This window comes from Sphingobacteriales bacterium, from assembly GCA_016699615.1.
GTDB lineage: Bacteria > Bacteroidota > Bacteroidia > Chitinophagales > JADIYW01 > JADJSS01.
In genome coordinates, this window is sequence record CP064984.1 from 634,384 (window position 1) to 692,054 (window position 57,671).

The window sequence follows — 57,671 nt, forward strand, 5'->3', positions numbered from 1 at the left end:
ATCCACCAAACGAAGTTTGTGATATCCCATGCCCAACCTACTGTTTTATTTGCACCCCAAGAACCTATACCAAAAACTACTTCCCATGCAATACAAAATATGCCGAATGTAGCGACGATTGCAGAAACTGTAGTCCAAAATATCCATCTTGGTTGCAATTGACCTGTTGTTGAACGAACTATATCTGTGGTAATATCTTTATAAGTCTTATTACCTGTAATTAATGGTTCTCTAAGTGGTGATTCAAAATGACTTGCCATATTAGCTTTCTTATATAATTTTTATAAATATTATCCTTCTTGTTCTATAAATCCTCTTTGAGGAGCTTCGTCTTTATTTCTAATTTTTGTTTGATATCCAACGTGTGCTAAGAAATGTTGTTCTTCAAATAAGAAATAATTTCTACCTGAATCAAATATCTTAGATACTTGGCTATCATTATCATTCATATCTCCAAAAACAATAGCATTTGTAGAACAAGCTGTTTGACATGCTGTTTTTATCTCTCCATCTGCTAATTTTCTGTTCTCTTTTTTAGCATTTAATTTTCCTTCTTGTATTCTTTGAGTACAGAAGCTACATTTTTCAATTACACCTCTTGTTCTTGCTACTACATCTGGATTAAGTATCATTCTTGTTAAAGAATCAAACATATAACCTTTAGTTTCAGCACCACCCCAACCTGGTGTACCATCATTAAACTCACCAAACATATCATTACCTTGATAGTCTAACCAGTTAAATCTTCTTACTTTGAATGGGCAGTTATTTGCACAATACCTTGTACCAATACATCTATTGTATGCCATTTGGTTAACACCTTCTGTACTGTGGTTTGTTGCATTTACTGGACAAACATTTTCACATGGTGCATTATCGCAATGTTGACACATCATTGGTTGGAAAGAAACATCTGGATTGTCTGGATTCCCATTATAGTATCTATCAATTCTTAACCAATGCATTTCTTGACTACGGAATACTTGTCTTCTACCTACAACTGGTACGTTATTTTCAATATTACATGCAACAACACAAGCTCCACATCCAGTACATGCATTCATATCTACTGACATTCCCCAGTGATGTCCTGGGAATTTAGGTGTAGGATACATAGTAACCATATGTTTTAATATGTCTGCTCTATCCTCATTACCTGCATGATCATCTTTAATATAAGAACTTAAGTTAGTTTCTTTCACTACCATCCCACGATATTTTAGTGGTTTGCCTGGTAATGAAACATCTTCCATTAATGAATGGTATGTTTGATTTAAACCTAGATTATATGTTTTTCCTGTTAATTCAAAAGTTGCGTTATCTAATGAATATTTGTTGTCTTTTAATACTCCATAAACATTTGCACCAACTCCTGAACCTACATTTCCTGCTTTCTCTCTTCCATATCCTAGTGCTATTGCAAGTGTATTTTGTGCTTGACCAAATTGAACAACCACAGGTAATTCAAATGATTTTCCGCTTACAGTAACTTTTGCTACAGGAACCTTTTTGTCTGAAGGCATTGCATCAATACCTTTTTCTTTTGCAAAAGTATAAGGTACTAAAATATAATTATCCCAAGTTGCTTTAGAAATTGGGTCTGGCATTTCTTGTAAGAATGGATTGTTTGCTAATTTTCCATCTCCAATTCCCACTTTCTCATAGAAAATAACTTCTAATCCTTTTGATGATTGTGGTGCAGTTATTGAAATAGTAGATGATAATGATGAACCACCAACACCTGTTGTTTTATCTACAAAACCTTTTTGTAATGCTGATGCATAATCTGTACCTGCTATACTTGCTATTTCGCTTTGTACTAATGTGTCTATTGTTGAGTTATCACCCGACCAAGTTAATAAAGAAGCTGCTTCTTGTCTTGTATCAAATAATGTTGTAATAGTTGGTTGTACAAAACCAAATTGACCATTTTTAGGCTCAACAACATCCCAAGACTCAAGAATATGTGAGTTTGGTGCTATATATGTACAATATTGTGCAGATTCATCAGCTCTATCTGCTGTTGAAACAGAAAGTGTTGCTTTTTGTAATGCATTTTTAAATACATCACCACTTGCAGTATCGTAAACTGGATTTGCTCCAAGAAGTATAATTCCTGAGTAAGCACCTGCTTTTAAATCAGCAACTAATGTTTTTAATTCTTCGTCATTACCTTGTTTGTAATTTAAGGTATTATTTGTGTCTATTGTAGTTCCAAAATTAGTTAAAGAAGCATTAATTCCATTAATTAATGATTGGATTTCTGCATCATTAGTTCCAGAAACAACAATACTTTTTCCTTTATTTGCTAATAATTCTTTGGCAACTTTATCAACTCCTGCATCAACCTCTTTGTTAATACTTTTTGCAGCTGCAACGCTTCCGCCAATTTTGTTATATAGATTAATTAATGCTTGTTTTTCTTCAGAAGGTTTAATTGGGTATTTGTAGTCTGCACTTGCTCCAGTAATTGTCATTGTTGATTGGAACTGGAAATGTTTAGACATTTTAGGATTACTTTTTGAAGGAACTCTATTAACTACATATTTTGATGAGTTTTCAACTGGGTTCATCCAAGTACCTAAGAAATCACAATTAAAACCTACAATTACATCTGCTTTATCAAATTGATATGTTGGAATAATTCCACCAGATGCTTTTCTAATTGCATATTGAGATATTGCGTCGTAAGCAACTACAGTAGTATTAGGATATGTAGTTTTAAATTTTTCAATAGCTTTTTTAGTAATTGTAGATAATACTGTATTGGTAACTATAACTACTTTTTCATTACTATTTTTAATTTTATCTAATTTCTCAACAATTTCTGCATCAAATTCTTTCCACCCAGCTTTCTCATTTTTTCTTAATGGATTGTGTAATCTAGTTACATCATACAATCCAAGTAACATTGCTTGAGCTCTTGCATTTGTACCACCATTTGCTGTTGAGCTAGGATTACCTTCTACTTTAATAGGTCTTCCTTCTCTATTTTTAACCAAAACACTGCAAAATTCACCTGAATCGAAATATGATGTAGCAAAATACTCTGCAACACCTGGAACTATTTCAGGCATTTGATTTCTTAAATCAAATGTATATGGAATTGCATGTTTTACTGGAATTTGACATGCTGATGCAACAGCAGCTATAGAAACACTAAAGCCCATTGCTTTAAGAAAATCTCTCCTACTGTGTTCATTTCCTGTTTCTTCCACATTGTCTTCAACATTATTGAACTCATTGGTCACTTTTTCTATATAAGCTGGAGTATTGTTTAATTCCTCTAAGCTAGTCCAATATTTTTTATTACTCATTTATATTGATATTAATAGCGTTCTAAAATAATTAATAATGACATTTTTGGCATTCAGTTCCACCTATATCTTCTACAGTTACATCTGCACGTTTGCCTTTTTTAATCTCATCGTGATATTTTTCAAATACTGAATAATAGTTATTATCAGCGAATTGTACTTTTGTTTCTCTGTGGCAATTGATACACCATCCCATTGATAATGGCGCAAATTGTTCTACAACTTCCATTTCTTCAATCTTTCCATGGCAAGTTTGACATTCAATTTTACCTACTTTCACGTGTTGAGAATGGTTAAAATATACGTGGTCAGGTAGGTTGTGAATTTTTACCCATTCTATATTTTTAGGTGCTCTCACAAATTTACCTTCATCTGGATCCCAACCTGAATATGCATATATTTTCTTAATTTCATCTTTTCCGTATTTTGGTCCTTCTTGAACATATTTATGACAGTTCATACATATTTGTGTTCCTGGAATACTTGCATGTTTACTTTTTTCAACTCCTGTGTGGCAATATTGACATTCAATTTTATTTTGGCCAACGTGAAGTGCATGTGAGAACCTAATTGGTTGTTCTGGTGCGTATCCTTGAGAACGACCTAAATCAATAGCACCTTTTGCAATATTAAAAATCAATAAGATTACTACTATTATGATAGCAATTGAAGTTAATTTTTTGATTGCTGGTTTGAAAGAAGTTTCTGATACTGTTTCACCTTTTGATTCACTTACAACTCTATTAAGTTTATTTGTTATATTGAACAATACAACTGCTAATACTAGTAGTAATACAAATAATCCTATTAATATTACATTTGAGTTTGATTTTGTTTCTGTTGTTCCTGCAGTATCGCCTGTTGCTGTAGTTGCTGCTCCGCCAGCTGGTGCGCCTGGATCTATACCTGCTTGTTTTCCTTTAACATAAATAAATATATTTTTTATCTGGTCATCAGATAAAGTTGGGAAAGCTTGCATTACGCTCTTAGCATTGTCATTAAATATCTTATTTGCATAAGGATGTCCAGATTTGATTAATGATTGTGAGTTTTTTACCCAAGCAATTAAGTTTTCTTCGGTATCCCATCTGCTCCAAACATCAGCTAATGCTGGACCAATCACTTTTCTATCTACTGCGTGGCAAGCTGTACAGTTAGCTTTAAATACATCCATTCCTTCCTTTGCTTTCTCCATCATAGCTGCATCATCAGCTTTAAGGTCTGGCACTGTTACAGCAGCTTTTAAGCTAATATTTACAGAAAAGAATAATGCAATTAATACTACAAAGCTGTAAATTTTTTGAATATTATTTTTAAGCATCACAAAAAGGCGTTTAATTTTATTGTGGGCAAATATAATATCTGTTAGTTAAAATATGTAATTTTTTGTGAATTTTATTTTATTTAGAATAGATACAAATAGTAATAAGTTATTGAAGTATAATCGTTTAGAAGTATAGCTAAATTTAGTTTTGAAAGAATTTAATAAATGCTTAACAAGTGTTTAAAAAATATTGAATGCTAATAGATAATTAGTTGAATAAAGATTAATTTCTAATTATATTCTATAATTTTGTCAAAAATTTTATTTTGGACATTATCCATAAATATTTCCCACAATTAACGAAACAACAATTTGAACATTTTGTTCAATTAAAAGAATTATATTTTGACTGGAATCAGAAAATAAATGTGATATCTAGGAAAGATATGGACAATTTCTACGAAAGGCATGTGCTACACAGTTTGAGTATTGCAAATATCTTCAGTTTTTCTGCATCAGATATAATTTTAGATATTGGAACTGGTGGTGGATTTCCTGGAATACCATTGGCAATACTTTTTTCTGATACTGAATTTCATTTAATTGACTCTATTGGGAAAAAAATTACTGTAGTTGATGCTGTTGCAAAATCTTTGAAGTTGGGAAATATAATTACACAATGTGCTAGAGCCGAAAATTATAAATTAGACTACACATACATTGTAACTCGTGCAGTTGCTCCTTCTGAAAAATTAATTGATTGGGCAGGAAGAAGATTAAAAAACAGCAATGGAATTATTGCATTAAAAGGTGGAGATTTGAAAGATGAATTAGATGCAATTGATATAAACTATAAAACTTATGACTTAAGTTCCTATTTTGAAGAATCATTTTTTGATACAAAAAAGATAGTGCATCTATACTACTAAAAATATAATTTACAGAAAATGGATTCAGTTACACAGTTTATTCTAGGTGCAAGTGTTGGAGAAGTATGTCTTGGTAAAAAACTTGGCAACAAAGCACTTTTAATTGGTGGCATTGCAGGCACAATTCCAGATTTAGATGTATTTACACAATGGTTTGTACAATCGCCAGATATATTATTAAGAGTGCATAGAAGTTATAGCCATGCAGCATTTATACAATTGTTTATGGCTATTCCATTTGTATTTTTATCCTATAAAATCTTTAAAAAAGAAATTAGTGTACTTAGGCTTTATGTATTTTGGTATCTAGCATTTTTAACACACACACTGTTAGACTGTTGCACAACATATGGTACACAGTTACTCTTGCCTTTTTCGAATAAATTAGTTGCATTCAATAATGTTGCTGTTGTTGATATATTTTACACATTAATATTTTTAGTTTTATTATTAATATGTTTATTCTTCAAAAGAGATGATAAAAGAAGAATACGATTTGCTTATGCTTCAATTATAATTAGTAGCATCTATTTATTAATGACATTCTACAACAAGCATAAAGCATTTACATTTTTTGAGCAGCAACTAAAAACTAGAAATATTAACTATACTAACTTAAGCGTTTCTCCTACTCTATTTAGTAATTTTTTATGGAACATGATAGCCTATGATGATACTACAATGTATTTGGCAGAATATTCATTACTACAAAAAAATGATAGCATAGATATTATTTCTTACAAAAGGAATACTAATTTATTGGCTAACATAAAAAATACTGAATGTGTGAAAACATTATTGTGGTTTAGTGATGGTAAATATATTGTAGAAGCAAAAGAAAATGACACACTGCAATTTTATGTTACAAAATGGGGACGAACAGATATCACAAAAACAAGCACACAAGGTGCATTGCCATTTTACTATAAATTATATACAGAAAATGGTGCCATTACTTTTAAGCACATCAAGCCAGACAGCAAAGATATTGATAGAAAAAAGATGTTCAATATGTTTGTTGATAGAATTTTACAATAACAATTTTATTGTTTTACTTTTTTAGCTTCATCAAGCATATATTGTTTTGCCATATTAATGTCTTTCAACACAGCAAAACTTCCTTTGCCTTCCTTTGCTAAATTTTCTTGATTTTTTATAACATAAGGAGTTGGATTGCCTAACAAGAATATCGATGTTTTTATATTTTTATTTGAATAAGATGCAATCGTTTTAGAAATTTTTCCATACTCACTTTTGCCTGATGTGAACATTCCATCAGTAAAAATTAGGATTCTATTATTTCCATTTTCAATATAATTTTTTGATGCTGATGTAAAAGCATGTTCTACTGCCAAAGCACCTTGTGTAGTTCCACCAAATTTTATTTTGTCAAATGCTAGAATTATTTTTTGTTTTTCTGAGCCAGAAGTTGCTGGAAGAATTTCTATAATTTTTGTAGAAAATAAAAGTATTGTTATTACATCTTCAGTTCTAAATAATTCGACAATATCTTTAAATCCAGATTTTAAGACATCCATTTTTTCTGATTCATTCATAGATGATGAAATATCAATTAATATTGTCCAATTGTTGCTTGCAAAACCATTTAGTGTAACTGCTGGGTCTTTAATTGTATCAGTAATAATAGTATTAGGTATTTGTACTATTCGTTCTTTTAGACCAAAATTTCTAAGCGCATATTCTTTTACAAAAACGACACCATTTAAGTCATAGTAATCTTTATGTGTAACTTTAATGTAATATTCTTTATCAACATATCGTACTGTTGTTTTAATATTATACTTTCCATTAGCATCAGTTACAGCAGTATATTTATCCATACCAAATTCTATCACTATAGTTGCATTAGCAATTGGAAGATTTGTTTGCAAATCATAAATTTTACCTTCCACATGATTGTTTGGAATAATCTTTTCTTGAGCCAACAAACCTTGACTCATTATCAATAATAATACAAAAGCAGTGTATAATTTTTTCATACGCAAGAAAAGTTAATTACATCAAATGTATGAAAATAGTACAAATATTGTGCTATTTTTGAAACATGGTACGTTCTATTTTATTTAGTATTTGCTTTTTAATGCTGATTTCTGGCTTTGCACAACAAAGCGCACCAGAAACTCAAATGTATAAATATAAATTAGGTGTAGATATTCCAATTCTAAGTATTGGCATTGGAAGTGGTATTGCATCATATATATTATACAAAAAGAAAACACCTATTAGTCTTGAAGAAATCAATGCTTTGAAACCAGAACAAGTCAATAAATTTGATAGAAGTGCTATTTATAGAAACTCAAATGGAGCAAAAATTGCATCTGATGTATTTTACTATAGTGCAAGTTTAGCACCAGCATTATTATTTATTGATAAAAATGTAAGAAAAGATTGGAAATATGTATTGCCAATGTGGGCAGAAGTGTATGGTCTTACTTCTGCATTAACATTATTAACAAAAGAATTAGCGGATAGGAAAAGACCATATGTCTACAATCAAAACATATCTGCAGAAAGCAAGATAAGTAAAAGTTCAACAGCATCATTCTTTTCAGGACATACAAGTGTAGTTGCTGCCAACACATTTTTTATTGCTAAGGTATATTCTGATTATCATCCAGATTCAAAATTTAAACCATTGATGTGGACTGGAGCTGCATTAGTGCCAGCCATCACTGGATTGTGTAGATATGGTGCCGGAAAACATTTTTTTACTGATATCTTAGTTGGATATGCAGTTGGAGCAGCCATTGGTGTTTTAGTACCACACTTACATAAAGTAAGAAAATAAAACATTTTAGTTTAAAACTTGGTACGATTTATGTAATGTAATAGGTAACCAAACTTATTAAACAAATGAAAATTTTTAAAGACATTACGGTAATTGGAGCTGCTATTTTAGCTATCATTTACATTATTAATCCTACAGCAGGCTTTGTAGAATTTATTCCTGATAATTTTCCGATTATAGGAAATCTAGATGAAGCTGGCGCAGTGCTTATCATTGTATCTGCATTCAGGTACTTTGGTGTAGAACTAGCAGATTTATTTAATTCTAAGGAAAAAGTAAAGAAAGAAGATAGAAATGTTATCAAAATAGAAAAAGTAAAGTAATACAGCTGTATGTATTGTAAAACCTCTGATCAATTTCAGAGGTTTTTTTATAAAATTTATTAACTTTAAGAAAAAAGCATGAAAAAGAATATCCTAATCTTGATGTTGCTATTGAGTACAATAACATTTGTACAAGCACAAAAAAATGACAATAAGAAATCTAAAGATATTGATGAATTATTTGAAAACTTTGACAATGAACTATTGGGTAAAAATATGAGTTCTATGTTGCAACAAATCCAAGAAAGTCAGAATAATGTGAAATATGATAAAAGCTATACTTTCAACTTACATTCAAAAGTTAAAAGTGATATTACATCTAACGGAAAAACGGAATCTAATATTATAGGATTTTATTCATCAGATCAGGCAAGTATGATGAAACCAGAAAGTTCTAATACTAAACATAGTGAAGATATCAGTATCATTTTTGATAATAAAAATAAAACTATCATCACGATTGATGAGCAAGAAAAGAGTGGAATGGCTATGAGTCTTGATGGAATTGGAAATATTATGAAACAATTTGGGTCGATGTACCAGAAAGAAGATGCGGAGCAAGAAAAACCAAATTATTCGATAACTAAAACTGGAAAAACGAAAACGATATTAGGTTATAGTTGTTCTGAATATTTAATCATTAGTAATGATAAAGATGAAAATACAGAAAGTAGCGTTTGGGTATCAAAAGATACAAAGATCATTCATTATAATATTATGAATGCATTAGGAAAAGATATGATAGAAAAGAGCAACACCTATAAAAATCAACTCAATGGTGCTGTATTGGAAATGCATTCTAAAAATTTAAAAACAGGCAATACTTATGATATGACTGTAATTGAACTCAATCAGAAAAGTATAAGCAAAGATTTATCTAACTATAAAATTACAAGTGGGTTTGATTTTAATGCAGAAGATTGATATAACCTAAGATAGAATTGATATAAAACAGAAACGCCTCAAACAATGTTTGAGGCGTTCTTATTCTGAAAGCAGAATAAATTAGTGAGCTTGTACTGTAGAGTCGATAACAGCAACGTTAGAGTCAACTGTTTCAACAACTTCATCTGCAACTTCTTCTGTTGTTTCTACTACTTCGTCAGTAGCTTCTTCTGCTTGTTTGCACGCTTGTACTCCTACAAATAATGTAGCAGCAGCAAATAATACGAATAATTTTTTCATTTTTAAAAATTGATTTGGTTGATGCAAATATAGTGTGTAAAATGATATATGCTGTAGAAAAGTTGTTAAAAAATGTAAAAAAAAAACCTCAAACATAATGTTTGAGGTTTTATCTTTAGTTGCAAACTAATATTAGTGAGCAGATACTGTTGAATCAACAGCTTGAACTGTAGAATCTACAGTTGCTACTGGCTCTTCAATAACTTCTTCAGTTGTTTCTTCTACTACTTCTTCAGTTGGCTCTTCAGCTGGTTTGCACGCTTGTACTCCTACAAATAATGTAGCAGCAGCAAATAATACGAATAATTTTTTCATTTCTTAATTTTTTAATTTAGTTTAAAATTCAATGCAAATATAAATAAGTGTATTTTATTTTTGGTAAACTCATTTATTAAATAATCATTAGATTTATTTTACTTTAATCCAAATCCCAATCTTTGGTTCTTTCAACTGCTTTTTTCCAACCTTTAATTAGTTTTAGTCTTCTTTCGTTATTCATTTTAGGTTTAAAACATGTATCTATTTTTTTGGTAGATTTTATTTTATCAATTGTAAAAAATCCAGTGTATAAGCCTGCAAAAAATGCTGCGCCAAGTGCAGTAGATTCAATAATTACTGGTCGCTCTACATCTTCTTCTATAATATCTGCTTGAAATTGCATTAAAAGATTATTGGCACATGCACCACCATCTACTCTTAATGTTTTTAACTCAAGTGTGGCATCTTTCTGCATGGCTTCAAGTATATCATTTGTTTGATAGGCTAATGACTCTAAAGTTGCTCTGATAAAATGTGTTTTTTCTGTTCCTCTTGTCAAACCAAAAACTGCACCTTTGGCGTACATATTCCAATATGGTGCACCCAAACCAACAAATGCTGGCACTACATAAACGCCACCTGTGTCATCTACTTTTAGTGCGTATTGTTCTGAGTCTGGTGCTGATTCTATAATTTTTAATCCATCACGTAGCCATTGTATTGCTGCGCCTGCAATAAATACACTACCTTCGAGTGCATATGTAATGGTATTATCAATTCCCCAAGCTATTGTTGTAATTAATCCAAATTGAGATTGTACCATTTTATTTCCTGTATTCATCAACATAAAACATCCAGTGCCATAGGTATTTTTTGCTGTGCCTTCTTCAAAACATGCTTGGCCAAATAGTGCGCTTTGTTGATCGCCTGCAACGCCTGTAATTGGAATTTCTTCATTGAAGAAAACATCTGGATCTGTGGTACCATAATTGTCTGATGAATTGAGTACTTTAGGTAAAATAGACATTGGCACATCTATTTCCATACAAAGGTTTTCATCCCATTTTAGTTCTTTAATATTATATATTAATGTTCTTGATGCATTTGTAAAATCTGTTGCATGTGTTTTGCCTTTAGTCAAATTCCAAATTAGCCAAGTATCTACAGTACAAAAAAGTAGTTTGCCAAGATGTGCTTTTTCTCTTGCATTTTCTACATTGTCTAATATCCAATTTATTTTTGTTCCTGAAAAATATGCGTCAATTACTAATCCTGTATTTTCTCTTACATATTCTTCTAGATTCCTTGCTTTTAGCTCATCGCAAAAACCGGCTGTTCTTCTGTCTTGCCAAACAATTGCATTATAAATTGGTTTTCCTGTTTCCTTGTCCCAAACAATTGTTGTTTCTCTTTGGTTGGTGATGCCTATTGCTTCAATCTCTGATGGTTTTATATTTGCCTTTGCAACTACTTCCTTTGCTGTATCTAGTTGTGTTTGCCAAATTTCTTCTGGGTTGTGTTCTACCCAACCTGGTTTTGGATAAATTTGTGTAAATTCTTTCTGTGCTACTGCAACTATTTTTGCATCTGCATCAAAGAGTATTGCTCTTGAGCTTGTTGTACCTTGGTCTAATGCTAAAATGTATTTCTTCATATAATCATTATTTTATTATGATTGGATCACCTAAAAAATGTGCTTCTGTATTTAAAATATATAAGTCTAAAAATAATTTTACTCTTGCCAATTTTTCTCTGAAGAAATTATAAATTCCTCTATTTGGATCAACATCGTGTGCATTGAATGCAATAGCATCTAAATTAAATTTATTGGCAATAACTAATGCTCGTTTGTTGTGAAATTCTTGAGATATGATGGTTACTTTATTTTGTTTAAACACTTTTTTGCAACGTATTACTGAGTCGTGTGTTCTAAATCCTGCAAAATCTAAATATAATACAGAATCTGGTACGCCTAATGCTAAAAATGCTTGTCTAAAATCTTCTGGTTCGTTGTATCCATGCCAGCCATTATCTCCACTAATTAATATTCTATCTATTTTTTTATTTTTCCAAAGTAAGTATGCTGCATCTAATCTGTGTTGCCAAAATGGATTGATGGTTACTTTATCTTTTAGTGTTTTGCACGTACCCAGTAGTAATCCAACTCTATTGTATGGTATTGAATCTACATTACTATATAATTTGTGGTTAGAAAATTGTTCAACTTTGTTATTACAAAAAATTATTATAGCAATAAGTAGTAAAAAAGATGGAATGTATAAATAGATAAATAGTTTTTTGCTAAAAATTTTCTTCATTATTTTATTTTATAGAAATATTTTAATTGTGTTGATAATGGCATTGATGCATATTTGAAGAAATTAGATTTATAATCTACATTATTTTTTTCTAGCAAACGAACTAAGTTGACACCTGTTGCACCAAAATAATGTTTTGCATCTGTTATTGATGTATAGTCTTTGGCAGTATTAATACTATAGCCATCATATATATTTTCTTTTTTATAATATTTATCGTTGGTTAATAGATATTCATTAACTGGAATTTTAGCAAAATTTTCTTTTAAGATGGCATCAATATATAGTGCTGTGCCTTCTAGTTTTTCCCATATTTCTTCTATTGGTCCTATTGTAATTTTCTTTTGCTTATAGAATTCAGATCTTCTTTTGGTTCTTGTTTTAAGAAATTCTGTAAAGTATTTTTTTTCTTCTTCTATTGATTTTGCATTTATCGCTTTTAATAACAAATCATTTTCTTTAATCAATGAATCTTTAAAGCTCCAATTGTTTTCATAGATGCTTTGCATACTATCTTTAGTAAGCATTCTATTTTGTTTGATGAAAGAATTTAGGTAATTGTAGATGGCAGTTTCTTTGAACTGATATTGATGGTATAACTCATGAAATACGCTTGTAGCCCAATCTTGTGTATGTACTAATTCTGGTTGTAATTCTGCTGATATTTCTGGTGAGCTACAAAATAAAATAGGCAACATATAGTTGATATTTTTCTTATTTCCATCTTCTGTTTCAAAGACTGTTTCTATGATATATGTTGGCACATCGTATGGTGTTGCCAATTTTAAAACATTATAATCATATTTATTATTTATTATTTTATACTTAGATACTTTATCTCAAACACTTGGTTCTGGATTGATGAAATAAGCATTGGAATCTGAAAAATAAACCGTGGTACCTACAAACTCATTTGCTGCAAAATCTTTCCAAAATAGATTACCTGCAAATCTTCTAAGGTCATTTAAGTATTTAATTCTTTCTATGATTAAAACTTCCTTTTCTGTTGGTTCTATTAAATCATCAATAGAAATGTTGTTATTTTGCGCAAAGCTCATTGAACAAAATATGGACAAAAGCATTGTACAAAATGTATTTGTTATTTTAGAATAGATATGCATTTTCAATTTCATTTTCAATAAATTTTACAATTATATGTTCGTTGAATGTTGTTGCCATTTGTAAGCCAACAATATCTGATTGAATTGGAAATTTTTTGTGCGTTCTATCTATCAACACACAAGTAATAATTTGTTTGATATTGAAATTTACCAACTTTTTAAAAGCATAGAACATTGTCTTTCCTGTATTTGCTACATCATCAACTACAACGATAACTTTATCTTGTAGATTTTCTACCATCGATAATTGTATTTCTTCAGAAAGTGGATTTTGTTTGTTGATGTACAATGATGCTAATTCTATTTTCTTATTGGTATCATATTTATGAATAATGCTTTTAAGTTTTTCTGCCAAAATAAATCCACCATCTGCAATACCTAATAGGACAACTTCATTGGTATGAAATGTTTTTTCTAGAATTTGAAATGCAATTCTATCTAGTTTTAACAACGCAACTTTCTTGTCTAAAATAATCTGAGCGTTTTTAGGAATAATCATCATTCAAATATATCTAAAGTTTTAGGATAATTCAATAAGAATTGGCGAATATCTTAGTATTTTTGTGTTATAAATTGCAAAAATGACTGTAGAAGAAAGAATACAACTATCAGAAACACATATTTTTAAAGCTGTATTTCCAAATACAACTAATCATTATGACACCTTATTTGGTGGAACGGCTATGCAACTCATGGACGAAGTGGCTTTTATAACTGCAACTCGATTTGCAAGAATGAAAATGGTTACGGTTTCATCTGATAGGATAGATTTTAAAAAACCGATTCCAAGTGGAACAATTATTGAATTGATAGGAAAAGTGACAAAAGTTGGCAATACAAGTGTGCATATTTTGGTTGAAATATTTATCGAAGAGATGAATTCTTACAAAAGAGAAAAAGCAATAAGTGGTGAGTTTGTTTTTGTGGCAGTTGATGAAAACAAACAACCTACAAAAATTAAATTCATAGATTAGTCATTCACTTTATAATTATTTAAGTATTGAAATGTGAGAAAATCTTTAGGCGTGATTTTGAAATTATCGTGATGAATTTTTGCTTTATCTAGTGCTTCAATAATTTCTATTTTATATTTTGAATTATTTTTTACATAAAAAAACATTGCATATTTATTATTTTGAGCAGTAGTAAATTTATACAAATATGTATAATTAGAATTTGGTTCTGAAATATATTGATATATCTTACCTACGTTTGTAATGTCTTTATGAATAGTTTCTTCGTTGAAAAAGCCAGACAAAATTAATAAGTCTGCATCCATTTTATCAAAATATGCTCTATCAATATGTTTGGTAGACAGATACACATCTGCTAAACCGTAAGGATCATAACATTTTGTGTTTGCCAAATATGGTAAAACACCAGCATCGCCCATCAATACTTTTATTTTATTATTTTTTAGTGCCGCAATCTGATTTCCTGTATTAAAATGTGTTTTGTGCATGTATGCTGTAAAAAGCATATTTTCTTTTATGGTTCCAAATTGCAATGGTGTTTTGTCTGTAAATCCTTTGTAGACAATTAATGCTATAAAAACTAACATTACAATATGGACTTTTTTATTGATTTTTTCAGATGCTTTTTGCGCTAACATAATTAATGCAAAAATTATTGCTGGATAAAATAATTGAAATGCAAAACGATTGGCATAATTCATCAATAAAGCTGATGTGCCATAAAATGCATAGTACACAAACAAGACTGTGAGTATAAAATAGAATGCTAGTTTATTTTGTTTCTTTACTTGAAATAACAGAAATATTAGTAAAAACAAATATTGCCAAGCTGTGTATGTGTTAAACAATATTCCTAAAAAACCCATGTTGTTTCCAATAGATTTGTGATAGAAAGACAATGGCAATAAAAGTCCAAAATATTTGTATCTCAGAATAAAATATATTCCACCAATTAATGCAAAAAGTATCAAGGTTGGAAAGTATATTTTTCTGTTGTTTTTAAAAAAAACATAAACAAATATAAACATCGAAAAAACTGCGCCTTCTGGTCTTGTAAGTGGAAATAGCAATGCCAATAACCAAAGTTTTGATTGTTGTTTGTTAGAGAAATCTTCTTTGTATAAAATTGAGAATGTTTCAATTAATAAATAGAACCAAAATATAGTTTCTAAGCCTGCGTAAATGTGTACGTGTGTGTGCCAATTGGCAACTACAAAGAAAATAATAAACCAAGCATATTTTTTATTATCAACTAAAGCATAAATTCTTCTTAGAATCAGCAGAAAAAAAATAAAGGTGAAAATTTTGAAAAATATTTGTGGTTGTATATTTAATAATGGTGGAAACACAGATAGAATCATATATGTAAAACTGGTATATGCTTCTATTCTTTCATTGTCAGCATTCCAGTTCCAAATACCATGATGAATAAGATTATAACCATAACGAAAACATATATATGAATCATCTACAGTAGTTTGGAAGAACAAAACTATACCTACTAGAATTGCAAGTACAACAAAAAATTTAGTTGATTTTATTAATATATTATTTTGAGTCATGAGTTAGTAATTCGTTTTTAAGTATAAGATAGCCATTTTTGTCTTTTAATTGTATTTTTTGCCAACCTAAATTTTGGTAGTTATTCATGAAAAAATGAAACTGCGAATCTGTTTGGTGCTGTTTGGCATCTATGATTGCATCAGAGACATACAACATATCAATATTTTGTTGTACGATAATTGAATCGTAAAATGGTTTTTTCATAAAATATGGATATCCTTTAAAATTTTTCCCTAAGTAGACTGGAAGAATTTCAAAAGAAAGAAAATTAGTTATGCTATCAATTTTTAGATTTCTAATTGTTTGAATGTAAGGTAAATAATTTGGTTTAGTGTATGTATAAAAATTATTGTATCTCTTGTATTTTGAAACATGTGGTGTGCACGCAAATACAATGACGATAGCTATTATAGCATAAATTAAATTTATATTTTTTTGTGTTTGAAATAAATCTTTAAATGGTGAAAGCAGTATGTAAATTAGATAGATAATAAATACAACTTGCATAATATAATAATGCTCACGTGGATAGATAACAAACGATGCCAACAATGATGGTAATGCAAAAACTGCTGCGAAATACAAAAACAAGTATTCATCAATTATCTTTTGTTTTAATGCTTGAATATATTTTTTCGTTCCAAGTTTTATTACCAATAAAACAAATACAACAACAAATAACACATATTTGAATATAAAATTAAATTTGAATATTGATTTTGGCAAAAATAATTCTGTCGTAAAATCTAAAGTTTGTTGTAAATAATGTTTTACATTATATAACACATGTTTTGTTGTTTCTTTTGGATTGGCTTTGTACATGTCTTGCAAATTCTTGCTTTCTCCAAATTGCTTTTTAAATGTTTCTTCCCAATTTATAAATTCTTTTCGTTCTTCGTTATTCCATCTTATAGTATTGAATTTGTAATGCTGTCCAAGAGCAAAATATAGTCGTCCTGTATTTTGTGTTGGCGATTTCCAAATTAAAAACATACCTAGAAAAACGAGCGCAAATATTCCTAAAATAGATTTTTCGAGGAAAGAGATATTGATATGTAGTTCTTGTTTTTTTACTTTTTTATAAATAACAAGCACAAGCAACAACAATAAAATTAGATAACTTGCTACATTTAATTCTGGTCGCACATAGCTCAATATTTTTAGAAAGAAAAAAGCAAATGCTAAAAAAACAATTGGCTTCTGTTTGTATCTGTATGTAAATATTAGAAATACAAAACAGGCAAAAATACTATAATGTGCAGTACGTGCCCACCAATCGAATGCAGCAATATAGGTAGATATAAATAGTAACCAACTAGATAATAGTGCAACAACAAACGATACTTTTCTGCTTCTTAGAAAATAAAAAATAGCAACTGCTGGCAACCATGTTAGTGTGATTATAAAAAAATAATGTAGCTGAATAAAATCTGGAACAATCTGAAATACTATTTTATAACTTAATATGTATAATGGTCCATATCCACCTGGATATATTAATGGATTAAAGTTTAGCAATTCCATGTATCCAGTTTCATCTACCATAGAAATATCTAGAAACTGAGTGTACTTTCTAAACATTAAATAAAGAAATACTAAAGATATTGGAAAGTATAGCAGGTTTTTTACTTTTGAATTCAACTTCATTTATCAAAATTACAAAGAGCAGTAAAGATATGTAAAATCTATCTATTTCTGCAAGATAATCTTTCTTGTATGTATCGTGTTATTATATTTCATTTTTATAAAATATATTCCATTGTCAAAATTATTTATAAATATGCAATATTTATATTGGTCTATTTTATTTATTTTTATTTCAATATTTCTACCATCTAAAGTATACATTTCTATATCTTTTATATTTATTAATTCTTTCGATTCTAAAAATAAATTATCCTTAGTTGGATTTGGATACACAACAATATCTAAATAAAAATGATTGTCTATTATACTTGTGATAGTAGTGTCAGTTATTGTTGTATCATTAATTGTTGTATCATTTACAGTAGTATCAATTGGAAAAACAATAATACTATCTATATTTTGTGGTGTACATGTGATATTTGAATTACAATTCTTTAGAATCTGAGGAAAAAAATCATTGCAAGATGCTGGTATAATATCATTCCAAGGTTTTGTATTTAGACTTAAAACTGGTATTTCGGAACATAATTTATTGTTAGAACTTGATATATCATCAAATAAAGCTCCATCGTTTATGTATCTATTAAAATAATTTGAGTTGCAGTAACTTAAGCATCCATTGTGTGGTGTGATAATTTTATGTACTTTATTTTTATATGTATTATAAATTGAGTTATAAATAAATCTCATCAAATCTGGAATGTGCAATGGTAGAATACCAGAATTAATATTTAGGTTAGCTAAATCATTTGTTAGTAGCACGCTATGACCAACACCTCTTGCTTCAATAAAATAATAGCTATTTGGTTTATATAAACCAATACTGTCTAATCTTTCTACAATGGCAGCACTTCCAAATGATTTTGTTTGATAAGGTTCGCACAAAAGTGGTGCGTTATAGTATGGTACTAAATAATCATGTGTACCATGATATAAAAACAATGGTTTATTTTCGTCACAATTAATAAAATTCAAGTCAGTAATTCCGCCCATATATGCAAAAGCACTTTTTATGTTTGAGTTATATTTAGATATATCAATATAGTTTGTATCTGTCAAAAAAATGGTTGAGAAGTATGGCATATAATCATGCTTTGATGCATATATTTTAGATAATGTGGTGCCTCCACCTAAACTCAATCCACCTAAAATAATTTTGGAAGTATCTATTTTAAATCTTGTGCTATTATTTATTAAAAACTTTAATGCCAATGTAACATCCATTGTATTAGAAAATAATTCTCTATTACTATATCTTGAGTTATACAAAGGTCCATTTACACTATCCGCAGTTTTTGATATATCTAAATTTGTAAAAACATTTACCCAACTACTTTTATATCTTGCATCAAATCTATAATCGATATTTGCAACTACAAATCCTTTTTTTACAAATTCATCCGCAAGGTATTTATATATTGGTGCAGACTTAGAAGATTTTGCACCATGTGCAATAATAATTAAAGGAAATGTTTTATTTGTTACATCATTTTCTATGCTGTCTGGAATATATATATCCATTCTTGGAGATACATTTGTATGAGTATATGGCATTAAGATATTTGGTATTAAAAACATTCCATCATTAGGATTTAGAATGGGTACATGCTGAGCATAAATGGTATCTAATATTTTCTTGTAGGTTCTAAAAGTACACAACTGTTGAGCATCTATTGTATTTATCATTATTGTAAATAACAACACAATAGCAATTTTATATTTCATTCTTAAAAATTTATAATTTTATAATATCTATTGAGTACAATATTATAATCAAATAAATTAAAAATGAATTATAAATAATTCTATTTGTCAATAAAAAAAGTCATAAAAATGTTTAAATATTAAGAACATACTTAAAATAATTAATTGATATTATCAATAAAATATGGAAATTATTAAATTATTTCAAGAATAAAAAAAGGCGTTTGTCAATAAAATATAGAAATATCAAGGTAGAAAATAAATAAAACAATTGATAATAAATAGAAAAATAGTCTATTTATCACGCTTTGCTTTAAGCATCAAAAAGTACATTTCAAATTTATAGAAACTCAATTTTGAAAAATAATAAGTAAGTGAGTAGCATATTGCAATAGCTAAGATTTCTGAGAAGAAAATTGGAATATATTTAATTAAAACAAGTTCGTATATAATATATGCTATTGTAACGAATACCATGTGATATACATAAATTCCATACACAATTTTTCCCCAACTCATAAACATTTTAAATTTCAATATCTTATTTAAAGATGAATCAGGATACTTTAATAGATAATATACTAATGACACTGCCAAAATATTGTATAGTGTATTTACATAAGCAAACATACCATTTTTCATTACCACAAAATGTTCGCCCACTACAGACCAAACTGGCACATGCATTTCATTAGAATAGTCTATCATATTGTATATTTGCCCTGCGAATATCAATGCAGTAGTAATAATGATAGTCCATTTAATTACTTTTCTATTATTGTAGTTTGTTAATGGTATCATTAATCCATACATAAATGCATCTAATTGGAAAATACTTGAACGATAGAAGAAATTATACATAATTTCGTACTCATGTTTCCCAAAAGTTGATTTCATTTGGACGACATCTCTCAAAAATAAAAAACCACCGAATCTAAAGAATGGATAAACTATAATAAAAGCAATTGCCATTTTTCGGATTTGTTCTTTGCTTAAAAAAAATAACAATGCTGGAATAAATAAATAAAATTGTTCTTCAATAGAAATTGACCATAAATGTGGAAATAAATTAGATGCGTGGTGATTTAATCCTTTTAGGAAAGCAAATAAATCTTTAAAATTATATGTAAATGTAATTAAGTTGATACCAAAATGCTTTAGTTCATATATAATGCAAAATGGATCACCATGTACTGTCTTCTTTATAATAAAACCGATAACAGCCATGCCTAATAAGTATGCGAAATATAGTGGCAATATTCTTAGAAATCTTTTAATATAGAAGTTTTTAGCATATGGTTTAAACTCTCCAAACTTTACTTTCTCTTTGTAAAGTATTGTACTAATTAAAAATGCAGAAAGCACATAAAACCCATGCAAACCAAAGTGTGCAATAAATGCTGGAATTTTAATATAAGTTAAATTCATGTGTATCAACACAGTGAACATCATAGAAGCACCACGCAAACCATCTACTGCTGCGTAATAATCTTTAGGTTTAGGTAGTGTGGCTTTTATTTCGTTTTCGCTAGACATATATACTTAATCTAAAGTAGAGAATATTTTATATTTTTTTCTGTTCAGAGCGTTTAGCTTTCATCATCAAAAATGGCATTTCAAATTTATAAAAACTTAATTTTGCTGCATAATAGGTAAGCGTAAAACAAAATGCTATTGCTGCTACATCTGCAAAGAATAGTGGTAAATATTTTTTAAATATAAATAAATAGAAAAACCATGTAACTACTATAAATAATGGGTGATAAACATAAATACCATATACTATTCTACCACAATTTTTGAAAAATGAAAAACGCAATGGCTTATTGACAAAAGAATCTGGGTATTTTAAAAGATAATAAAACAAAGTTGCACCAAGAATATTATACAAAGTATTGATGTATGCATATTGTCCATTTCGCATAATAACATGTTCACTGTTCATCACTTTTATGATAGACTCATGGCTTTCTCTTGCTAAGTCTATAATATTATAAACTTGACTAGCTGCCAACACAAAGAAACTTACGATGACTATCCACCTCAATACTTTTCTATTGTCGTAACTGATGAGTGGAATTAGAATACCATACATAAATGCATCGAACTGAAATAATGATGAACGATAGAAAAAATTATACAAAGCACTCAATGGTTCAGTTCCAAATGGTGTAAGCATTTCTACTTTGTATCTCAGAAAAATATATCCAAAAAATCTCACTAGTGGATAGACAACAATTGAAATAATTGCTATCTTTTTAATCGTTTCTTTTTTGCAAAAGAAAATTAATGTTGGAATAATTAAATAAAATTGTTCTTCTAATGACAATGACCAAAGATGTGGCAAATACAAACATCTTAAATGATCTTCATGTATTAACCATGAATAGAGTTCTCTATAATTGAACGTAAATGTAACCAACATCCAACCATAATATTTAAAATCGTGTATTATACCTAAAGTGTATTGCTCTGGCGTACCCATTGTTGCCAAACCAATCATTAGGATAATGCCTAAGTATAAAAAATATACTGGCAAAATACGCAAGGCTCTTTTGATATAGAAATTTTTAGCATATGGTTTAAATTCTCCAAACTTCTCTTTTTCTTTATATAAGATAGAACTTATTAAAAATGCTGATAAGATAAAAAATCCATGAAGCCCAAAATGTGCAAATACAACTGGAATCTTAATCATTAATAAAAATGGCATATGATTAATAATAGTTGTAAGCATAGACGCACCACGCAGACCGTCAATCGCCTCAAAATATTCTATTGATGGTTTTTTTATTTGAATGTCATTTTGCTGATCCATAATAATTTATTGCTCTAATATAATTAATAAGATAATAGAAATCTAAATTTTAGGTTTTAATTTTAGGAAGCGCATCTCAAACTTATAATAACTAAATTTGGCAAAATAGTAAGTTGTTGTAATACAAAATATTATTGCAATAAAATCTGCCAAGATATTTGGAATCCACTTTATCAAAAATCCATAATATAATGCTAATGTAAGCAAGGCAAAAACAGCATGATATACATAGAACCCATAAACTATCTTGCCTATTTTTTTCAAAAAATCTACACCATATAATTTATTAAAAAATGAGTTTGGGAAATATACTGCAATATATACTAAGCAAAAGCTGACTAAATTATATAAGGTATTGACTACTGTGTATTGTCCGTTTTTGTATAGCACCATAGTATTTGCAATTGAATCTAAAAAACTCAACTTATTCTGTATTGAAAAGATGTAGGAACTATATATTTGGTTGCCTAATAAAAGTGCAATAAAGAAAACATAGAGTGCGTAGAGTATTTTTTTATTGTTGATATTAACTAATGGAATGAGTAAGCCATAAAAAAATGCATCGAACTGAAATAGTGATGAACGATAAAAGAAATTGAATAGTACATTACTTTCTTCACCAAAGGTTGCTTTCATTTGCACCACATCGCGTAGATATTGAAAACCAAAAATTCTAATAAATGGATAAATAAGTATAACGATGATTGATATATTTCTAATTGATTTTTTACTTAAGAAATAAATCACAGTAGGTATTATCAAATAAAATTGTTCTTCGATAGATATAGACCATAAATGTGGAAACACATGGCAACGTAAATGACTTAAGTCTTGCGACCAAGCATATACTTCTCTGTAGTTGAAGGTAAATGTAAGCAACATCCAACCAAAATGTTTGATGTCATATACTACACCTAAGAAAGTATTTTCTATTGTTGGTGCCACTAATCTTAAAATGATTGCAAATCCTATAAAAAATAAAATATATGCCCAATATAATGGCAAAATTCGTAATGCTCTTTTGATATAAAAATCTTTAGCAAAAGCTTTAAAAGAAGTTGCTCTTTCTTTTTGTTTGTATAAAATACTACTAATCAAAAATGCTGAAAGTACAAAGAATAGATGTAAACTAAACTGTGCAAGAAATGCTGGTATCTTAAAATTAGCCAAATGCAGATGCACTAATAATACACTCAGCATAAACAAACCTCTGATGCCATCAATAGATTCTATATAACCTATTGAATGTGTTTTCTCGATTTGCTGAGCATCTGTCATTTCTTATTGATTGTTATGTTTATCATGTTGGTTGCAGAATATTAGATTTTCTTTTGTTCTGATCGTTTAGCTTTTAACAACAAGAATGGCATTTCAAATTTATAGAAACTCAATTTACAAGCATAATATGTTGTCGTAAAGCAGAATGCAATTGCACCTGCATCTACCAAGAATTTTATGATATACATATCAGCTATATTTGTTGGTAATAATTTAAAGATTAATGAATACAATACAAGCGTTAGCATTACAAATAACGGATGATATACATAAATACCATATACAATTCTACCACAATTTTTAAAGAAAGAAAAACGTAGTGGTTTATTTACAAAAGAATCTGGAAATTTTAATAGATAATAAAACAATGTTGCTCCAAGAATATTATATAATGTATTGATGTATGCAAATTGTCCGTTGCGCATAATAACGTCTGCATGGCTAATAACTTGGATAATTGGTTTTCCACTATCATTTGCCAAATCTATAATATTATATATTTGAGAAGTTGCAATAGCAAAGAATGTAATTATAATTATCCAACGCAATACTTTTCTGTTGTCATAACTGATTAACGGAATCATCATACCATACATAAATGCATCAAACTGAAATAAAGACGAACGATAGAAGAAATCATATAACGCACTTAATTCTTCACTGCCATTTATTGTAAATGGCGTTATCATTTTTATATCGTATCTTAAATATAGATATCCAAAAAAACGAATTAGTGGATAAATTATAATAAATATTATTGAAATCTTCTTAATGGTTTCTTTTTTGCAAAAGAAAATAAGTGTAGGAATTACTAAATAAAATTGCTCTTCTAATGAGATTGACCATAGATGTGGAAAAAACATACAACGCAAGTGGCTTTCATCTATTATCCAAGAATATAATTCGCGGTAGTTGAATGTAAAAGTAATCAGCATCCAACCGTAGTGTTTTAAATCATATAAAATTCCTAATGGTGCCTGTAATGCAGTGCCTTTGGTAGCTAAGCCTAATAATAATACTAAAAATAAGTATAAAAAATATACAGGAAAAATTCTCAATACTCTTTTTATGTAGAAGTTTTTGGCGTATGGTTTATATGCACCAAATTTTTCTTTTTCTTTATATAATATACTACTAATCAAAAATGCTGATAATATAAAAAATCCATGTAAGCCAAAGTGAGCGAAAACTACTGGAACTTTAATTACTTGTAAAAAGAACATATGGTTGATAATGGTCATCAACATAGAAGAACCACGCAAACCATCAATCACTTCAAAATATTGAACTGAAGGTTTCTGCATTTTTATTTTTGTGGTATGCTCAGCCATTATTTTTTATTTTTTAATAAATTTAGAAATTTAATTTCCATTTTCCAAAAGCTAAGCATAGATATGAGATAGATACAAATAATAGAAAAAATAATTGTCAATAATTGACTAAAAAATATATGGAATGGAAGAATTTTTTGTAGTAATGGATACACAATTCCAACTGATGGAATTATGATTAGATATTGATACACATAGGCTGAGTATGAATATTTTCCGCCAAAATCCATGATAATTTTTTTATCAAAAAACTTTAAGAAATTTGGATCAAAGAAGCAAGTAAGGAAGCTAAAAAATACTGTCATATTTACTAAAACATCGTTGTAAATATATTGACTATTTAGCACACCTACATCAAAATAAAATATAGAATAATTAAAAGGTCTGCTATATTTTTCACTAATATCAAAACCATTGTAAATAATTGAAACAAATAGCAATATCCATAATACTATATGAATAATCTTGTACCATTTTATTCTATTTTTAAAATTATATGTTGCTAATAGTATACCATAGAAAAATGAATCGATTTGTAAAAATGTTGTTCTATAATATATCAATCCTTTTTGCAAAATATTTTGTTCATGTATCAATACATTATTAAAATACCAAACTCTAAGTATTGGAATAAAAATAATCATGAATATTGAAAGTACTGCTAATTGTTTTCTGTTTAGAAAAAGAATTACTGTTGGAATTACTAAATAAAACTGCTCTTCAATAGATACTGTCCAAAGATGCGAAAACAACATTAACTCAGGCGCATCAATTCCTTTTAAAAATGCAAATAGTTCTCTAAAATTAAAAGTAAAAGTAAATAGCATAATTCCATATTTCTTTACTTCTGTGAGTACACCAATAACATCTCTATGTATTAATAATTTTGAGAGTACACCTAACCCAATAATTAAAAAAATATAAAAGAAATACACAGGAAAAATCCTCATTATACGTTTTGAGTAAAAGCCTAAATAGTATAATTTTGTTTTTACTTTGTCTTCTTTAGCAATTAATAGTCCTCTTGAAATTAAGAATGCAGACATTATAAAAAAACCATGCAACACAAAATATGGCAATAATACTGGAACATTTGCATGACTAAATTGATGGTGTAGAATAAATATTAAATAGAGTAAAACGCCTCTATAAACATCAAATTGAAATATTTTTTTGTTGGTATATTGAAAGTCATGTTTAATCATATTTAGAATTTTAAAACATTAAGCAAGATAAATTATTTTAGTAGTTCTTTTTTTACAAACAAACTTCCATCTGCATCTTTGAGTATTATTTTTTCCCAATTTAGGTCTTTATAATGATACATAAAATTTTGGAAAGTTGAGTCAGATTGGTGTCTATCTTCATTTTCCATATAACTTGACAAATATATCATATTAATATCCTTTGCTACTACTAATGAGTCATAAAATGGTTTGTTTGTAAAATATTCAGTAGCATAGGCAAAATTATTCGGCAAATAAATTTGCAAGAATTCAATAGTTAGTAAGTTAACTTTATCTTTTATACCTAAGCTTTTAATGTAATTTATATATGGCACATAGCTTGGATTCTCATATTGTGCAAATTTATTATATCTTGGGTATTTAGATATATGTGGCGTAACCAAAACCAATCCAGATATAATAATTAAACACAGAGGTAATATAAACTTAGGGTTTATCTTGAATTTCAAATCAAAGAATGGTGAAATTAGAATATATAATACATATATAAACAACGGCAATTGCATTATAAAATAATGTTCTCTTGGAAAAATAATAAACGATGCAAACAAAGGTGGTGCTGCAATAACAGCAAAAAATAATAAATAAATAAATGATGATTTTACATTTTTTACAAATTCACGCTTGTATTTTTCAAAACCTAGACAATACAACAAACCAATAAAAATTACTATAAAAATAAAATATTTATATAATGAATTTATATTGAGTATATATTTGGGTATCCAAAGTTCTGGTATAAAATTATATGTTTGTTCAAAATAATGTTTAATATTTTCAATTACATGCCTTTTCGTTTCTGCTGGGTTATTTTTATACATTTGCTTAAATGTTCGACTTTTGCCAAATTTTTTTTCAAAGATTTCTGGCCATCTAATAAAATAAGTCATGTCTTTATTTTCCCATCTTAGTACATTAAATGCATAATGTTGTCCTAGAGCAAAATAGGCACGTCCTGTATTTTTTATTGGAGATTTCCAAACTAAAAAAAACAATGAGAATATCAGAAAGAGAATAGTAAATATAATTTTATTCCATTTTGTAAGTCCAAAATTTATCGTTTCTTTTAAATAAAATTTTTGGTAACCAACAAAGACAATTAGAATTGCAATTAATAAATATGCACTCATCAATAGTTCTGGGCGTGCAAAAGCTAAAACACCACAAACCAATGCTCCAAATAGCAAAAATTTGAGGTAATTAAATTTCAGATAATAACTTATTGCTGCATATAACAATAAGAATGAAATTGCAAAATGGCTAATTCTTGGCCACCAATCAAAAGCTGCAATAAAAGAACTCAGCATTAAACACCATGATAAAAAAACACATAATATCCAAGGTACTCTTCTTACATATAAAAAAATACATAACACTACTGAAGGCAACCAAGTAAGAAAAATAATTGCCGTATAATGCAATTGAATATCATTTGAAATAAATTGATGTGCAATTTTATAACATAGTATATATAATGCACCATATCCACCTGGATATATAATTGGATGAAAACGTGAAAGCAATAAATATCCACTTTCATCTAGTAAAGACACATCTAAATATTCTGTATAATTTCTAAAAAATAGGAATAATACAGTTAGTGAAAATGTAGCATAAATAACATGATGAAGTTTTTTATTTATTTTCATATAATAATAAAAAAAGCGTTGTCTGCAATGCAAACAACGCTCCAAAATACAAAATGTTTTTATTTGTTTATCAAGATTTTTTCATTTATCAATATCTTTTCTCCACTACGTATTTGTATATAATATAAACCCTTAGCTTGTTGGCTAATATCTATTTGCTTCTGAATACTATTACCTGCTTCTATACTTTCAGTGATATTCTGCTCAAAAACAATTGCACCTAATGTATTAAAAACACTAATTTGATAATTTTCTACTCTTTCTTCTATTTTTACTTGTGCATTAAACAAACCATTATTAGGATTTGGATACAATGACGTTTTAGGTGCAAATGGAATTTTAGTTGTAACTTCTCCTTTTGATATTCTTTGCGAATTTAAAGGTTCGCAATTGCTATCACGAAGTTGATATATCCAATCAGATGAAATATATGGTGTAGGGATAGGCAAGCCATTTATTCCAATATATGCTTTTCTATTACTAGAACTTTCTGTAGCACACATAACATAAGGTGTATTATTTATTGCATTAACATAAAACTGAGAACCTGCTTTATGAATTTGAAAAGTTTGACTATTTATTGCACTTAATGTATCAAAGAATGCTTTGTAAGTTCCGTTACTATTCATAGAACGTACCATAGTATTAATATTTGTGTTATTTAATCCACTTACAAAATTATAAAATGAATAATTTCTATCATTAGGCTTATCAATTGCTAAGGTTGAATAAATAAAGTCTTGTGTAATTAAAGAAATAATATTATGTCCAGTATTACAAACAGTTATAGTATAATTTGGAATATTTTTATTATTTAATGTGTCAATCTTTCTAGGAAATACATTTAAATATTTTGATAATTCAGTAGCAACATCGTCCTTCCCATGTATCATTAATATTCTTTTTAAGCTATCATTCTTCGTATATACATCAACTCTACTTGTACTCATATCATGGTCAGCATAGCCTCCTGACATAATTATCCCAGCTTTTATATTATAATTTTTAGTTTGATAACTGGGAATTGTAAAATTTGTTGGACTTATATAATTACCTGAGTATGAGCTTGTAGGAAATTCATTTTTGTTAGTAAATAAGAGTGCTTCTGCATTTGATGTTCCATAACTAAATCCATAAACAAATAGTTTATTAGTATCTATATTATAAACACTATAGTTTGACAATGAAAATTTAACAATAGATTCTGCTGTTATAAGTGAATAAGCTTTCCATCTATTATGTATAGTTGAAATATTTGGCAATACAATACTAAAAATTGGCACACCATTTCCATATAATGCTGATGGTGCATTTGCAAAAGGAAATGATGCAGGGCATTGATTAAATACATTCTTTACTCTTCTAAGAGTTGACAAATTTTCATATATTACAACAGTATAGCCTTTCATTAGATAATCCATTACTCCATATATATAGTATGATCTCCAATCTCTCAGCACACCCATATTCCCATGTGTAATAAAAATACATGGCGCTTTATTAGTGGAATTCTTTTGCTTAATAATAATTGCTCTAAGTTTAAAGCTAATTTTATTTAATAAAAATGTTGAGGTTATTTGAGGTGTATATTCAACTCTATATGCTGTGTATTTATTCATAATATCTATTGGCGTATTGCTATGAAAGCCATCAGAACTACAAGTTATTTCATTACCATTAACATTTGCTATTTTGCCAATTTCTATTGCTAGTTTTAAAGCTGTATGATGATAATTCTCTAAATTACTACCTGCATTTGTAACAATAAAATTCTCAGTATTTACATTCAAATAATCATTTGTGGTTGTACTAGTAATAAAACCACTATAGTTATTTTGAAAACAACTTTGTGCATAAATTGACAAAGGAAAAATTGCCATTGAGAAGACAATAACAGCAACTATTAGTTTTTTAATTTTTTTTAGATTTTCCATAATATAAATTTTAATATTAAAAATAATTTATTTGCAATATAATCTTAAAAAAACTAAAATAAAATTTTAAAAAAAGTCATTTGTCAATAAAAAATAGAAATTAAATTTCATAACTAAACATAATTAAGAACGTATATATCAATAAAATAGGTTTTTTTACAGAAATTATTTATGACATCAATAAAGGTTTTTTGTCAATGCCCAATTTTATTGAAAAATAAATACAAACAACTGATAATCAATTATATATAGGCATATATTTTATGCAATTAAAAAAGTAATTTCATTTTACCTTTGGTAGTTTTTTATCAAAATTTTTAAACCACTTTAGTAATTTCCCATCTGTTGCTTTAATAGTATGCCAATCTTGTTCATCAATACTATCCATTTCAGAATTAAACATTAAGTCTGCCATGCTAATTGCTTGTGATGTGTCTACTTCGCCACCACCAAAATAGGTATCTATAAGATATTGATGCAATTCTTTAGGTGTTGGGTGATTGTGTATCACATCCATTTTAATTTCTCCAGCACCAATTAAGTTTTCCATTTTTGCTAAGAACTCACCACTCATCATGCTATCAAAACCTTGTTCTCTATATGGTTTATTTATATCTAACATTTGTCCTGCTTCTAAGCCTAATATTTTTGCAGCTTCAATTTGCATCGTTACCAACAAATTTTCTCTTTTAACTGATTGCTTATTCTTGGCTTGTATTTTATCATCTGCACTTTGTGTAGAATGACGAATATTATTTGATTCTTGTGTATTAATTCTTGAATTTTGATTCGTGTTTCTATTTGGATTGTACCAATAAGATTTTTCTTGCCATGCATAGTTTGGTAGACGAACTCTATTTATCTTTTTATGTTGATATAGTACATCCCAATTTATATTAATTCCTTGGCAATATAAAGTTTGCAATATTGTATAAAAATTCTGTACATCATCTGATTGGTGCTTTGATGTGTACACATAAATATTATCATTATTGTTTAATATATTTTTTGCTAATGATGATAAAACTGGATTGCTACAACATTCAACAAAAATATTATTTCCAAATTGCTGTGCAATTGTCTGCACACCTTAAATGTATTGCACAGGCACTCGCAACTGCTGTGCTAAGTACAACGCATCTATAGTTTCTAAAACATTTCCATCAATATTAGAAATAATTGGAATAGTAGGTTTTGAAAATTGTATGTGTTGGATTTTTTCTTGAAATTTTGCCACAATGCTATCCATCTGTTTTGAATGAAATGCGTGTGATACTTGCAATGGCACGGCTTTTATATTTTGAGTTTTAAGTCTATCCATAAAAGTTGCGATATTTTCTTTTGTGCCTGTGATGGTTGTATTATTTTGAGTGTTGTATCCAGCAATTTCAATAATGTTATCTTCATTTATTTGCTCAATTGTGCCTGCATTGCAAAAAACTGCTGCCATTGTACCAGCATCATCTTGAATTGATTGCATTAAAGTTGCTCTTTGGTACACGATATTGATTGCATCTTCCAATGAAAAAACATTAGCCACACACATTGCAACAATTTCACCAATGCTATGTCCAATTAAGATATTTGGTTGTACACCATAATGCATCAAAAATTTAGTCAATGCATATTCTATTGTAAAAATTGCAATTTGCGTGTATTGTGTTTCATGAATTTGATGTGCGTTTGTTGCATCTTCCCAAATAATGTTTTTCAAATCATTATTAGATAATTTATTATATACATTATTACACAAATCAAATTCTTGTTTAAATACATCAAATGTTTGGTAATATTTTTTGCACATGCCAAAATACTGTGAGCCTTGACCTGCAAATTGAAAACATATATTATTTATATTATTACTTGAAAAAAATAATTTTGGGTTTGATTTTTTGTTTATAAAATCTTCTAATGCTTGAATGATTTGCTCTATGTTCTTGGCATTAATTGAAAGTTTATAATCAAAAATATTTCTATTATTGAGTGTATAGCAAATTTCTGTAAGTGTGTGTGTAGACCAAATTTCTTTCTCTGTAATGTATTTTTTTGCTAAGTCTACAAGTGCGTTTTCTGTTTTTGCTGATAGATTAAAAATATATGGTGCATTTATAGCATCAGAAATATTTTTAGCTATTCCATTTTGAAGAATTAGATGTGCATTTGTTCCACTATAACCTGATAAATTTATTGATGCAATTTTATTCTGCTTTGTCCAATTTTGGTGTTCTCTTGAGATATTTACATTTACATTTTGCCAATCTACATCTTGATTTAATTCCTGAATATTGATTTGAGCTGGCATAGTTTGATGTTGCATGGCTGTCATTATTTTAAATAACATAGGCATACCTGTACAAGCTTCTAAATGTCCGATATTGGCTTTCACAGAACCAACATTTATTTTATCTTTTTTATTTTTAAATGCTTGATGAATTGCCTGAACTTCCATAGCATCAGTTGTTTTGTTGCCAATACCATGTGATTCTACATAATCAATATCATCAATTGTTAGATTTGCTTGTTGCAATGCTTCTTGAATTGTAGCAACTTGCACACTTGGATTTGGTGCTGTAAAACCATTGCTTGTACCATTGTGTTTGATAACTGATGATTTAATTATCAACTCGATGTTATCTTGGTTATCTATTGCATCTTGGTTTCTTTTTAGAATAAGAATAGCTGCACCTTCGCCACGAATATATCCATCTGCATTTTCGGCAAATGCTTTTGTAGTTCCTGTTGGTGATACAGAACCCATTTTTGTTAGTGCAACAAATATTTCTGGCGTTAATAGTAAATTGGCTGATGCAATAACAGCCATGTCTATTTCTCTATTTTGCAATGCATGTTGTGCTTGATGAATGGCACTCAACACTGATGAACATGCTGTATCTATTGCAATACTTTGTCCATTAAAATCAAAAGAATAAGAAATTCTACCACATATTGTTGCAAATGGAATTCCTGTTGCGTCATATATATCAATATCTTCTAAGTTGCCACTTCTTAATCTTGCTTGTGCATAATCACTCAAACCTACTGCAACAAAAACACCAATATTTTTTCCTTTTAATTTTTGAGTTGCAATACCAGCATTTTCAAATGCTTCGTAAGTTAGTTGTAATAATATTCTTTGAATTGGGTCGATAGATTTTGCTTCGCGTGGTGGAATGCCAAAAAAATCTGCATCAAACAATGAAACATTTTTGTTTAAAAAAGTACCATATGGTGAGTTTGTTTTTCCATTAGCATATACATCAGTAGAAAAAATTTCATCAACATTAAATCTTGTAATTGGTATTTTAGAAACTGCGTCTTTTTTTTCGTATAATAAATTCCATAATTTATCTAATGTATCAATGCCATTTGGAAATGCAAAAGCATGACCTATGATTGCAATATCTTCTTTTGTTGGTATGTTATCTACATACTTTTGTGATAAATCATTTTCGAGTTGTTTGATTTTGATGAGCGACTTTTTGAGAAGCTCTTGCATTTGTTGTATTTGTATTTCGCTCATGTTGGGTTATATTTTATCGTTCAATTGTTTCATTAGTTCATCTATAGACAAATTGGAAGTATCGCGTTGTATTTTAAAAGCGACACTAGATTCTATCAATGCTAAAATAGCAGCTGGTATAAATTTTATTAATATATCTCCAAAATATTCTTCTTTAAGTATATCAATTGTTGTAACATGTAAAGTTTTAATATTATTTTTGTTGCAAAAATTTAGAATTTTTCTTAATTGTTTTGGATCTTCTGCAAATCTATTAGACCATTTTATTTCTAATGCAAAATATGGCTTTTGATAGATTGGGTCAAGTATTACGACATCTACTTCACCTTCATTCCAACGAGCATAGTATATATTTTTAAGTATATATCTTTGGTGATAATACTGTGCGTATATTGCAGATTCTACAATGTTTCCAAAATTCTTATCTTCCTTATTAGCACTCATAAATAAGGCACTGCGTAAAGATGTATTAGTTAAATAAACTTTAAAGAAATTTGCCTTTTTAAATTTCTTACTATTTTGATCTATTCTATGTACTATATGAATTAAGAAAGCTGCTTCTAGATATTGAAGATATTTTTTTATAGTGTTTTTTGCTACTCCTGAATTTGAAGCAATAGCATCTAAAGAGAATTCTAATCCTGTATTATACGCGATATAATTAAATAAAACATTTAATTCTTGTATATCCTGAACACCATACAAATTTGGTAAATCTTTTAATAATACTTTCTCAATAATATCATTTTTCAGATATCGATTTATGTTTTCTTGCGCAATTTTAGAAATTGATACTTCTGGATAACCTCCAAAATTTATAAAATAAAGAAATTCTGAATTTAGTTTGTCAATATTTTTTTCTATGTTCTCATTCCAAAAAATAGCTTCTTTAGAATTTTCATACCTTAATACTAAGTATTCATAAAATGAAAGAGGTGGTAAAATAAAATCTGTAAATCTTCCAGCACCTGATTCTATGCTTTTTAATTTTAAGGCTGCCGCAGATGAACCAGATACTATAAATTTAATATTATGATAAGTATCTACTAATGATTTTAAATGTAATTCCCAATTATTTAGGTATTGAATTTCATCAAAAAAAATATATAGGTCATCGTTTTTATTGAGCTTATTGATTTCCAAAAAATATATTAGTAAACTTTCTAACGGTATTTTGCTATATGTTGGAGTATCTATAGAGAAATAGCATATTTTATTACTTTCTATTCCTTCATCAATTAGTTTTTGTATTGTATGATTAATCATCACTGTTTTTCCAACCCTTCGTGGTCCCATTAAAACAACAGCTCTTTTTATTTCCTTTTCTATAACTAATGGATAGAAAATATCAAAATATGGTCGTTTACTCATTTTTTTGAAGAAAATTTCAATTGAATTTTCTTGCCACCATGAATTATCTGAATGTATTCTATCTATTATCTGTTTTTTATCAATAAACATAGTATAAGATTAAATAATTAACTCTAAACAAACAAATATAGTAATATAAAATCAAATTATTATGCTTATTTTATAATTTATCGTTCAATTGTTTCATTAGTTCATCTAAACTTAGGCTATCTACTTCTGTTTCTATTGTATTTTTTTTAGCTGTTGTTTGCTCTATATTTTGATTGTACTGTTCTTTTAAATTTAATTCATCTGAAAGATAATTTGCATATTTTTCTACAGTTGGGTAACTCCACACACTTGAAACATTGAGTGTAATATTAAAGTCTGATTGTATTTTATTTTTTAGTTGCAATGCCATCAAAGAATCAACGCCTAATGACTTGAATGTTTCATCTATCTTTAATTTTGTTACAGGAATTTTAGTAATGGTAGAAATATGATTTTTAATTTTTTGTTGAATCAGTTCTACTGCTGTGTCTAAATTTCTTTGTGTGTACACTACATCTTTCTCTACACTATCTTCTATTTGTATAGTTTTCTGCTCAATGAAATTTTAAAATAAAATGTTTTGTTGTGTATTTTTATAGGTTTCTTTCCATTTATTAAAATCAATCTTCAAAGGAATAATTTGGTTGAGTTTATTGCTTTCCATCATGTCAAACAATTTTGGCAATTCGTTTTTATAAATTAATCCTAAACCTTGATCTGATAGATTTTTACCACGTTTATCATCTTGAGCAGCCAATCCAACTTCTGCAATATTTCCCCAATTTACAGCAATTGCATTGCCACCAATATTATTTATATAATTTACAAAATTATCTATAAAATAATTTGCACCACTGTACACAGCTTGTGCCAGAGTACCCAACACGCTTGCTGCTGACGAAAAGAAAATTAATCTCACTTCATTTTTATCTGAAAAATATTTTTGTATATTTTTTGCGATATCAAGTTTAGGTTGTAGAATTGATTTTGCTGCATCATTATTTATATCTTGAAAAAGGCCATCGGCTAAAACTGCTGCTGCATGTACTACAGTTTTGATTGCTGGCATGTTTTTTTCTATTGCAACAATGCTATCATGTACAACTTGACTGTTGGTATAATCTGCTTTTAGTATTGCTACTTTTGTATTGTTGTGCGTAAATAAATCTAATGCTTCATCCGTTTCTGGCTTAGCTCCGCTCCTACTTACTAATGCAATATTTTTGTGTCCTTTGTTGCTGTAATCAATTGCCAATTGCAAGCCCAATCCACTTGTGCCACCAACTATTAATATTGTTGCATCTTTGTCTAAATTATTTGCAGAATCATTAGATAATGTTGGTACTGAAATAATTTTTGGGACATAGTATGTATGCTCTCTTATTGCAATTTCTGAATATTTATTTTCTGTGTTTAAGCTATTTAAAATATTTTCAACATCAATTTTATTGTCAATATCAATATGTTTGAATGTGATAGAATTTTCTTCATTTCTCAATGTTCTAAAAATTCCAGCTAATACACATGCTTGCTCATTCAATGTCTTTTCGTTGTTAATAATTACAGCATTTGAAGTAAGCAAAATAATATTTGATTGATGTTTATTTTGTGAGGTGTTTTTTATTTGTTGTTTTAATTTTTCAATTTTAAGATACACATCATCCTTGCTTTCATTATTTTCAAGACAACAGATTATTATATAATCATAAATCTGACTGTCTTCTTTTTCTGTATCAACTGAATTATTGTTGTTGATTAATGCAGATTTTATATTTTCAAAAACATTAGATGATTTTTGATATTCTAACAGTAATACTTTTTTGTTTTCTATTTTATTTGAATTAATATCTACAATTTCCCATTTTGTCGTATAGATATAATCTATTGAAATGTCTTCAGATTTAATATTACTTTGGATTGGTTGTTGCACATTAGGTTGCTCATCAAACCAATATCTTTCTTTTTGCCAAGCATAGTTTGGCAATAAAATAAATTTATTTATATTTTCATAAATATTTTTAAAATCTATCTGAATGTTATGTTCATATAAATCTGATAAGTTTTTGTAAAAAGTTTCTACATCATTTTTTTCTTTTGTAAGTGATGCAATTGTTATTGACTTAGAACTTGTGGTATCAATATTTTGTTGAATAGCATGTAATAGTGTTTGATGTGGGCTCATTTCTATGCACACACATTGATGTTGTTGCAATATCTGTGTAATGGCATCTTTGAAATGGACAGTTTGTCTTAAATTTTGTTTCCAATATTCTGCATTCAAATTGTTGCCATCAATTTTAGTTTTATACACTGAAGAATAAAACTCTACATTACTATTTTTTGGTAACACATCTTGTAATACTTCTTTCAGTTGTTCATCAATGCCTTGCATGTGTACACTGTGCGATGCAACATCAACTTTTATCAACCTTGCAAATCTATCTTCTTGTTCTAATTCATTTGCTAATTTTTCAATAGTATCTTTATCACCTGACAATACCAAAGAATTATTGCTATTAACTACTGCAACAGATACTTGTTCATTTATATTTTCTATTCTTTTTAATGCTTCATCGTAAGCTAAATCTGTAGCCAACATTAAACCACGTCCACTTACTTGTTTCATCAATTTACTTCTATTGCAAATTATTTTTACTGCATCTTCTAAAGAAATAATTCCTGCAATATGTGCTGCTGCAACTTCACCAAGACTATGCCCAATTACTGCATCTGGAAAAACACCTTTGCTTTGCCATAGCTTTGATAATGCAATGCTAATTGCAACAAGTGTTGGTTGTATAATATCAAGTTGATTGAATTTTTCTTCGTCATTAGAATTTAATATTTCTATTAAGTCCCAATCAGTTTGTGTTTTTAGAATAGCATTAAATGCATCTATTGATTCTTTAAATACTGCTTCTTTATCCATTAGATTTAGTGCCATACCTAGCCATTGTGCGCCTTGCCCAGGAAAAACAAAAACAGTTTTTATATTATCATCAGTATCATATCTAATATTTTTTTCTACATCTTTAGTTTCTAAAAAATCACTTATCTGCTGTAATATCTCATCTTTACTTGATGCTACAAAAGTTTTTCTATACTTATAATGTGTTCTTCTGAGCGCAGCCATCGCACAGATATCTTCTAAATTCACATTAGATGATTGAATAAAATCATCATATTTTTTTACTACTTCTAATAATGCATTTTCGGATTTTGCACTAATTGGAAGTATAAATATATCGTTTCTTAATGTTGAATTTCTTTCATCATTATTTTGATGATGTCCAAGAATCACATGTGCATTTGTGCCTGTTACACCAAAGCTACTTACGCCAACAAATTTATTTTCAGGTTGCCATGTTGTATTTTCTTGAACAACTTTTATTGGAAGACTTTCCCAATCTACAAATTGATTTAATTCTTCACTATGTAAATTTTTGGGTAGAATTCTTTGATTGATGGAAAGTATATTTTTTATCAAACCAGCCAAGCCTGCAACACTTTCTGTATGACCAATATTTGATTTTATTGATGCGATATGCAAAGGATTTGCATTTGTTTTTGTTGAACTAAAGACAGTTGATAATGCTTCTAACTCAATTGGATCACCAATTTTTGTGCCTGTGCCATGTGCTTCTATGTATTCAATATCTTTTGGATCTAACTGTGCATCTTTGATGGCTGTTTGAATTAATTTTGTTTGTGCTAAAACACTTGGTGCTGTAAATCCATTGCTTTTGCCATCTTGGTTTACTGCTGTTCCTTTTATTACTGCAAGAATATTATCATTATCATTTATTGCATCGTTTAATCTTTTTAATACAATAATTGCTGCACCTTCTGAACGCACAAATCCATTTGCTTGATTTGAAAAAGGACGACATCTTGAATCTTTTGATAAACCACTAAGTGCTGTAAAACATATTGAAAGTTCTGGTTCTAAAATTAAATTTACTGCACCAGCAATTGCCAAATTACTTTCTCCTTTTCTCAAAGATTGTACAGCCAGATGTGTAGCAACTAATGATGATGAACATGCAGTATCTACGGTAACTGATGGCCCTTGAAATCCGAAAGTATATGATATTCTACCTGCATTGGCACATACAGCAGAACCTGTGTATGAGTATGGATTTACTAAATTATAATCTCCACTTCTAAAATGTTTTTTTTGGTAATCGATGCTAGTGATGCCAATAAATACACCAGTTTCTGAATTAACTAATGTTTGTGTATTTAAACCAGCATTTTCAATAGCTTCTTGTGTTAGTTCTAATAAAATTCTTTGTTGTGGATCTAAACTTTCAGTTTCAATTCTTGTTAAATCAAAAAAAGGTGCGTCAAATAAATCTATATTCTTTAAGTAACCACCTTGTTGTAATACTGATTTTCCAAGGCTTCCATCAGCATCATAAATTTTTGAGTTATCATATCTTGATGTTGGAATATCTTCTATTGCATCAATATTTTTTAATAATAATTCTGATAATTTTTCTACGCTATCTGCATTGCCTGGGAAACGAAATGCCATACCAACAACTGCAATTGGTTCATGTTGTTTGTTTCTTTCCTGTTGCAATTGACTTTTTAAATCTTTTATTGCAGTAAGTGCTTGTTTTATCTGTGCTGCGTATTTCTCTTGATCAGTCATTATAAATTTTTTAATTCATCATCTAATAACTTGCTTAATTCATCTAATTCACTATCTACAATTATTTCTTCTTCTGCAATTATTTGTTGCTGCTTATTATCTTCTGATGATTTTTGATTTTCAATTTCTATTGTTTGTGTATTGTTATCTATTGGCTGATTGTTTTTAATCTCCAATTTATCTAATAAAAATTTGGTGTATATTTTTATTGTAGGATATGTCCAAAATGATGTAACAGAAAGTTTAGTTTCAAATACTTTTTCTAATTGATTTTTTAATTGTATAGACATCAGTGAATCTATACCTAATGATTTGAATGTAGATTGTGTTTGAATATTATCTGTAGTAATTTTTGTTACTTTTGATATTGTTTCTTTGAGTTTGTTTTCAATGCTATTCTCAATTATTCCTGCATCTTGTAAAGTAGACAAAGTATCTACAAATGATAATGCTGTTTCTTTTTGAACTTCATTTTCTTGTGTATCTAATAAATCAAAGTATGGATTATCTTTTGCAGAAGCATAATTGTTTTTCCATTTTGCGACATCAAATTTAAAAACACCTATATTGGAATAGTCTGTGGTTATTGATTTTTTGAAATAATCTAATGATTGTAATGAACTCATTGGTTCTATTCCTTCGTTCTTTAATCTTTCTGCTCTATTTTTTTGTGATGCTGCCAAACCTACATCATCTATCGTACTCCATTGAATACTTATAGCTGGTAAGTTTTTTAATTTTCTATCATGTGCTAATGCATCTAAAAATGCATTGGCTGCAACATATGCACCTTGCCCTGGTGATGAAAAGAGTACAGCAGAAGAACTAAATAAAACAAAATAATCTAAATCAATTTTTTTAGTAAGTTGGTGTAAATGTAATGCTCCTAATATTTTTGGTGTTACTACATTATAATATTTTTCTCTAGAAATATTAATAATTGCTGCATCATCCAACAAACCAGCTAGATGAAAAACACCTTTTAATGGAAAATCTATATGTATATTTTGAATGATATTTTTTAGCTCAGCTTCGTTGGCTACATCTGCTTGTTCTACTTGTAATGTTGCGTTGTATGTATTTCTCCATTCGTCTAATTGCTTTGCAACATCATTTTTTGGTAAATTTCTTCCTATTAATATTAAATGCTTTGCACCAAGTTCTAACAACATTTTTGTGTATGTTAGTCCTAATCCACCAAATGCTCCAGTGAGTAAATAACTAGCTTTATCATTAACTAAAAATTGAGCTGTATCATTAATTTGTAAATTTTGTTTATGTTCAAAATTAATAATAATTTTACCTATATGTTTTGATGTATTTAATTTTCTAAAAGCTTCTTTAGTATCACATACATCAAATACTGTAGATGGCAATGGTTGCAATTGGTTGTCTTCTAATAGTACGCTTATGTCTTGCAATAATTCTCCTAATATTTCTGGTTTTTCAAATAGCATTTTTTCTGCATCAACCATAAAATAACTTAGTGACTTTTTGAAAACTTCTAATCCAATTTTAGAATTTTCAAATATATCTTTTTTTCCAATTTCTATAAATCTGCCAAAAGATGTGAGTAGCTCTAAACTTTTATACATTGCTGCTCCTGTTAGTGAATTGAGCACAACATCTACACCATAATTATTTGTATCTTCTAGTATTTCTTCATAGAAATCTGTACTTCTTGAATTGTATACATTATCTACGCCAATACTTAATAGATAATCTCGTTTATCATCGCTGCCTGCTGTTGCAAAGATTTCACATTCGTACAGTTTACAAATTTGTATTGCTGCCAAACCAACACCACCTGTTGCTGCGTGAATTAATACTTTATCACCTTTTTTTATTCTAGCTAATTCTACTAAACTATAATATACTGTAATAAAAACTGCTGGTATAGTTGCTAGTTCATCTACACTTAGATTATTTGGTGCTTTGCACAATGCATTACCATTTACAATTGTATGTGATGCTAATGTATCATAAGCCATTCCATATACTCTATCATTCTCCTGAATATGATGTATATTTTTCCCAACCTTTTTTGCAATACCTACACATTCAATACCAAGTGTTCCAAAACCATCTACTTTTCCTGGACAAATGCCTAATACTGAAAGTAAGTTCATAAAATTTACACCTATACTTTCTATTTCTACTAATACTTCATCTTCTAAAATATTAGGTAAATTAATTTTATTAAAAACAATATTATCAATAACACCAATGCTTGACATAGATGATTTGAATGGAATATTATTTGCTGAAATTATTTGTGTGTTTTCGTTATCTATTTTTTCTACTTGATTTAATCTCGTTGCAAAGAATTGATTGTTACGAATTGCAATTTCATTTTCTTTTTGTTGTTGAGCTATGATATGAATAGCTGGAATAATATCTTCTGTATTTTGAATATCAATAACTGATGGTTTGAGTTCATTATTTTCATTCCACAATACTCTAACAAATGCTGGAATTTGATGGTGTAGTGGATTAATTACTTCATCTTTTTGAGTTGCAATTGCATGTTGTGTAATGCACCATAATCTTATATCAAGATTGAGTGTAGTAATTGTTTTTACTAAGTTTGCAATAGCAAGAATAGTTTGTTCTTGTGCAGCAATTATTTTACTTGTATCATTAATATTTTGCAATGCATCTACACAAAATATTATTTGTGTGTTTGAGTTAATGCCTATGCTTCTAAATGATTTGAGCATAGCTTGCTCTGAATAATCATTAATATCTAAATATCTAACATCAAAATCATTATTATAAAATGCATTATAAAATAATTCTGCTATTGAATTGTTATGCACAACTAATACATCATTTCTTGACTCATTTTCTATTGGATTTATTTCTACTGCAATAAGTTCATGCCATACATCTTCTGTAAGTTCTTGCTCAATTGATAGATTTCTAAACTCAACATGTTGTGCAGAAATAACACATGTATCGTCTTCAAAAACAAATAAATCTACAATACAATTATTGTCATTTATCGATTTTAATACTACTTGTGTTTTTAATTTATTTTTTGATATATCTTTATATAATGTATATTTTTCTATACTGTATGGAACAAATGTTTTATTATATTTTAAATATATTGGTGCTAATATTGTTTGTAAACATGCATCTAATAAACTTGGATGTGTAACATAATTTTCTAATTCTATTTGCAAATTAATATCAGCTTCAAAAATATTTTGGTTGTAATGAATTGATTGAATTCCTCTAAAATTATCACCATAATTTAGGTTAATTGATTGACACAACTCATAATGCATTTCATGTGATATTGAATTTGCATCAGATATTGTAATTAATTTTTTATTACTTACTGCATTTTCTTTTAATAATATTTCAGACCTACAATGTAGTACTTCCTCTTCGTGTTGTTCAGAAACAATGACACATTCGTATAAATTTCCAATATTTTCTTGAAGTATGATTTTTACTGGAATATTTTCTTCTTCTTTTAAAACTAAAGATTGATAAATAGTAATATTTTTAAATTCCGCAATTTTATCAGAAAATAATTCATTGCAAGTAGCTTGAATTAACTCAATAAAACCTGATGCTGGAAACAATATTTCATCATTTACTTTGTGGTCAGCTAAATAATTAAAAGCATCTAAATTAAAATTACATTTCCATATATGCGTATTTACATTATTATTAAATATATATTCTTGCAAAAATAAATGTGCTGGCTTTCCTTTTACAATTCTATTTTTTTGTAATAGATTCGTTTCTGTATTTTTTATCCAATAATATTCTTTCTGCCAAGGATATTCTGGTAATAATATTTTTTCATAATTAATACCATAAAGATTTTTCCAATTAATAAGTATTCCATTGCAATATGCTTGTGCAATATGTTTAGAAAAATTTCTTTCATCATCTGTATTTTTTTCTAAACTACTTAAATATTGTGCGTCCGAATTTTTGTGCTCAATATTTTCTTGTATAGCTTGCGACAAAATTGGGTTTGGACTTATCTCAATAAATGTATCAACGCCATCATTTATTATTTGTTCTATTGCAGAAGAAAACTGTACCGTATTTCTAAGATTATCTACCCAATAGTTTGCATCTAATTTATAATTTTTTAATTGAGTTGGATTTACTGTAGATTGAAAAATAATTTCACTCTCTTTTGTGCTTACATTTTCAGTGGCTATTTTAAGCCTTTCTTTCAATGCATCCATGTGTTTACTATGTGATGCAACATCAACTTTTATCAGTCTACTAAAAATTTCTTGTTGTTCAAAATATTGAATAATTTGTTCTACTTCATCTTTATTGCCCGTAATTACAGTAGATTTTGGACTATTGACAACACCAATATTTACATTAATCAGTTGCAATTTGTCTAAAGTATCTTGTACTTCATCAGCAGAAAGTGCAATATAGCCCATTGCGCCTTTGCCACTTTGTTCTTTCATTAGTTTGCTTCTAGTACAAATAATATTAGCTGCATCATTCAATGAAATTTTATCAGCAATATATGCCGCAACTTCGCCCATGCTATGTCCAATTACTGCATAAGGTTGCACACCAAGATGCATCCACAATTTTGCTAAGGCAATTTCTATAGCAACTAAAGCTGGCTGTATAATATCTATTTCTGTGATATCATTTTCATCAAAGAGTTTTTCAGTTAAGTTCCAATCAACAAATTTTAGAAATTCAATCTCACAATCATCAATATATTTTTTGAATATTGGTTGATGTTGGTACAATTCTTTTCCCATTTTTTGCCATTGAGAACCTTGTCCTGGAAAAACAAAAGCAATTTTTCTTTGTTGAATTTCTGCATATCCATCAAGAACAGCAATATCTTCTTTTCGTTCAGCAATATTTTTTAAAGCATCAATTAATTCATTAAACTCAGAGAAAACAATTGCTTTTCTTTGTTTTAAATTTGACTTAAAAAAACATATATTTTTTAATATATTATCATAATTATAAGTATCTAATTTTTTTATATATTTTTTAGCATAGCTAATTAATGCTTCTTGATGATTGGCAGAAAATGGAAATATTTTTGTTTTAGGTTGTGTAATATCTACTTCTTGATTTTTATTACTATCAAAAGATTGTACTATAATATGTGCATTGGTGCCTGTGATTCCAAATGCATTGATGCCTGCGATTAGTGTATTATCTTCATTCGCATTCCAAGTTATTGCTTCCGTAGGAATTTTCACACCTATATTTTCCCAAGCAATATCAGTATTTGGCTCATAAAAATGTAAATTTGGTGGAATTGTTTTATGCTTCATTGCCATCAATGTTTTAAACAATCCAGCAAATCCAGCTACAGATTCTGTGTGTCCAATATTTGTTTTTATTGAGCCGACAAAAATATTATTATCTATTGTTCTATTGTTTTTAGATAACGCATTCCAAATCGCATTTATTTCTGATGGATCACCTGCTTTAGTTCCCGTTCCATGTGCTTCTATGTATTGTACCTTATTTGTATCTATATTGGCTTTTTTGTAAGCCTCTTCAATCATTATTTGTTGTGTAATACTACTTGGTGCCAACATATATTTATCAGATGCACCATCGTTGTTGCACACACTTGCTGGCAATACAGCATAGATTTGGTTATTGTCTTTTATTGCATCACTCAATCTTTTTAGAATAACCACAGCTGCACCTTCTGAACGTACGTAACCATCTGGATTGTTTGAACCGAAGTGGCATGCACCATACTCTGATAATAATCCAGAGCGAGAATAACCGACTGAAATGAAACTATCGATAATTGTATTTGCTGCACCAGCAAATGCCACATTACATTCTTTTGATTTTAAGCTTTGCATAGCCAAATGCATAGCTACTAATGATGATGAACATGCTGTATCAACAGTAATTGATGGTCCTTGTAAGTTATAGAAAAAAGATAATCTTCCAGACAATGGGTATCTTTTAGAACCAGTTGTGGAATATACATCAACATCATGTGGCGTTTGTGCTAGTTTATGTTCAAAATCATTGAGCCAACATCCTATAAATACGCCAGTTTTTGAACCATATAATTTCTCTAATGGTATTCCTGCATCTTCAACAGCATTGAACGAAGTTTCTAACAATAATCTTTGTTGTGGATCTAATTTTTCTGCCTCTTTGGCTGAAATTTGGAAGAAATTAGCATCAAAATATTCAATATCATTTAGGAATCCACCTTTCTTAGTTACAATTTTTCCTTTCGTTCTTTTATTGTTTACTAATGCATCGATATTATTAATTCTATTTTCTGGAAATGAGGTAAGTGCATCTTTTTTGTTGATTACGACATTCCATAAATCTTCTAAATTACTGATATCGCCTGGTAATTTGCATGCTACACCAATAATAGCAATAGGCTCATCGTATGTGTGCTGATTGACATTCATCAGAAATAAAATTAAGAAAAAAAATATGAATTAAGAAACAGTACTAGTATTTGCTTTAGCTTTTTCCTTTAGCTCATTTTCTAATTTACCATCTTTAATTGCTTTTCTAATTAATAATGGAATTACAACTAAAACAATTCCTATTGCAAATCCAATTAATCCAAAGAACAATGTACTTTTATATTTTGGATATGTAGCAAATCTTGGATTATCGACAACACGTACTGGACTGGCTTGCGGTTTAGAACTTGATTTTGCTGCCTCTTTGGTATTCAATGCTTCATTGTAAGCTATTTTTAATATTTGTAAATCAGACCTATATTCATCTTGGTCATATACTCCTTGACGTTTAATATTAAAAATATTTTGATCTTGCATTTGTGCCAGTTTTTTTTCTCTAAAATCTATCTCACCTTTTAGAGAATCTAATTTTTTGTCTATTGTTTTATATGAAATCTGAGCACTCTCAATCTGCTGTTCTTGATAATAATCAGTTACACCTTCTATAATATGAATTCCTAAATTTCTAGACAATTCATAGTTTGGTGTTGTAATTTCTGAAAAAATAAGACCTGATGTTACTTCGTATTCTGCCTCTAATAATTCTTCTGCAAATAATGTGTACATCGTTCTAGCGATACTATCTTCATCGTTTGAAAAGTCATCTATATTTTCAGCTGTAAATCCAAAGTTTTCTTTTCCTTTAATTTGTTTAAATCCAGCATCAAGATTATAGACTCTCATAAACTGATTTCCAAGTTTATCTACTTTTCCATCTACTTCTACATCTTTTAATAAAGCGTTGTAAAAAATTAATCTTGATTGGTATAAACCTGCTAATAAATCTACTTGAGTACCACTGGCACCCATACCTAATGACGATGCTAATGATATTAGACCTGACGCCGCAATTCCTTTTGGATCGACTGTATTAAATGAAGTAAATGCGACATACTCAGGTGGTGCTTTTTTAGCATACAAATATAATAAGTATGTCATTCCACCTACACCAATAATTACGATATAGAATTTTTTTAATAAATATTTTAGATATCCACCAATTGAATCTGCAATATCTACTAGCCTAACGTCTTCTTCTTCAAATAATTCTTTATTGGAAGTTGCCATATTTATATTATTTTAAAAATATAATTAATAATGCTGTAGATAATGCTGATGTAACACCTGCAATTAAACTTGGTAATAAGATATTGAGACTTACTGGCTCACGTGGAACTGATGGTGCTTTTGGTTTTTGCTTTTTCATTTCTACATTTACAATAGCACCTTCTACATCAATAGTTGGATAATTTTTAATACCCATAAAACTTTTAGTATACTCTACCTTTCCGTTTGGATAGAGCACCATTGTATTTTTCTTTTTTGCACTTTTTTCGAAACCACCTGCATAATTTTTCACATACCATCTCGCACTTTTCCCTGCAACAAACTTTCCGCTTATAGTTTGTGCACTATCTAAATGTGGATATCTAATTGCGCCATTTATTCTTATTAATTGATTTACAGTTGGAATCTCTATTAAATCGCCATCTTTTAAAATTAGATTTGACCTAGAATTTGGATCCTTGAAAGCATCTTTAAGTTCAAATACAGTTTTGTTCTGAGCAAAATCAGGTCGGATTAATTTTGCACTTTGTATGTGTGCATATGGTGTTAGTCCGCCAGCACGCTGAATGACATCTAATACTTTTTCAAATTTATCTAAGATTGTATAACTTCCCGGGAAAACAACTTCTCCGCTTAATGTTATTTTCATTTGTTCTGCAAAGCCAGGTGTTTTTCTTACATCTACTAAATCCATTGGCGATAACCTGAATGCTTTTGATACTTCATCTATTTCTAAATTAGATCCTATGGATATAGTTTTTACAACTATTCTTTTAGGTAAATACTTTTTCCCTAATGAGTCTTGATTTACATCAATTACTCTTGAAATTTCTATTTTGGAATTTGCTGCTTCTGTTTTTAAACCACCTGCATAAAACAATAAGTCATTTAATGTTAAGTTTTGAGAATATTCTAATACTGCAGGTTTTAGAACAGCACCTTGTATAGATACCATAAATTTTTCGGCAAAATTAGATTGTGAAAATATCTCAATTTTATCATCTTTCTGTAATAGGAAATTATCAGCAGAATTTGGATCTAATAAGATATTAGATAGTGAAAATTTAGTAATTACTTCTGATTGGTCTGGCATTTTTCTCTTTAGATATGCTCTATCAATATATGCATCTAATCTGATGCCACCAGCCATAATTATTACATCAGAAATTCTATAATTTTCTTTCAATTGATATCTACCAGGAAATCTTACTGAACCTGAGATATTTACGCCATTCTCTACTCCATTAGGAATAAATGATATATCAACAATATCGCCATCATTAAGTTTAAAATTTTCATTATTAAACATTAACTTTTCATAGTCAATATTAATAATTTCAGTTTTGTCTTTTACATATCTAGTTATTTGTATAGTTCTAATAAATGCATCTGGTTTTAATCCACCTGCAAATACAATTAATTCATTTAAACCTTCGTTTGATTTAAGCTCATAGATAGATGGTCTTCTAACAGCACCTTGAACTTTTACTAATTTTTCTGCTACTGGAACATAAACAAAATCTCCACTTTGTAGGTAGAAATTATCTTGAGGCATTGGATTGAATAAAAACTGATGTAAGTCGAATGTCTTTACCAATTTACCTTCTCTTTTTACCTGAATATTTCTTACTGTACCTATTCTAGTAACTCCATCAGCTGCATTTACTGCATTGAAAACAGAATTTATTGCTGGAATTTTGTAAGTTCCTGGAGTAATAACCTCTCCTACTAGATTTATATCTATTGACCTAGAGTAATTTAAGCTAATTTCATATTTTGTATTAGCTGGATTAATGAATGTATTTAATCTTTTGCCTATTACTGCTTTCGCAGCAACAAAAGTAATTCCTTTTAAATATAGGCGACCAAATTCTTTCTCTTGAATATATCCATCATCTCCAATCTTAAATTTGTTATTGTAATCTGCATATCCCCAAACAGAAATTAATAATTCATCTCCGACGCCAAGCACATATGAATCTGGTGCTTTGGTATCTGTAGATTTTAGAAATAATTGTAAGTTATCTGTCGAAAAAAATCTATGTCCAAATATTTCGTTTGATATATCTATATCTTTTAATTTTACTCTTTCGTTTCGCATGCTATCTAATGTTAAGAACATGGAGTCTTGTTTAACTCTCATTTCTAACATTAATGCAGCATAATCTGGATCTAGAATACTAGATATTATTTCTCCAGCAAGACCTGAACCTGAAGGTTGCTCTTCTGCTTTTCCACCTGTGAGTAATTTAATGATATTTGGATCTACACCTAGCATCTTTGCTTGTTGTAATGCAGCTGCTTGTGAAGCACCAGATGTACCTACTTTTGTTGTAGATGCTGTTCTTGCTGCATTCATTACAGAATTATATCCTGTGCTTCCGAGATTTAATAATTGACCTAACCCAACTTGCGTGTATGCTAAAAAGCTAAAATTTAGAAGAAATATACTAAAAAGGACTCTTAATTTCATTATATTATATTGATAGACTTAATTTATTTAACAAAGATACATAAAAAAGGCTACACGTTGTATAGCCTTAATTTTTTATGATATTTTTATAAATTTATTTATTCAAAGGATAGAATTCAACTCTTCTATTTAACTGATGGAGTGCTTCAGTGTTTGCATTAGGAATCATATTCACTTTTTCACCATAGTGTTCTAGTTTGAATCTGCTTCTATCAATTCCAAAGTTTTTAACAATATAATCAACTGCTGCATCTACTCTGTTTGCTGATAAATTGTCATTATACGCATCTGTTTGTCTAACATCTGTATGTCCTTTTGCAACTACTTGTAAATCTGGGTTATTCTTCATCACGTTGGCAATTTTAAATAACTCTGGTATTTCAGATGTTCTGATATTATATTTATCTAAGTCAAAGAATATTAATGATAAATTCCATCCACTAACGGTGCCTGTTTTAATCTCGTTATTGATAATATTTTTTACTTCTCGAATTTGTTCAGGAGTTAATCCGTCAGGTCTTATATTTATCCCTTCTTTTATTGGTAATAAAGGCGTTGAGAATGGTTCTGGATCTTTATGGTCTGGATAGCCATCTTTATCTGAATCAAGTGTTCTTCCGTGTGTATCTACTATTGCGTCTGGTTCTGTGTTTGGTTCTAAGTCTAATTCATCAATTACACCATCATTATCAGCATCTTTAACTCTGTATTGATTTTTAAGTTTTTCGTCTACCACATTCATATAAGCTTCTAATGGATTAACCCATTCATTGTGTTCTTTTTGTGCGCCTATTCTACCAAACTTAAATGTGATATTTGCATTCACATAAGAATATGCATCTCTATTCATTTTTGACAAAGAAACTTTAGTTGGTTTTCCTGAAATTGCATCAATTACATCTGCTCTTGACTGGAAGTTAAATGCATCTATCTTATCAGAGTTTGTAAATACAAACATTCCTTCAATTCCAAAATCTATTGTTTTTGTACATTTGAATTTTAATCCTAATGACAAAGGATAAACAATTTCAGTAAATTTATTTGTATATCCTCTTGTGTATGCTGAGCCTTTGATTGGATTATCATTTGCAACATTATAAATGTTTGATTCTAATCTAATGAATCCAATTCCTAAACGTGAGAAAACAGAAACTCTTCTTTCTTTCCATGGTTTTTGCTTAATATTTGATTTAATCCATCTATTAATTCCAAAAAACATATTACTCCAATTTACATAAGCACATATAGTTCCTTGATGAAAAACATTTGTTTTAAAATATACTTCTTGGTCAAATCCTAGTGTTTCCCAATGTTTTCTATCTTCAGCAAATCCACCTTTTGTAACAGTTCTTCCAGATAATTGTCCTAATGTATAATCTAAATTAATTCCGAAAATATTACCCATCATTTTAGTAATCCCAATTCCTGCGCCCCATTGAATTTCACTTGGAGATTTCATTTGTCTAAACCAGTCATAACTTCTAATATCTGTGAACGGAGAAGTTGCTCCACCATGTATGGTGAAAGACCAATCTTTTAAAAATTTTTTAGTTTCTATTCTTGATGATGTTGTCAAACTTGAACTTGACTTTTTATTCTTAGTATCAGATTGTTCGTTTGAAAATACTACATTTGCAATCATTAAGATTGAGAAAAACATGACTAGACGTTCATTTTTTAACATAAAAATTAGATTTTGCAACAAATATATAAAAGAAAATCTATTATTTAAGCAAAATTAACTAATTTATAAGAAATATAACATGAAAATTTTGGAGCAAAATGCAATTGTAGCCTTATCAACACCACAAGGAAATGGTGCAATTGCGATAATTAGAATTTCAGGCAATAATGCAATACAAATTTGTGATAAGATTTTCTTTGGCAAGCAATTGGCTGAGCAAGAGTCTCATACAATTCATTTTGGAATAATAAAAGATGCTAATGGCGAAAAAATAGATGAAGTTTTAGTTAGTATTTTTAAAAACCCTAATTCATATACAGGAGAAGATCTATGCGAAATATCATGCCATTGTTCAAATTATATTATTAGTAAAATAATACAATTAATTACTGAGAATGGTGCGATGCTAGCAAAAGCTGGAGAATTTACATTGCGTGCATTTATGAATGGTAAACTTGACTTAGCTCAGGCTGAAGCTGTTGCTGATATTATTGCATCTGATTCTGAAGCATCACATAGAATGGCCATGAAACAAATGCGTGGTGGAATTTCTAAAAAACTAAAATCATTAAGAACTGCTTTAATAGATTTTGCTGCATTAATAGAATTAGAATTAGATTTTGCTGAAGAAGATGTAGAGTTTGCTGATAGAACTAAATTAAAAAATACATTATTTGAACTTCTAAGTGAGCTAAACAATCTAATTCAATCATTTGCATATGGAAATGCAATAAAAAATGGAATAAAGGTTGCCATAGTTGGAAAACCAAATGCAGGGAAATCTAGTTGGATTAATGCATTGATGAATGATGAAGTTGCAATTGTATCAGAAATTGCTGGCACAACAAGAGATAAAATTGAATCGACATTAAATATTAATGGCATACAATTTAGACTAATTGACACAGCTGGAATTAGAGATACGGTAGATACAATAGAAAAAATAGGTGTGCAAAAAGCTTTGGAAACGATACAACAAGCAGCAATCATTCTTTATATTTTTGATATTACCAATTTAGATACAATAGACTTAGAAAAAGAACTTGCAGCTGTAAATAGGAACGAACATGTGCCATTAATCATCATTGCTAATAAATCTGATTTAGTACAAAAAATTTGAAAGACGATGACAAATTAAATACCTATAATAATATTCATATATCATCATCAAAAAACAATTCAGATATTCAAATGATAAAAGACAAACTATTTGAAACTGTAACACAAGACATAAAATCAAATCAAGAGAGCGTAATTGTATCCAATAGTAGACACTTGGAAGCATTGGAGCAATCTAAAATTGCTATTGAACAAATATTATTTAACTTAGATAGTTCAATTTCGACAGAACTAGTAACGCAAGATATAAAAATTGCATTAAGATACTTAGGATCAATCACTGGAGAAATAGATGTAGATAAAGACATATTAAATTCAATTTTCTCCAAGTTTTGTATCGGAAAGTAGTTATCTTTCTCTTATTTGCTAACTGCCTACTATTGTTGCATTTAATAATGTAGTTTCTTCTCTTTTTTGTTGCCCAATTGCACTTTATTGCTTATTTTTGTTGCCCAGTTGTTGCTCAAACAACAAATTTGTTGCCCAAAGGCACAAATTGAAAGGTACTGGTGAAATGATGCACCAATCAGCACCACCGAGCAACAACAGGCACTAATAAGCAACATATGAGTAGTACAATTAAAATTCCGAAATTCTGCCAACATTGTGGTCAGGCATTTGTTGCCCAAACCACTACAACTCGTTTTTGTGGTCATAAATGTGCCAGTAGAGCATACAAACAAAGAAAGCGAGAAGAGAAGGTTCAAACTACTCTATCCGACCAAATCAAATCCGTTACTTCTGCAAATTCCGAAAACCTGCAAAGTCTGCAAAGTTTGCCAATCAAAACAGGTAATTTTTTAAACCTTAGAGATAAAGAATTTTTAAGCGTTCAAGAAACTGCCATTTTATTAGGTGCAAGTCGTTGGACTATTCAAAGAATGATTCAAAGAGCCGAACTTAAAGCTGGCAAGTTGGGCAGGAGAACAATTATACCACGTTCCGAAATTGATAATCTTTTTAACTGATGAAGTATGAAAATAGCATTAAGACAACGTAAAAAGGGTAACAAGATTACCCTCTACCTTGACTACTACGACCAAGGAAAACGAGAGTATGAACATTTAGGTTTATACCTCACACCCGAACCCGACAAAGGAAGTTTAACCAAAGCACAAAAGGACGAGAACAAAAAAATCCTTGAATTGGCTGAGAGCATCCGAAGTAAAAGACATTTAGAAGTTCAAAACAGTATATACGGTTTCCGAGATAAGGAGAAATTGAAAGGCAGTTTCTTTGAGTTTTTTGATGCACTTACCGAAAAGAAAAAAGCCAGTTTGGGTAATTATGGCAATTGGAATGCTGTCCGTATTTTAGTAAAAGCCTATAATCCTAAAGATGTAACCTTTGAGCGATTAGATAAAGAATGGGTTGAAGGGTTCAAAGATTACCTGGACTATGAAGCCAAAACCAAAACAGGTGACGGAATTTCACTCAATACAAAATACAGCTACTTCAATAAATTAAGAGCTTCACTCAAACAGGCTTTAAAAGAGGGTCTTATTAAATTCAATCCATCTGAGCAAGTAGAACCATTTCCACAGGATGATGTAGAACGTGAATTTTTAACCCTTGAAGAATTACAAAAGTTAGCCAACACCCATTGCCGAAATGAAACGCTAAAGCGTATGTTCATTTTTTCTTGTTTGACTGGTTTAAGATGGTCGGATATTGAGAAACTAAAATGGTCAGAAGTTCAACATTCAGAAAACTTAGGCTACTTCATTCGTTTTCGTCAACAAAAAACCAATGGAGCAGAAACCTTACCCATTGCCGAAGAAGCAAGAGAATTATTAGGTGAACAAAAAGAACCAAAAGAAAAGGTCTTTACAGGGCTTAAATATGGCAACTGGAACAAAACCTACTTAAAGGATTGGTTAATTGATGCAGGCATCAATAAGCACATCACATTCCACTGTGCTCGTCATACTTACGCTACGCTTCAGTTGACTTTAGGCACAGACATTTACACCGTTTCAAAATTATTAGGGCATAAAAACCTTTCTACTACCGAGATATACGCAAAGGTTATCAACGAGAAAAAGGTAGAAGCTGCCACCAAAATCAAAATCAAATTATAAATATGGAAGCACCGCAAATATTTTTAGTAGAAGAACTTGAATTGAGAATATCAATTGAAGCAGTTGAGTACAAACATAAGTTTGACAACCTTTGGGAGCAATACAAATTCGACCCTGATTATTTCAACCGATTTATGGAAGGACCATTATTGAGTGAATTTGTTCAAACCATTTACAAAAGAACCCAACACCTCAACAACAATGAAATCAATAAATACCTTACGGTATCATTGAGCCAGTTTAAAACCCATAGTCCAAAGCTTCGCTTTGAAACTATGAAAGAACAGTATTATAGAGATTATTGGTTTCCTAATCCTGAACCAGACCATTATTCTAAAATGTCAGAGTATGAAAGCAAATATTTTGGTCACGTTTTTAAATGGTATGAGAAACATTTCCACCTATTCCAAGAAGCAACAGAACAAGCCCTACAAGACTTCAAAAAAGGCTATTTAGGTTCATTTGCCGACTTCTCTATTCAAGCCCAGCAAGAGCCTAAAGACAAACTAAAAACCAATCTTACTGTCAAAGAAATAGCCTATTTATTCAGGGCCTTGTATGATGAAGGTATCATTGAAGCAAAACACAAAACCGATATTTTCAACTTCATAGCTGAGAGCTTTTCATCCAAGCAAAAAGAAGATGTGAGTGCCAACTCTATCAAGAACGCTTTTGATGTTCCAGACTTTAATGCAGTTGATTTTTGGCAGGGAAAATTCATTCATTTAATGCAAAAAGCAAAAAAAGATAAAGAAAAATAAACAACCTAAATAACTGATAATAAACACAATAACATAGGGTTGCACAACCCTATGCAACTACCATAGCACCCATATAGTGCCTTGTTTTGCTTCCGTAATCATAAAAATATACAATGATGGAAGTAAATCAAATTCTCGAAAAGCTAAGTCAATTAGAACTAAAAATTGACGAGCAAAACCTACTTCAAAAAGAAGTACTCAATTTTAATGATGCCTGCAAGTATCTTGACATCAGTGCATCACATCTCTACAAGCTAACCTCACAAAAGCAAATCCCTCATTTTTGCCCACAGGGAAAAAAGCTCTATTTCAACCGACAAGAAATAGACGAATGGTTAATGCGTAATAAGCAGGAAACTTCAGAGGACATCGAAACGGCAGCAGCTAATTATTTAATCAGAAACAAACGTAAATAATTATGGGCTTTTATAGATTTTCCGAAGAAGAGGTTCAAGAAATCAAACAGCGTTTAGATGCCTTGACCATAGAAGTACGCAACAAGCAAAGAACAGAACCCGACCAAGTTTGGTATGATAATCAGGAGTTCCTCCAGATTATGAATATAAGCAAGCGTACCGCAGCTTATTGGCGTACCGAAAATGTAATTGCGTACTGTCAGGTAGGTAATAAAATCTACTACCGTTTATCCGACATTATGGATCTACTCGAAAAGAGTATTGTACCTGCAAAATTTACCAACCTTAATTTTTCTACTGATGACAACAATAACGACTTATAAAAATTTCAATATACCTATTGAGGAAGTTTCACTTTCCTCAATCATTTCTAATATCAAATCCGGCACTTACCACGATAGCATAAATGCTATTCGTATGGCTAAAGGTATGGGTAAACCCGAAAGAGCCGACCAACTCAAAAAAGAGCTTTTGGCGTTCACGCCTTCAGCTACTTTTAAAGACGGCAGAAAAAAAGAGTTACTCACCGCTTACAGCGGTTGCGTTCATCTTGATTTTGACAAACTTACACCAGAGGAATTACAACAGGCTTTTGACCTTGCGGTCAAAATACCTTTTACTTATGCTTGTTTCACAAGCCCAAGTGGTGATGGTTTAAAAGTGTTTATTAAAGTAAATACAGACCACGAAACCCACGAGCAAGCCTATAAGCAAGTACAAGCCTATTATGAAAAGGAAATAAGTATTGAAGCCGACCCAAAATGTAAAGACATTACAAGGCTCTGTTTTGTGTCTGACGACACAAACGCCTTTTTAAATGAAAGTGCAAGCACTTTTAAAATTACTTTGCAGGAGCAAGCTCCTTTAAGCGAACCTCTTTTTGAGCAAGCTCAAAATTCGGTTAACACCGCTTTTGATGAATGTGTTAGTTTCACTAACAACATTTTGACATACAATAATGGAAACCGCAACAATTATTTATATCAGTTAGCTTGTAATTGCAATCGCAGAGGTATTCCACACCTAGAGGCAGAAAATTTGATTACATCAAATTTCTACCACGAAAACCAAACCGAAATACGCAAATCAATTGAAAGTGCCTATCAAAATAATTTAGCAGAGTTTGGTAAGTTTGCAAACCTTGCAGGTTCGCAAAAAAAGGAAATCACAAACGACCAAACAGAAGATTACCTCAAAACAACGCCTACCATTCCAATAGAAGCCATCAATTTAATGCCCGATTTATTTCGTGAAGGTGCAAGAGCTTTTGATAACGACCCACGCAAAAGAGATGTTTTCTTAACCAGTGCCTTATGTATTATAAGTGGTTGTTTGCCTGATGTTCAAGGCGTTTATCATCAAGAAAGAGTTTATCCGCATTTGTTTTCTTTCATCATTGCTCCAGCTGCAAGCGGTAAGGGTGTATTGAAAAACGCAAAAAGATTAGGCGATAAAATCCACGAAAGAATGGTGGAAAGCAGTAAGCAAGCCAAAGACCAACACGAAAATGAAATGGTAGAGTATAAAGCTCAACTAAGCAAACGTAAGAAAGACGACCCAATACCCGAAAAACCACAAGAACCTGCCTTTAAATTGCTTTTCATTCCAGCCGATTGCAGTCAGGCAATGATGATGCAAATTCTACAAGACAATGATGGTAAAGGCATTATTTGCGAAACAGAAGCAGATGCAATGAGTGGAGCAAACAAGCAAGATTGGGGCAATTATTCACACATAATGCGAGCCGCTTTTCATCACGAAAAAATATCAGCAGCAAGAAAAACCAACCGTGAACTTTTAGAAATAAAACACCCACAACTGGCGGTGGCCTTGTCAGGCACACCTGCCCAAGTGCCAAAGCTAATCGCTTCGGCAGAAGATGGTTTATTTAGTCGTTTTATATTCTATGCTTTTAAAAATGAAATCGTTTGGCAAGACCCATCACCAAGACCAGGCGGAATAGTTTACAACGACCACTTTGAAGCATTATCAAAACAAGTTTTGCTAATTGTCGATTTTTTAAACCAATACCCAACAGAAGTATTTTTAACCCAAGAGCAATGGGATAAACTCAATCAAGTTTTTTTCGACAAGCTCAAAAACGTAGTGATTTTCACAGGCGAAGATGCAGCAAGTGTTGTATTTCGATTGGGTTTAATCCTATACCGTTTCTGTATGATTTTCACTTCCTTACGGAAGTTTGAAAATGGCGATTGCTCAAAGAATGCCACCTGCACAGATGATGACTTTCAAGCATCTTTGATGCTTTCAGATGTGTATTTGCAACATAGCCTTTTAATGTTCAACAATCTGGAAGAAAACAAAGACCCTATTCTTTATAAGATG

General features: G+C 29.5%; 42 protein-coding genes and 1 pseudogene (2 of these 43 only partly in view). 13 read left to right on the forward strand and 30 right to left on the reverse strand.

What is annotated here, in order from left to right; all coding sequences use genetic code 11:
• The 3 genes in view from nrfD to IPK18_03135 are tightly spaced (at most 31 nt apart) and all read right to left on the reverse strand, a layout consistent with a single transcriptional unit that may run on beyond the window.
• Nucleotides 1-260, reverse strand: the 5' end (the start) of a protein-coding gene (gene nrfD / locus IPK18_03125) for a polysulfide reductase NrfD (GenBank protein ID QQR98534.1). It extends 1,186 nt beyond the left edge of the window; the window shows 260 of its 1,446 coding nt (coding positions 1-260); its start codon is at nucleotides 258-260; its stop codon lies off the left edge, out of view.
• 30 nt (nucleotides 261-290) lie between these two features.
• Entirely contained in the window at nucleotides 291-3,317 is a 3,027-nt protein-coding gene (locus IPK18_03130) for a TAT-variant-translocated molybdopterin oxidoreductase (GenBank protein ID QQR98535.1), read from the reverse strand.
• 31 nt (nucleotides 3,318-3,348) lie between these two features.
• Nucleotides 3,349-4,638, reverse strand: a complete 1,290-nt coding sequence (locus tag IPK18_03135) for a c-type cytochrome (protein ID QQR98536.1) — start codon at nucleotides 4,636-4,638, stop codon at nucleotides 3,349-3,351.
• 269 nt (nucleotides 4,639-4,907) lie between these two features.
• Here IPK18_03135 and rsmG point away from each other — a divergent pair, with 269 nt between their 5' ends.
• Both rsmG and IPK18_03145 read left to right on the forward strand, forming a co-directional pair.
• Nucleotides 4,908-5,510 carry a 16S rRNA (guanine(527)-N(7))-methyltransferase RsmG gene (rsmG, locus tag IPK18_03140; GenBank protein QQR98537.1) on the forward strand — a complete coding sequence of 201 codons (603 nt, stop codon included), beginning with the start codon at nucleotides 4,908-4,910 and terminating at the stop codon, nucleotides 5,508-5,510.
• 18 nt (nucleotides 5,511-5,528) lie between these two features.
• Nucleotides 5,529-6,548, forward strand: a complete 1,020-nt coding sequence (locus IPK18_03145; GenBank protein ID QQR98538.1) for a metal-dependent hydrolase — start codon at nucleotides 5,529-5,531, stop codon at nucleotides 6,546-6,548.
• Nucleotides 6,549-6,553: 5 nt separating this feature from the next.
• Here IPK18_03145 and IPK18_03150 read toward each other — a convergent pair whose 3' ends face one another.
• The gene (locus tag IPK18_03150) at nucleotides 6,554-7,510 is read right to left on the reverse strand and encodes a VWA domain-containing protein (protein QQR98539.1); all 957 of its coding nucleotides are present in this window, start codon (nucleotides 7,508-7,510) and stop codon (nucleotides 6,554-6,556) included.
• Between the two features lie 65 nt (nucleotides 7,511-7,575).
• On the opposite strand from IPK18_03150, the gene IPK18_03155 reads away from it, so the two are divergent.
• The 3 genes from IPK18_03155 to IPK18_03165 all read left to right on the forward strand — a co-directional run bounded on the left by IPK18_03155 (nucleotide 7,576) and on the right by IPK18_03165 (nucleotide 9,566).
• The gene (locus IPK18_03155; GenBank protein QQR98540.1) at nucleotides 7,576-8,319 is read left to right on the forward strand and encodes a phosphatase PAP2 family protein; all 744 of its coding nucleotides are present in this window, start codon (nucleotides 7,576-7,578) and stop codon (nucleotides 8,317-8,319) included.
• Nucleotides 8,320-8,384: 65 nt separating this feature from the next.
• Nucleotides 8,385-8,642, forward strand: a complete 258-nt coding sequence (locus IPK18_03160; GenBank protein ID QQR98541.1) for a DUF1232 domain-containing protein — start codon at nucleotides 8,385-8,387, stop codon at nucleotides 8,640-8,642.
• Between the two features lie 78 nt (nucleotides 8,643-8,720).
• A complete protein-coding gene (locus IPK18_03165; protein ID QQR98542.1) occupies nucleotides 8,721-9,566 on the forward strand; it encodes a hypothetical protein in 846 nt (281 codons plus the stop codon).
• An 81-nt stretch (nucleotides 9,567-9,647) separates the two neighbouring features.
• Here IPK18_03165 and IPK18_03170 read toward each other — a convergent pair whose 3' ends face one another.
• From IPK18_03170 to IPK18_03200, 7 genes are all read right to left on the reverse strand, one after another.
• Nucleotides 9,648-9,827 (reverse strand): hypothetical protein, encoded by a 180-nt coding sequence (locus IPK18_03170; protein QQR98543.1) that lies wholly within the window; start codon nucleotides 9,825-9,827, stop codon nucleotides 9,648-9,650.
• Nucleotides 9,828-9,959: 132 nt separating this feature from the next.
• Nucleotides 9,960-10,142 (reverse strand): hypothetical protein, encoded by a 183-nt coding sequence (locus IPK18_03175; protein ID QQR98544.1) that lies wholly within the window; start codon nucleotides 10,140-10,142, stop codon nucleotides 9,960-9,962.
• A 103-nt stretch (nucleotides 10,143-10,245) separates the two neighbouring features.
• Nucleotides 10,246-11,739: a glycerol kinase GlpK gene (gene glpK, locus IPK18_03180; protein QQR98545.1), complete on the reverse strand. Its 1,494-nt coding sequence runs from the start codon at nucleotides 11,737-11,739 to the stop codon at nucleotides 10,246-10,248.
• Nucleotides 11,740-11,746: 7 nt separating this feature from the next.
• Nucleotides 11,747-12,403, reverse strand: coding sequence for a YdcF family protein (locus IPK18_03185; protein QQR98546.1), 657 nt, complete (start codon nucleotides 12,401-12,403; stop codon nucleotides 11,747-11,749).
• Nucleotides 12,403-13,185, reverse strand: a complete 783-nt coding sequence (locus tag IPK18_03190; GenBank protein QQR98547.1) for a hypothetical protein — start codon at nucleotides 13,183-13,185, stop codon at nucleotides 12,403-12,405. The genes IPK18_03185 and IPK18_03190 overlap by 1 nt, the downstream gene beginning before the upstream one ends.
• Before the next feature lie 57 nt (nucleotides 13,186-13,242).
• On the reverse strand, nucleotides 13,243-13,461 hold the full coding sequence (locus tag IPK18_03195; GenBank protein ID QQR98548.1) for a hypothetical protein: 219 nt from the start codon (nucleotides 13,459-13,461) through the stop codon (nucleotides 13,243-13,245).
• 46 nt (nucleotides 13,462-13,507) lie between these two features.
• Complete coding sequence (locus tag IPK18_03200) at nucleotides 13,508-14,026, reverse strand: phosphoribosyltransferase (protein ID QQR98549.1); 519 nt, start codon at nucleotides 14,024-14,026, stop codon at nucleotides 13,508-13,510.
• 79 nt (nucleotides 14,027-14,105) lie between these two features.
• On the opposite strand from IPK18_03200, the gene IPK18_03205 reads away from it, so the two are divergent.
• Nucleotides 14,106-14,498, forward strand: a complete 393-nt coding sequence (locus IPK18_03205) for an acyl-CoA thioesterase (protein ID QQR98550.1) — start codon at nucleotides 14,106-14,108, stop codon at nucleotides 14,496-14,498.
• Here the strand turns inward: IPK18_03205 and IPK18_03210 are convergent.
• The 19 genes from IPK18_03210 to IPK18_03300 all read right to left on the reverse strand — a co-directional run bounded on the left by IPK18_03210 (nucleotide 14,495) and on the right by IPK18_03300 (nucleotide 50,948).
• Nucleotides 14,495-16,060: a hypothetical protein gene (locus tag IPK18_03210; GenBank protein ID QQR98551.1), complete on the reverse strand. Its 1,566-nt coding sequence runs from the start codon at nucleotides 16,058-16,060 to the stop codon at nucleotides 14,495-14,497. The genes IPK18_03205 and IPK18_03210 overlap by 4 nt on opposite strands.
• Nucleotides 16,047-17,642, reverse strand: coding sequence for a hypothetical protein (locus IPK18_03215; GenBank protein ID QQR98552.1), 1,596 nt, complete (start codon nucleotides 17,640-17,642; stop codon nucleotides 16,047-16,049). Before IPK18_03215 ends, IPK18_03210 begins: the two co-directional genes overlap by 14 nt.
• 108 nt (nucleotides 17,643-17,750) lie before the next feature.
• A complete protein-coding gene (locus tag IPK18_03220; GenBank protein QQR98553.1) occupies nucleotides 17,751-19,394 on the reverse strand; it encodes a T9SS type A sorting domain-containing protein in 1,644 nt (547 codons plus the stop codon).
• A 312-nt stretch (nucleotides 19,395-19,706) separates the two neighbouring features.
• On the reverse strand, nucleotides 19,707-20,948 hold the full coding sequence (locus IPK18_03225) for an acyltransferase (GenBank protein ID QQR98554.1): 1,242 nt from the start codon (nucleotides 20,946-20,948) through the stop codon (nucleotides 19,707-19,709).
• Between the two features lie 28 nt (nucleotides 20,949-20,976).
• Nucleotides 20,977-22,230 carry an acyltransferase gene (locus tag IPK18_03230; protein ID QQR98555.1) on the reverse strand — a complete coding sequence of 418 codons (1,254 nt, stop codon included), beginning with the start codon at nucleotides 22,228-22,230 and terminating at the stop codon, nucleotides 20,977-20,979.
• A gap of 42 nt (nucleotides 22,231-22,272) precedes the next feature.
• Complete coding sequence (locus tag IPK18_03235; protein QQR98556.1) at nucleotides 22,273-23,508, reverse strand: acyltransferase; 1,236 nt, start codon at nucleotides 23,506-23,508, stop codon at nucleotides 22,273-22,275.
• A 41-nt stretch (nucleotides 23,509-23,549) separates the two neighbouring features.
• Nucleotides 23,550-24,812, reverse strand: coding sequence for an acyltransferase (locus tag IPK18_03240; GenBank protein ID QQR98557.1), 1,263 nt, complete (start codon nucleotides 24,810-24,812; stop codon nucleotides 23,550-23,552).
• Nucleotides 24,813-24,838: 26 nt separating this feature from the next.
• Nucleotides 24,839-26,044 (reverse strand): acyltransferase, encoded by a 1,206-nt coding sequence (locus tag IPK18_03245; protein ID QQR98558.1) that lies wholly within the window; start codon nucleotides 26,042-26,044, stop codon nucleotides 24,839-24,841.
• Between the two features lie 32 nt (nucleotides 26,045-26,076).
• The gene (locus IPK18_03250) at nucleotides 26,077-27,735 is read right to left on the reverse strand and encodes a hypothetical protein (protein ID QQR98559.1); all 1,659 of its coding nucleotides are present in this window, start codon (nucleotides 27,733-27,735) and stop codon (nucleotides 26,077-26,079) included.
• Between the two features lie 59 nt (nucleotides 27,736-27,794).
• A complete protein-coding gene (locus IPK18_03255; GenBank protein QQR98560.1) occupies nucleotides 27,795-29,669 on the reverse strand; it encodes a T9SS type A sorting domain-containing protein in 1,875 nt (624 codons plus the stop codon).
• Nucleotides 29,670-29,952: 283 nt separating this feature from the next.
• On the reverse strand, nucleotides 29,953-30,756 hold the full coding sequence (locus IPK18_03260) for a hypothetical protein (protein QQR98561.1): 804 nt from the start codon (nucleotides 30,754-30,756) through the stop codon (nucleotides 29,953-29,955).
• Between the two features lie 3 nt (nucleotides 30,757-30,759).
• Nucleotides 30,760-33,189 carry a type I polyketide synthase gene (locus tag IPK18_03265; protein ID QQR98562.1) on the reverse strand — a complete coding sequence of 810 codons (2,430 nt, stop codon included), beginning with the start codon at nucleotides 33,187-33,189 and terminating at the stop codon, nucleotides 30,760-30,762.
• Between the two features lie 6 nt (nucleotides 33,190-33,195).
• Complete coding sequence (locus IPK18_03270) at nucleotides 33,196-34,650, reverse strand: ATP-binding protein (protein QQR98563.1); 1,455 nt, start codon at nucleotides 34,648-34,650, stop codon at nucleotides 33,196-33,198.
• Nucleotides 34,651-34,720: 70 nt separating this feature from the next.
• Nucleotides 34,721-35,101, reverse strand: a complete 381-nt coding sequence (locus IPK18_03275) for an acyl carrier protein (GenBank protein QQR98564.1) — start codon at nucleotides 35,099-35,101, stop codon at nucleotides 34,721-34,723.
• A gap of 54 nt (nucleotides 35,102-35,155) precedes the next feature.
• Nucleotides 35,156-39,247 (reverse strand): SDR family NAD(P)-dependent oxidoreductase, encoded by a 4,092-nt coding sequence (locus tag IPK18_03280; GenBank protein ID QQR98565.1) that lies wholly within the window; start codon nucleotides 39,245-39,247, stop codon nucleotides 35,156-35,158.
• Entirely contained in the window at nucleotides 39,247-45,663 is a 6,417-nt protein-coding gene (locus IPK18_03285; protein ID QQR98566.1) for an SDR family NAD(P)-dependent oxidoreductase, read from the reverse strand. Before IPK18_03285 ends, IPK18_03280 begins: the two co-directional genes overlap by 1 nt.
• A gap of 30 nt (nucleotides 45,664-45,693) precedes the next feature.
• A complete protein-coding gene (locus IPK18_03290) occupies nucleotides 45,694-46,791 on the reverse strand; it encodes a hypothetical protein (GenBank protein QQR98567.1) in 1,098 nt (365 codons plus the stop codon).
• A 7-nt stretch (nucleotides 46,792-46,798) separates the two neighbouring features.
• A complete protein-coding gene (locus tag IPK18_03295; protein ID QQR98568.1) occupies nucleotides 46,799-49,264 on the reverse strand; it encodes an SLBB domain-containing protein in 2,466 nt (821 codons plus the stop codon).
• Between the two features lie 94 nt (nucleotides 49,265-49,358).
• The gene (locus IPK18_03300) at nucleotides 49,359-50,948 is read right to left on the reverse strand and encodes an OmpA family protein (protein ID QQR98569.1); all 1,590 of its coding nucleotides are present in this window, start codon (nucleotides 50,946-50,948) and stop codon (nucleotides 49,359-49,361) included.
• Nucleotides 50,949-51,027: 79 nt separating this feature from the next.
• On the opposite strand from IPK18_03300, the pseudogene mnmE reads away from it, so the two are divergent.
• From mnmE to IPK18_03335, 7 genes and pseudogenes are all read left to right on the forward strand, one after another.
• A pseudogene (gene mnmE / locus IPK18_03305) lies at nucleotides 51,028-52,415 on the forward strand (tRNA uridine-5-carboxymethylaminomethyl(34) synthesis GTPase MnmE).
• Nucleotides 52,416-52,633: 218 nt separating this feature from the next.
• Complete coding sequence (locus tag IPK18_03310; GenBank protein QQR98570.1) at nucleotides 52,634-53,035, forward strand: helix-turn-helix domain-containing protein; 402 nt, start codon at nucleotides 52,634-52,636, stop codon at nucleotides 53,033-53,035.
• A 6-nt stretch (nucleotides 53,036-53,041) separates the two neighbouring features.
• Nucleotides 53,042-54,148: a site-specific integrase gene (locus tag IPK18_03315; GenBank protein ID QQR98571.1), complete on the forward strand. Its 1,107-nt coding sequence runs from the start codon at nucleotides 53,042-53,044 to the stop codon at nucleotides 54,146-54,148.
• Nucleotides 54,149-54,150: 2 nt separating this feature from the next.
• Nucleotides 54,151-54,909 (forward strand): hypothetical protein, encoded by a 759-nt coding sequence (locus tag IPK18_03320; protein ID QQR98572.1) that lies wholly within the window; start codon nucleotides 54,151-54,153, stop codon nucleotides 54,907-54,909.
• Nucleotides 54,910-55,025: 116 nt separating this feature from the next.
• Nucleotides 55,026-55,325 carry a helix-turn-helix domain-containing protein gene (locus tag IPK18_03325; GenBank protein QQR99291.1) on the forward strand — a complete coding sequence of 100 codons (300 nt, stop codon included), beginning with the start codon at nucleotides 55,026-55,028 and terminating at the stop codon, nucleotides 55,323-55,325.
• Nucleotides 55,326-55,327: 2 nt separating this feature from the next.
• Entirely contained in the window at nucleotides 55,328-55,648 is a 321-nt protein-coding gene (locus IPK18_03330) for a helix-turn-helix domain-containing protein (protein ID QQR98573.1), read from the forward strand.
• A protein-coding gene (locus IPK18_03335) for a DUF3987 domain-containing protein (GenBank protein ID QQR98574.1) crosses the window boundary here: on the forward strand, nucleotides 55,626-57,671 show its 5' portion. It continues 177 nt past the right edge of the window; the window shows 2,046 of its 2,223 coding nt (coding positions 1-2,046); the start codon lies at nucleotides 55,626-55,628; its stop codon lies off the right edge, out of view. The genes IPK18_03330 and IPK18_03335 overlap by 23 nt, the downstream gene beginning before the upstream one ends.

Coding starts and splice junctions, on each gene's coding strand:
- IPK18_03130 (QQR98535.1), bottom strand. CDS start 3,317: ATGAGTAATAAAAAATATTGGACTAGCTTAGAGGAATTAAACAATACT.
- IPK18_03135 (QQR98536.1), bottom strand. CDS start 4,638: ATGCTTAAAAATAATATTCAAAAAATTTACAGCTTTGTAGTATTAATT.
- IPK18_03145 (QQR98538.1), top strand. CDS start 5,529: ATGGATTCAGTTACACAGTTTATTCTAGGTGCAAGTGTTGGAGAAGTA.
- IPK18_03150 (QQR98539.1), bottom strand. CDS start 7,510: ATGAAAAAATTATACACTGCTTTTGTATTATTATTGATAATGAGTCAA.
- IPK18_03155 (QQR98540.1), top strand. CDS start 7,576: ATGGTACGTTCTATTTTATTTAGTATTTGCTTTTTAATGCTGATTTCT.
- IPK18_03160 (QQR98541.1), top strand. CDS start 8,385: ATGAAAATTTTTAAAGACATTACGGTAATTGGAGCTGCTATTTTAGCT.
- IPK18_03165 (QQR98542.1), top strand. CDS start 8,721: ATGAAAAAGAATATCCTAATCTTGATGTTGCTATTGAGTACAATAACA.
- IPK18_03170 (QQR98543.1), bottom strand. CDS start 9,827: ATGAAAAAATTATTCGTATTATTTGCTGCTGCTACATTATTTGTAGGA.
- IPK18_03175 (QQR98544.1), bottom strand. CDS start 10,142: ATGAAAAAATTATTCGTATTATTTGCTGCTGCTACATTATTTGTAGGA.
- glpK (QQR98545.1), bottom strand. CDS start 11,739: ATGAAGAAATACATTTTAGCATTAGACCAAGGTACAACAAGCTCAAGA.
- IPK18_03185 (QQR98546.1), bottom strand. CDS start 12,403: ATGAAGAAAATTTTTAGCAAAAAACTATTTATCTATTTATACATTCCA.
- IPK18_03195 (QQR98548.1), bottom strand. CDS start 13,461: ATGAGCTTTGCGCAAAATAACAACATTTCTATTGATGATTTAATAGAA.
- IPK18_03200 (QQR98549.1), bottom strand. CDS start 14,026: ATGATGATTATTCCTAAAAACGCTCAGATTATTTTAGACAAGAAAGTT.
- IPK18_03205 (QQR98550.1), top strand. CDS start 14,106: ATGACTGTAGAAGAAAGAATACAACTATCAGAAACACATATTTTTAAA.
- IPK18_03210 (QQR98551.1), bottom strand. CDS start 16,060: ATGACTCAAAATAATATATTAATAAAATCAACTAAATTTTTTGTTGTA.
- IPK18_03215 (QQR98552.1), bottom strand. CDS start 17,642: ATGTTTAGAAAGTACACTCAGTTTCTAGATATTTCTATGGTAGATGAA.
- IPK18_03220 (QQR98553.1), bottom strand. CDS start 19,394: ATGATAAATACAATAGATGCTCAACAGTTGTGTACTTTTAGAACCTAC.
- IPK18_03225 (QQR98554.1), bottom strand. CDS start 20,948: ATGTCTAGCGAAAACGAAATAAAAGCCACACTACCTAAACCTAAAGAT.
- IPK18_03230 (QQR98555.1), bottom strand. CDS start 22,230: ATGGATCAGCAAAATGACATTCAAATAAAAAAACCATCAATAGAATAT.
- IPK18_03235 (QQR98556.1), bottom strand. CDS start 23,508: ATGACAGATGCTCAGCAAATCGAGAAAACACATTCAATAGGTTATATA.
- IPK18_03240 (QQR98557.1), bottom strand. CDS start 24,812: ATGCAGAAACCTTCAGTTCAATATTTTGAAGTGATTGATGGTTTGCGT.
- IPK18_03245 (QQR98558.1), bottom strand. CDS start 26,044: ATGATTAAACATGACTTTCAATATACCAACAAAAAAATATTTCAATTT.
- IPK18_03250 (QQR98559.1), bottom strand. CDS start 27,735: ATGAAAATAAATAAAAAACTTCATCATGTTATTTATGCTACATTTTCA.
- IPK18_03255 (QQR98560.1), bottom strand. CDS start 29,669: ATGGAAAATCTAAAAAAAATTAAAAAACTAATAGTTGCTGTTATTGTC.
- IPK18_03265 (QQR98562.1), bottom strand. CDS start 33,189: ATGAGCGAAATACAAATACAACAAATGCAAGAGCTTCTCAAAAAGTCG.
- IPK18_03270 (QQR98563.1), bottom strand. CDS start 34,650: ATGTTTATTGATAAAAAACAGATAATAGATAGAATACATTCAGATAAT.
- IPK18_03280 (QQR98565.1), bottom strand. CDS start 39,247: ATGACTGATCAAGAGAAATACGCAGCACAGATAAAACAAGCACTTACT.
- IPK18_03285 (QQR98566.1), bottom strand. CDS start 45,663: ATGAATGTCAATCAGCACACATACGATGAGCCTATTGCTATTATTGGT.
- IPK18_03290 (QQR98567.1), bottom strand. CDS start 46,791: ATGGCAACTTCCAATAAAGAATTATTTGAAGAAGAAGACGTTAGGCTA.
- IPK18_03295 (QQR98568.1), bottom strand. CDS start 49,264: ATGAAATTAAGAGTCCTTTTTAGTATATTTCTTCTAAATTTTAGCTTT.
- IPK18_03300 (QQR98569.1), bottom strand. CDS start 50,948: ATGTTAAAAAATGAACGTCTAGTCATGTTTTTCTCAATCTTAATGATT.
- IPK18_03310 (QQR98570.1), top strand. CDS start 52,634: ATGAGTAGTACAATTAAAATTCCGAAATTCTGCCAACATTGTGGTCAG.
- IPK18_03315 (QQR98571.1), top strand. CDS start 53,042: ATGAAAATAGCATTAAGACAACGTAAAAAGGGTAACAAGATTACCCTC.
- IPK18_03320 (QQR98572.1), top strand. CDS start 54,151: ATGGAAGCACCGCAAATATTTTTAGTAGAAGAACTTGAATTGAGAATA.
- IPK18_03325 (QQR99291.1), top strand. CDS start 55,026: ATGGAAGTAAATCAAATTCTCGAAAAGCTAAGTCAATTAGAACTAAAA.
- IPK18_03330 (QQR98573.1), top strand. CDS start 55,328: ATGGGCTTTTATAGATTTTCCGAAGAAGAGGTTCAAGAAATCAAACAG.